This window comes from Streptomyces sp. F63 (assembly GCF_018070345.1).
Taxonomy (GTDB): Bacteria; Actinomycetota; Actinomycetes; order Streptomycetales; family Streptomycetaceae; genus Streptomyces.
In genome coordinates this window covers 1-56,737 of sequence record NZ_JAGPXX010000033.1, presented here as the reverse complement: position 1 = coordinate 56,737, position 56,737 = coordinate 1, and the positions used below count along the sequence as shown (strand labels likewise).

Below are 56,737 nucleotides of genomic sequence, written 5' to 3'. Positions count from 1 at the left end.
GGAACTCCCGGCCGCCCCGGCGCACCCACAGTCCTTCGGAATCCACCCGTACGACGCGGTATCCGTCCGGCAGCAGACCGTCTCCGAGCAGGGCGAAGACCGCGTCGATCAACTCCTGGGCGTCCGAACGGCCTTCGAGACGCCTGAGGTGCTGCTGGATCAGCCAGGCGACGCTCTCCCCCAGCGCCGCGCCCTCCTGGAAGAGCGTGGCCACGCTCTGGGCGGGCATCGCGGATGCGGGCACGTCGACCGTGCCGCCCGTGAGACGCCGGTGCGGTCCGTAGCCGGCGCAGAAGTCACGGGGGACCGAGGACGGTGTGATCGGGGTGTGCAGCTCGTAGGACCAGCTCAGAGCGGGTTCGCCCGTCGACTGCCCGGCCCCGATGCGACAGGTCGTGTGGAAGCCCTCGGCCACCATGTCCACCGCGATCAGGGGGTCACTCCGCGATGACGACGCCGACCAAGCCTCCGGACCGCCTGTCAAGGACTCGTGCTTCTCGTTGAGAAACGCCATCGCCAGGGCGCGCAGCAGTGTGGTCTTGCCGGAGCCGTTGCGGCCCGCGAGCACGGTCCAGCCCGCGTGACTTCCGTCCGGGCGCATCAAGTCCAGATCGACCCGGCGTTGGCCCTGAAAGCCGCGGACACCGTCAACTCGCAGCCTGGACACGTACATCGCGGCCTCCCGCCTCACCGACCGGGCCAGGTTAGGCCCTGGGCGGGCGAAGTCCGCGTCCACGGGCGAGCGTTCGGGAGCATGTCCGCGCGGTGGCGTCACGGTCGTGCGGTCAGCCCTCCGCCGCACGGCCGGCGTCCATGTCGTTCTCTTCGACGGTCAGGAGATCGTCGGGGCTGAGCAGGACCGGCCCGCCGTGCTCGGTTTCGCCGGGTGCACTGTCGCCGGGACGGGTGAGCAGATCCGCCCGCTCGGCCGGTCGCCCGGGGACCGCCGAGCGAGTCCCCCTGGTGACCAGTTCGGCCAGTTCCGTCACCACGTCCGGGCGGGCCCGGCCCAGTTCGACCAGCGGGCGGCCGGTGATGACCGGCCATTGGTCGACGCCGAGCGACGGCAGTGTCAGCCCGGCCGCGTCGAGGGCTTCGGCGAGCGCCTGCGCCGCGTCCTCCGCCTCCTCCCAGGGGTCCGGACGCCACTTCGGGACCGGTCCGTGCCCGCCTCGGCGCCCCTGGCTTTCCGCGCCCGTCATTCCCATGTGCCTTCGCCCGTCTGTGCGTTGCTTCGCCGGCCGCACTTCCTTCGAGTGAGCCGTGACGTTCCGTGCTCCCATCGTCGCGGTGCGCGGCTAGCGTGACCAGGGCTGATGGTTGACGGCCCGGGCCGTCAAGAGGGGAGGACCTGCACCGATGTCCGCTGCCGACGAACTCGACCCGACGTCTTCCGTCCTGGCCTTCTTCGCCTCGGAGTTGCGGCGCGTGCGCCTGGAGGCAGGGGTCCCCCAGAAGGAGCTGGCCAGGCGGGCTTATATCACCCCGTCGCTGCTGTGCAAGATCGAGTCGGCCTGCCGGGTGCCGTCACAGGACCTGGCGGAGCAGTTCGACCAGGTGCTGGGCTCGGGCGGGCACTTCGCGCGGCTCTGGCCGCTGGTCATCAAGCACGCGTATCCGTCGTGGTTCCGGCCGTATGTGGAACTGGAGCGTGCCGCCACAGTCATCCGCTCGTTCCAGGTCCAGTTCGTGCACGGACTCCTGCAGACGGAGGACTATGCGAGGGCCGTGCTGGCTGCGGGTCGCCCGGACTGCGTTGAGGATCTACTCACCGCACGGCTTGAGCGGCAGCGTGTTCTCAACCGCGAGACACCACCTCAGCTGTGGCTCATCCTCGATGAGACCGTGCTGCGCCGGGTGATCGGCAGTCCAGCCGTGATGCACGCGCAGTTGAGCAGGCTTCTGGAAGCGGCTGAGCGGCCACGGAACGTCATCCAGGTCGTGCCGTACGCTGCGGGCGCACACGCGGGTTTTGGGCCGTTCACCGTACTTTCCTTCGCTGAAGGCGCAGATGTCGTACACGAGGACGGCTTCTCCCGCGGCCAACTTCTGGCCGATCCGGGTGACGTCAACGCGGCCGTGCGCTCCTATGATCTGCTCAGGGCCGTCGCCCTGTCGCCCAGCGCGTCCGTAGAGCTGATCACCGCTGCCATGAAGGAACTGAGCCCATGACGACGACCGTTCCACGGGACCTCTCCAGCCTGACGTGGCGCAAGAGCAGCCACAGCAGCGGCAACGGCGGTGAGTGCCTCGAAGTCGCCGATGGCCTCGCAGACACCGTCCCAGTCCGTGACAGCAAGAACCCGCAAGGCCCCGCTCTGACTTTCCCGGCCACCGCTTGGACCGCCTTTGTCACCGGCATCAGGACGGGCCGCCTCTCCTGACGCGGCGGCCGGTCAACCCGCCGACCGTTCCGCTCAGCCCTCCTGCCGGGGCGGCTCCGCTTCCCGGACCCGGTTCGGGTCCTCCGCGCCGCCGGTGCGGGCCTCGGTGCGGCGGCCCCGGGCGAGATAGTCCCGGACGATCAGCTCCACCGCGTCCTGCGGGTTCTTCGTGCCCGACAGCAGCATCACCTCGATCACGAGATCCGCGTCGAGCGTTACCGTCACCTTCGCCATGGTGAGCCCTCCCCTTCCGGTCGGGGCACAGCATCTCCCGGCCCGGGGAATTCGGCCAGCAGCGAGCCGGCCCAGGGTTGCTCACCCCATCGGGTGAGATGGCGCCGTCCTGGTTCAACTGCCGGACGCGGCAACCAGAATGGTGGCTTCCCGGCCCTTCGGATCAGCAGGAGCCTCCTTGTCCGACCGCACACCGGTGGGCGAGCCCGGAGATCGCTTCCGTACGGCTCTGCTCGATGAGGCGGAGTGGATCTCCCAGCGGCTGCCCGGGTGCCGCGTCGAGATCCTCGACGGTGAGATCACCGTGACGCCTCTGCCGGACGCGGCACACGCCGAGGCGCTGACCGATCTCACGCTTGAGCTCATCCGGCTGCACGACCGGCGGACGTGCGTGGTGCAGCGGGTCGGCCTGTGGCTCCCCGGCGGGCCGTCCGACTTCGCGGTGCCCGATCTGTCCGTCATCGACGGCGACTACAACGACCACCTGGTCGCGTACAACTGCTACGCCCCCTCCATCTTCCGGCTGGCGCTCGAAGTCACCTCGCACAACTACGGCAACGAGCACCGGAAGACGACCGCGTACGCGACCGCCGGCATCCCGGTGTACGTGATCGCCGACCGCGGGGAGCGGCGGGTGCACGTGCTCACCGGGCCACGCGGCGGGCGGTACCGGGAGCGTGCGACGTACCGGCCCGGCGAGTCGTTCGCGCTCCCTGCGGCCGTCGGCGCGCCGGTCCGCCTTTCCGCCGACAGCGCCCTCGGACCCGTGTGGGACACCCGGTCCGCCGGTACACCGTAAGCATCAACCCGGCTACCCGACAGCAGAGTTGATGCCCTGACCTGCGAGAACGTCAACGCACCCTTGACGTATACACTCCGTGTATACACCTGGTGTACAGTGCTCCGCATGTCCATCGGTCACACTCTGCTCGGGCTGCTGGAGTCCGGGCCGCGCCATGGTTACGACCTCAAGCGCGCCTTCGACGAACGCTTCGGCCACGACCGGCCGCTGCACTACGGCCAGGTCTACGCGACCATGTCGCGGCTGCTGAAGAACGGCCTCGTGGAGGTCGACGGCATCGAGCCCGGCGGCGGGCCCGAGCGGAAGCGGTACGCCATCACCGACGCCGGGATCACCGATGTCGAGCGGTGGCTCGCCTCGCCCGAGAAGCCGGAGCCGTATCTCCAGTCGACCCTCTACACCAAGGTCGTCCTCGCGCTGCTGACCCACCGCGACGCCACCGAACTCCTCGACCGGCAGCGGTCGGAGCATCTGCGGCTGATGCGCGAGCTGACCCGGCGCAAGACGAGCGGCGACCTCGCCGACCAGCTCATCTGCGACCACGCCCTCTTCCATCTCGAAGCCGATCTGCGCTGGCTGGAACTGACCGCCGCCCGGCTCGACGCCCTCGCCTCGGAGGTCCGTTCATGAAGCCCGAACCCGCCCCCACTGCCGCCACCACCTCCGCGCCGCACCCGGCGTCCGGCCGGGCCGGCGCCTTACTGGCCGCTGAGGACCTGCACAAGACCTACGGCACCACCCCCGCCCTCGACGGGGCCTCCTTCGCCATCCGGCCCGGCGAGATCGTCGCCGTCATGGGTCCCTCGGGCTCCGGCAAGTCCACGCTGCTGCACTGCCTCGCCGGGATCGTCACCCCCGACTCCGGCCGGGTGCTCTACCAGGGCCGGAACATGTCGGCCATGACGGACGCCGAGCGGAGCGCGCTGCGACGCGGCGAGTTCGGGTTCGTGTTCCAGTTCGGGCAGCTCGTGCCGGAGCTGACCTGCGTCGAGAACGTCGCCCTGCCGCTCCGGCTCACCGGCACGGGCCGCAAGGAGGCCGAGTCCCGCGCCGCGGCCTGGATGGACCGGCTGGAGGTGAGCGATGTCCGGGGCAAGCGGCCCGGCGAGGTCTCCGGCGGCCAGGGGCAGCGGGTCGCCGTCGCCCGCGCGCTGGTGAGCGGCCCGCGCGTGCTCTTCGCCGACGAGCCGACCGGCGCCCTGGACTCCCTCAACGGTGAGCGCGTCATGCAGCTCCTCACCGAGGCCGCCCGCTCCACCAACGCCGCCGTCGTCCTCGTCACCCACGAGGCGCGGGTGGCGGCCTACTCCGACCGCGAGGTCGTCGTCCGCGACGGCGTCGCACGGGACATGGCGGGTGCGGTATGACCAGCACCGACACCGACACCGGCATACGCGCGGAGCGGGAGACCGCCGCCCCTCCCCCGCCCGCCACGGATTCCCGCTCCGCGCCGGCCCGCTGGGCGGCCGATCTGCTCATGGGCGTCCGGTTCGCCTTCACAGGCGGGCGCGAGGGCTGGGTCCGCGCGGTGCTCACCGCCGTCGGCGTCGGCCTCGGCGCCGCCCTGCTCCTCGCCGCGGCCTCCGTACCGGAGGTCATGGCCAACCGTGACGCGCGGGGCACCGAACGCTCCGCCTCCAACTTCGGTCAGGAGGTGGCGCCCGGCCCCGGCACCGTCGAGGTCGGCCAGGCCAACACCGAGTACCGCGGCGACGGCATCAACGGCCTGCTGGTACGAGCGGACGGGGACGAGCCGCCGGTACCGCCCGGCCTCTCCGCACTCCCCGCCCCCGGCGAGATGGCGGTCTCCCCTGCCCTCCGCGAGCTGCTGGACTCCCCGGACGGCGAGCTGCTGCGGGAACGCCTGGACTACCGGATCACCGAGACGATCGGCCGGGCGGGGCTGGTCGGCCCGAGCGAGCTGATCTACTACGCGGGTGCCACGGAGGAGGACTTCGCCTCCGGGCACACCTACCACCTCGACCGCTTCGGCTACAGCCCGATCGAGAGCGAGCCCCTTCCCGCCGAACTCCTGCTGCTCGTCATCATCATCTGCGTGGTGCTGCTGCTCCCCGTCATGATCTTCATCGGGACGGCGGTGCGCTTCGGCGGCGAGCGGCGCGACCGGCGGCTGGCCGCGCTGCGGCTGGTCGGCGCGGACGGCCGGATGGTCCGGCGGATCGCCGCCGGGGAGGCCATGGCCGGCGCCCTGCTGGGGCTCGCGGTGGGTGGCGTGCTGTTCCTGCTGGTGCGGGCGTCGATCGAGTCGGTGGTGCTGTTCGACATCAGCACCTTCTCCTCCGACCTCCGGCCGTCACCGCTGCTGGCCGCCCTCATCGTGCTGGCCGTCCCCGCGTCCGCGGTCGTGGTGACCCTTCTGGTGCTGCGCGGGGTCGTCATCGAACCGCTGGGGGTGGTGCGCAGCGCCGTCCCGCGCCGCCGCCGGCTGTGGTGGCGGCTGCTGCTGCCCGGCCTGGGCCTCGCCCTGCTGCTGCCCATGGTGGGCGGCTGGACCGGGGACGGCCCCGGCAGCGGCGACGGTGAGACGTACCAGGTCGCCGGGGGCACGGTGCTCGTGCTCACCGGGGTCGCCGGGCTGCTGCCGTGGCTGGTCGAGTCGGTGGTGAACCGGCTGTCGGGCGGCTCCGTCCCCTGGCAGCTCGCGGTCCGCAGGCTCCAGCTCAGCAGCGGCACGGCGGCCCGCGCGGTCAGCGGGATCACGGTGGCCGTGGCCGGCGCCATCGCGATCCAGATGCTGTTCGCCAGCGCGGAGGCGCAGAACACTGAGGAGACGGGGCAGGACCCCGGCCGGGCCCAGATGTACGTCTCCGTCAGCGCCCGGGAGGGCGGCCTGGTCCGGGAGTTCACCGAGCGGTTCCGGGCCACCGAGGGCGTCACCGGAGTGGTCGGCTACGTCCAGGAGCACGTCACCGAGCCCAAGTCCGCCGTGGGGAAGGGCGAGGAACCGGGGTTCACCAGGCTCACCGTCGCCGACTGTGCCGCGCTGCGCGAGCTGGTCGCGATCGGCGGGCGCTGCGAGGACGGTGACACCTTCGTCACCCCGGTCGGTGGTGCGTATGAGCAGTTCGCCGGGCCCGGCACCACGCTCGACCTCCGCACGGGCGAGGACGGGGGGCCGACCGACGATCCGGTGCTGTGGACGGTGCCCGAGACGGCGAGGACGGTCCCGCTCCGCGAGACCGTGATCGGTGGTCCGCAGTTCGGTGTCTTCGCCACGCCGGCCGCCCTCGACGCGGGCAGGCTCCAGGCCCCGGACGTCGTGGCCGAGCTGCGGCTGGACCCGCGCGAGCCGGACGCGGCCGACCATGTCCGCAACACCGCGGCCGGACTGGCCCCGCTGGCCGACGCGTACACCCTCCACAGCACTCAGCAGGGCGAACGCTTCACCGCCATCAGCCGCGCGCTGTTCGCCGGAGCGACCGCCACGCTGCTGCTCATCGGCGCGAGCATGGTCGTCTCCACCCTGGAGCAGCTCCGGGAACGGCGCCGGCTGCTGTCCGTGCTCGTGGCCTTCGGCACCCGGCGCCGGACCCTCGCCTGGTCGGTGCTGTGGCAGACGGCGGTGCCGGTGGCGCTCGGGCTGGCGCTCGCCGCCGCCGGAGGTGTGGGGCTGGGGGCCGTGCTGCTGAAGATGGTCAACACGCCGGTGTCCGTGGACTGGGCGAGCCTGGGCCTGATGACGGGCGTCGGCGCGGGGCTGGTGCTGCTGGTCACCCTGCTGAGCCTGCCGCCGCTGTGGCGCATGATGCGCCCGGACGGGCTCCGCACGGAGTAGCGTCGGGAGTGGCCCGCCGGCTGCCCGGCCCCGGCCGCCAGCGGGCTTCGGCTACGCCCCCGCCGGCGGCGGAGCCAGGGCCGGGGCGGGGGCCGGCCCCGGCAGGATCCGTACCGGCAGTTCCGTGAGCGCCTCGCGCAACGCGTCCGCGAACGCCTCGAACTCCTCCCGCCGGGCCGCGCCGGAGCGCATGGCCAGCGCTATCCGGCGGGACGGTGCCGGGTCCGCGAAGCAGCCGGTCGCCAGCCGCGTGGAGCGCCCGGTCTCGACCCGCAGCGCGGTGCGCGGCAGCAGCGTGACGCCGAGTCCGCCGGCGACGAGCTGGACCAGGGTGGAGAGCCCGGCCGCGCTGGTGGCGGCTCGCGCGCCGTCCTCGCGGCCCGCCTCGCGGCAGATGTCCAGCGCCTGGTCGCGCAGGCAGTGGCCTTCGTCGAGCAGCAGGAGATCGACGTCGCGCAGGGCTTCCCGGGGGATCCCGGAGCGGTCGGCGAGCGGATGCTCACGCGGGGTGACGAGCACGAAGTCCTCGTCGAAGAGGGGGAGTTCGGTCACCCCGGGGGCGCCGAGCGGCACCGCGAGCAGCAGCAGGTCCAGCCGGCCCCGGCCGAGCCCGTGCAGCAGGGAGGCGGTCTGCTCCTCGTGCACCTGGAGCTCCAGCTCCGGGTAGCGGTCGCGGACCAGCCGCAGCACCGCGGGCAGCAGATACGGCGCCACGGTCGGGATCACGCCGAAGCGCAGCGTTCCGGTGAACGGGGCCCGCGCCGCCTCGGCCTCCTCCAGGAACGCCCCGACGGCCTCCAGGACCGTACGGGCCCGCGCGGCCAGCCGGGCTCCGGCAGGTGTCAGCAGCACCTTGCGTGTCGTACGCTCCAGGAGCCGCACTCCGAGCACCTCCTCCAACGCGGACACGGCGCCGGAGAGGGCGGGTTGGCTCATTCCGAGGTCGATGGCCGCGTCACGGAAGTGCAGTTGCTCGGCCACGGCCGCAAAGGCCCGCAGCTGCGCGAGAGTTGGCTGACGTGCGCCGTTGCGCGCGATTCCTCGTACGGCGGACACCGCTCACCCTCCTCCTGTCAATAGGTGGATCCTATCAATGTGCCGACGCGTGTCGATTTCTTTGATCAATAGCAGCTATGAAAAGGTGAGGAACGTCCAACCCACAGGAATGCCCCCAAAAGGTGCGTTCCACCTTCGCAAGGAGATCGCGTGCTCACCGTCGGAGACCAGTTCCCCGCCTACGACCTGACCGCCTGTGTCGACCTCGACGCGGACAAGGCCTTCGCGCAGATCAACCACAAGACCTACGAAGGCAAGTGGCGCGTCGTCTTCTTCTGGCCGAAGGACTTCACCTTCGTCTGTCCCACCGAGATCGCCGCCTTCGGCAAGCTGAACGAGGAGTTCGCCGACCGCGACGCGCAGATCCTGGGCGTCTCCGGCGACTCCGAGTTCGTGCACCACGCCTGGCGCAAGGACCACGCCGACCTGCGTGACCTGCCCTTCCCGATGCTCGCCGACCCCAAGCACGAGCTGATGCGCGACTGCGGCGTCGAGGGCGAGGACGGCTACGCGCAGCGCGCCGTGTTCATCGTGGACCCCAACAACGAGATCCAGTTCACCATGGTGACCGCCGGCTCCGTCGGCCGTAACCCCAAGGAGGTCCTGCGGGTGCTCGACGCCCTGCAGACCGACGAGCTCTGCCCGTGCAACTGGAAGCAGGGCGAGGAGACCCTTGACCCGGTCAAGCTCCTCGCGGGTGAGTGATCCGGTATGGCACTGGACACGCTGAAGTCCGCCCTCCCGGACTACGCCAAGGATCTGAAGCTGAACCTCGGCTCGGTCATCGGTAACTCCGACCTCCCGCAGCAGCAGCTCTGGGGCACCGTGCTCGCCTGCGCGATCGCCTCGCGCTCCCCGATCGTGCTCCGCGAGCTGGAGCCGGAGGCCCGGTCCTACCTCAAGCCGGAGGCGTACACCGCCGCCAAGGCCGCCGCCGCCGTCATGGCGATGAACAACGTCTACTACCGCACCCGGCACCTGCTGTCGGACCCGGAGTACGGCACGATGCGCGCGGGCCTGCGGATGAACGTCATCGGCAACCCGGGCGTGGAGAAGACCGACTTCGAGCTGTGGTCGCTCGCCGTCTCCGCGATCAACGGCTGCGGCGCCTGCCTCGACTCGCACGAGCAGGTCGTGCGCAAGGGCGGTGCCGACCGGGAGACGGTCCAGGAGGCGTTCAAGATCGCCTCGGTGATCCAGGCCGTCGCCGCGACCCTGGACGCCGAAGAGGTCCTGGCCGGACTCTGATCCGGACGCCGCACGGCGGCGGTAAGGCCGCCGGCGAGACGCTGTTCGCCGGTCCGCCGTGTCCGGGGGGGGACCACTGCCCCGAAAACCCTTTCGGGGAACGGGCGTTCGAACCTCCGGCCGTTCTCCGGGCCGGAGGCTCGCCGGCCGGTGGCACGGTGGAGTGCCGCTTCCGCGGCCCCGTGGCATGCCGGCCCGGTCGGCCGGAGCGAGACACGGCGGAGGGCTCCGGCACCCCTCCGGCCCCTCCGGCCCCGCCGGCCCTTCCCGCGTCAGCGATCAACCGGGTCAGGACTCGGGCAGCGCGGGCAGGGGCCGGGTGGCGATCTCCTGCGCTTCGGCCCGCGTCAGACCGAACATGCGCAGCAGGCGGGCGGCCAGTTGATCGGTGACGCGCCCGGCGTCGAGGTCGGGGCGGGTCTCCAGGAGGTGCAGCACCCCGAGCAGGGCACCCCCCGCCATCGCGACGGCGGTGCGGGGGTCGTCGATGTCCAGCCGTCCGCTGCCGGCGGCAGCCTGCAGGTCCCGCATCGCCTGGGGGGCCAGGCCGCTCTCGGAGGTCAGGTAGGGCATGCCCGTGCGCACGAGGATTCTCGCCATCTGCGGGTGGGTGCGCTGCAGGCGGCCGGTCATGCGGACGCTGGCGGAGAAGACCTCCGCCGGATCCTCCAGGTCTCCCACGACGGAGTCCAGGAGCGCCCCGTGTTCGTCCAGGGTGAGGGCGACAGCGGCGTCGAACAGTTCGTCCTTGCTGGTGAAGTGGTTGTAGAAGGAGCCGAAGCCGACGTCCGCCGCCTCGGTGATCTCCTGGATGCTCACATCGGCCCGCCCCTGTTCGGCGACGAGCCTCTGCGCCGCCGCGACCAGCGCGGCCCGGGTGCGGGCCTTGCGCCGGTCCAGGCGGTTGGGCGCCTGACCGGTGGCCCGGCCCTGTCCGTCGGTACTCATCCCCACATCTTAGATCAATCAGTGCTGATTGTTACATCAGCATTGACGGCTATTGACGATTCACTCATCGGCAATGATGATTTCATCAGCAGTGACCGGAGGTGCTCTCAGGAGCGTCCGGTCGACACCGTCCAGGACTCGGGAGAGCCGATGAGTATCCAGGTCGTCCGCACCACAGACGGCTGGTGGGTGGAGAGCGGCACGGGACGGCTGCACCGCGTCGGCACCGACGCGGACACCACCGCCGCCCTGCTGGCCGACCGCTCCGCCGTGCGGGAGGCCGCCGCCCGCGCCGCCGCCGACCCCGACGCCGGGCGGTCCGCGGCTGAGACGGAGCTGCTGTCGCCCGTCACCACCCCCTGCCGGGTCGTGGCCCAGATGGTCAACTACCGTTCCCACGCGGTGGACTCCGGGTTCGACCCGGACACCGTCCCGCCCGCGTTCTTCCGCAAGGCCTCCGGCTCCGTCAGCGGCCCCCGCCAGGACATCGTGCGTCCGCCGCACGTGAGCTTCCTGGACTACGAGGTCGAGCTGGGGCTGGTGCTGGGCGCGGACCTGCCGGTCGGCACCGAGGTCACCGACTCCACCCTGCCGCGGTACGTCGCCGCGCTGGTCGTCGCCGACGACGTCAGCGCCCGTGACCTGCAACTGCCCAAGACCCAGTTCTACGAGTCCAAGTCGTACCCGACCTTCACCCCGCTCGGCCCCCGACTGCTCCTGGCCGAGGCCGACGAGCTGGCCCGCCTGCCGGACCTGCGGCTCACGCTGCGGGTCAACGGCGCCACCCGGCAGGACCGCACCGCCGCGGACATGATCGTCCGGCCCGCGCGGGCCCTCACCCTGCTGGCCCGCTTCCAGACCCTGGAGCCCGGTGACGTCCTGCTCACCGGAACACCCGGCGGCACCGCACTGAGGTCACCGGGGAAGCTCCTGACCACGCTTGCCGCCCTGCTGCCCCCGCACAAGCGCTGGCAGAAGTTCTTCGCCCGCCAGCGGGCGAACCCCGACTACCTCAAGGACGGCGACGTCGTCACGGCCCGCATCGCGACCGACGACGGCGTACTCGACCTCGGCGAACAGCGCACGGTCGTGCGCGCCCGCTGACGGCTCCCGGGCTCCCCGCCCGGGACCGGCCGCCCGGCTCCCCGTACCCGGCCGGCCACGCCCCCATCGCCCGCCCCTCCTTCACCCCGCAAAGGCGAACCGGTGACACTCACACCCACCGACCTGCTGTGGCCCGCCTTCGGCAGCCCCGCGGACCCGGCCGCCATCGAGGCCGTCCCGCTGCACGAGCGCGGTCTGCCCGCCACCACCTACGAGGCGCTGCTCGGCGCCGCCCGCCTGTGGCCCGGCCACCCGGCCCTGACGGTACTGCCGGACGCCGCACGCTTCCTTCACCCCGCCACCCTGACCTTCGCGCAGTTGCGGGACCGGGTGCACCGCACCGCCAACCTGCTGCGCTCGCTCGGCGTCACCCGCCGCGCCGCCGTGGGCCTGCTCGCGCCGAACACCGCCGAGCTGCCCGTCGCTCTGCTGGCCGCGCAGGCCGCGGGCATCGCGGCCCCGGTGAATCCCGGCCTGGCGTCCGAGCACGTCGAGCAGTTGCTGCGGCGCGGCGGCGCCCGGGTGCTCGTCGCCGCCGGGCCGCAACTGGACGCGCAGGTGTGGGCGACGGCCCGGCAGGTCGCCGCGGCACTGCGCCTGGACGCCCTGCTGGCCCTGGCACCCACCGCGCCCGAGGGCGCCTCCCCCGCACAACCCGTCGCCCTGGAACCCGTCGAGGGCGTGCGCGTGGGCTACCTCGCGGAGCTGGCCGCGTCCCATCCCGCGGACAGGCTGGTGGACATCGAGCCCCCGGCCGCCGGCGACCTGGCCGCCTACTTCCACACGGGTGGCACCACCGGGACCCCGAAGCTCGCCGCGCACACACACGCCAACCAGGTCGTCAACGCCTGGATGGTGGCCTCCGGCATCCCTCTGGAGAGGGACTCGGTGATGTTCGCGGGACTGCCGCTGTTCCACGTCAACGCCCTGATCGTCACCGTGCTCGGCCCGCTGCTGCGCGGCCGGCCGGTGGTGTGGGCCGGGCCGCTGGGCTACCGCGACCCCCAGCTGTACGGAGTGTTCTGGAAGCTGGTGGAGCACTACCGCATCGCCGCCATGTCGGCGGTGCCCACCGTCTACTCCGTCCTCGCCCGGGTCCCCGTCGACGCGGACATCTCCAGCATGCGGTTCGCCGCCGTCGGCGCCTCCCCGCTGCCGCCCGCCGTACGGGAGTCCTTCGAGAAGCACACCGGCATCCCGCTGTGCGAGGGCTACGGGCTGACCGAGGCGACCTGCGCCTCCACCCTCGGCGTACCCGGCCGCACCCGGCCCGGCTCCGTCGGCCGGCGTCTGCCCTACCAGCGGGTCAAGACCGTGCGGATCGACCCGGACACCGGCGAGTGGCACGACCTGCCGCCGGGCGCCACCGGAGTGCTCGTCATCAGCGGGCCCGCGGTCTTCGCGGGCTATGTCGCCGGGCACACCGCCCGGGGACCCCGGCTGGAGACCGCCGGAAAGATCCGCGACGGCTGGCTGGACACGGGTGACCTGGCCCGTATCGACGCCGACGGCTTCGTCCATCTCGCCGGCCGCGCCAAGGACCTGATCATCCGCGGGGGTCACAACATCGATCCCGCCGGGATCGAGGACGCCCTCCTCGCCCACCCCGAGGTCACGGCCGTCGCGGCGGTCGGCTGCCCCGACCCGCACGCCGGCGAGGTGCCCGTCGCCTACGTCGCTCTCGCCCCCGGCGCCGGGGCCGGCCCCGCCGAGTTGCTCGGCTGGGCCACCGAACGGGTCGCCGAGCGCGCCGCCGCCCCGCGGGAGGTCATCGTGATCGACGCCATCCCGCTCACCGCCGTCGGCAAGCCCTACAAGGTCGGCCTGCGCCTGGACGCCACCCGCCGCGCGGTCCTGGCCGAACTGGCCGCCCAGGGCGCGGAGTGCGACCCGGAGCGGATCGTGTGCCGGCCGCACGACGGAGGGGTCCGCGTCATCCTGCCCGCCCCTGCCGACGAGGCGGTGCGGCACCGGGTCACCACGGCCCTCGACCGGTACGTCCTCACCTGGCAGTACGCCCCCGGAAGCTGACCCGACGGGGCCCAGCGGCCCGCATCCGGACGGCGGAAGACCCTTCCCCGCACACAGGGAGAACCCCCATGAGCATCGCCACCACCGCCCTGGCCGTCGTCCTCGCCGCGCTCTTCCTCGTGCTGGGGGCGGCCAAGCTCGCGGCCGTCCCCGCGATGCGGCGGGCCGCGGCCCACGCCGGCATGACCACCACCCACTACCGCCTGCTGGGCACACTCGAAGTGGCGGCCGCGGCCGGGCTCCTGGCCGGACTGCGGATCACCGCGCTCGGTGCCGCGGCATCAGCAGGCCTGATCCTGCTCATGGCCGGAGCCGTCGTCGTCCATCTGCGCAGCGGCGACCCCGCCGCCCGTGGCCTGCCCGCCGCCGTCGTGGGCACCCTGGCCGCGGCCCACCTCCTCCTGTCGGCCGCCGGCTAGCGGAGACACCCCCGTGGCCGACCTCGGCACACGGCCCTCACCACCCGGCCGCCGGCCGGGCACCGGGAGGACCACCACCACGAACCGCACGGACGTCCACCCGCGTCCGCTGCCCCGCCTCCACGCGCCGACCGCATCCGGTCGGCGTCCACGCCCCCCGGCGGCCGCGAACTGCCGCCGTGGAACCCGCGGAAGAGCGTCCTCCGCCGTACCGCCGTCTCCCCCGAACCATCCCCTGCCCCGGCCCCGAGCCGCGACATCCCATCGGAGTACCCGTGAACGACATCGACGTCCCTGTCCTCATCGTCGGAGGCGGCGGCGCGGGGCTCACCGCCTCCATGCTGCTCAGCCGCATCGGCGTCGAGTCCCTGCTGGTCACCGCCTGGCCGCAGACCTCGACCCTGCCCAAGGCCCACGTCCTGAACCAGCGCGCGATGGAGATCATGCGCGACAGCGGTGTGGCCGACACCATCTACGCCGCCTCCACCCCAGCCGATCAGATGTCCCACACCGCCTGGTACGTCGGCCTGACCGGCGACCACGAGGACTACGGCCGGCGCGTCGCCAGGATGGAGGCCTGGGGAGCGGGCGGGGACTCCCCGGAATGGCTCGCGGCCAGCCCCGAGCGGCAGGCCAACCTGCCCCAGATCCGCCTGGAGCCGGTCCTGCGCGCCGGCGCGGAGGAACTCGCGCCCGGCAGGGTCCGGTTCCACCACGAGGTGACCGGACTCACCCAGGACGACGAGGGTGTCACCGCCACCGTCACCGACCGCGGGACGGGCGAGACCTACCGGGTGCGGGCCCGTTACCTGCTGGGCTGCGACGGGGGCCGCACCGTCGGTCCCGCCGTGGGCATCGTCCAGGAGGGTGTGCGCGACCTCGCCCGCGTGGTCTCCTTCCACATCTCCGCCGACCTGTCCCGGGTGGCGACCGACCCCGACGTGCTGATCCGCTGGCTCTGGCTGCCCGACCTCGGCATCCCCGGGGTTCTGGTGCCCATGGGCCCGGACCACTGGGGACCCGAGTCCGAGGAGTGGGTCTTCCACCTCAACTACGGCTCCGAGGACGGCCGCGCGCTGGACGACGAGTCCGTGTTGTCCGACCTGCGCACGGCGCTGGGGCTGGACGAGGAACAGCTCACGGTCCACATGATCTCCCGCTGGTCCCTGGAGGGCGTGGTCGCCGACCGCTACCGCGCCGGCCGCGTCCTGATCGCCGGCGATGCCGCCCACCGGCACCCGCCCACCGGCGGACTCGGTTTGACTTCCGCCATGCACGACGTCCAGAACCTCACCTGGAAGGTCGCCGCCGTACTGAACGGGCATGCCGGCGACGCCCTGCTGGACACCTACGAGTCGGAGCGGCGCCCGGCGGACGCCACCAACGTCCAGCGCTCGCTGGAAAACGCCATGAACCACCTCGTCATCAACGGCCTCTTCGGCGGCGGGCCGCAGGCCGGCACGGAGGAGAACTGGCGGCAGGCCCGCCGCCTATGGAGCGAGGACCCCGCCGACACCGGCTTCCGCCGCACCTTCCTGGCCACCGTGGCCGCCCAGTCCGCGGAGTTCAACGAACTGGCCGTCGAGTTCGGCTACACCTACGACTCCGCCGCCGTCGTCCCCGACGGCACTCCCGCACCCGAGAACCCCGACCCCGTCCGCATCTACCGGCCGGCCGCCCGCCCCGGCCACCCGCTCCCCCACGCCTGGCTGGAGGACCTCGACGGCCGTCGCGTGGCCCTGGCCCGACTGGTCCGCCCCGGCCGCCTCCTGCTGATCGCCGGGGAGGAGGGGCAGGACTGGTGCGAGGCCGCAGAGAAGATCGCCGCCGAGAGCGGGCTGCCGCTGGACGCGATCCGTGTCGGCCACCTCGACGGCGGCTACCGCGACCCGCGCTCCACCTGGACCGCCGCCCGCGGGCACACCCCGCGGGGTGCCGTCCTGGTGCGCCCGGACCGCTTCATCGGCTGGCGCTCCCCGGGCGCGGCCGCCGACGCGGCCGCCGAACTCACCACCGCGCTGGGCACCCTGCTCGCACGGTAGGGAAGCGCACCGGCCTCCGGCGCGTCCCGCTCCGCCGGCCGCCGCACGGCCGGCGGGGCCGCGCAGCGCCCTTTCCACCCCGTACCCGCCACATGGATCCCGCGACGGTGCCGCACACCGCCGTCACGGGGAGCCGCCCGAAGGGACAGGCCATGAACGATCCATCCGCCCCGAACGCCATCCCCGCCTCCGCACCCGCGGCCGACGCCCACCAGGGTCTGCACAGCGAACAGGGCGCCCTGCGCGGGGAGCACCCCGGCCGCGCGGCCCGGCCCGTCATCAAGGTGACCGACCTCGCCTGGCTCGAGTTCACCAAGCCCGACCTGGACCGTGCCGAGACCTTCGCCCACGACTTCGGCCTGACCACCGCCGCCCGCACCGATGACACCCTCCATCTGCGCGGCGCCATGGCAGGCACCCACTGCCTGGTGATCCGCCGCGGTCCCTCCTCCCGGTTCATCGGCCCCGCCTTCCAGGCCGCCGACGCCGCCGACCTCGACCGGCTGGCGAGCGCCACCGGCCACGGAATCCGCACGCTCACCGAGTACGGCGGGGGCCGCGCCGTGGACCTGCTCGACCCGTCCGGCATCCCGGTCCGCGTCGTCCACGGCGTCGCCGAGCATGCCGCACTGCCGTTGCGGCAGCCGCTGGTCCTCAACACCGGCACCACCGCCGCGCCCGCCCGCGTCAACGCCACCCAGCGCCCGCCCCGCACGCCCTCCCAGGTGCAGCGTCTGGGTCACGTCGTGCTGTCCACCCGGGTCTTCCGGCGCGCCCTCGACTGGTATCTGCAACACCTGGGTCTCATCGTCAGCGACTTCCTCTACCTGGACGGGCAGCGCGACCGCGGCCCCACGATGGCCTTCATCCGCTGCGACCGCGGCAGCGAGCCCGCCGACCACCACACCCTGGCCATGCACCTGGGTCCCGACACCGGCTATGTCCACTCCGCCTACCAGGTCGCCGACCTCGACGTACTGGCCGCCGGCGGCGCGTACCTGCGCGAGCGCGGATACCGCCACTCCTGGGGCATCGGGCGGCACATCCAGGGCAGTCAGATCTTCGACTACTGGCGTGACCCCGATCGTTTCATGATGGAGCACTTCGCCGACGGCGACATGTTCGACCACACGCTGGAACCCGGCTGGGCCGCCATGTCGGCCTCCGGCCTGGCCCAGTGGGGCCCGCCGGCCACCCGGGACTTCCTCGGCACCGCCCCCTCGCCGGGGGCCCTCCTGCAGGCGGTCTCCGCGCTGCGGGAGGACAACGAGATCGACCGTGCCCGGCTGCTGGGGCTGATGAGAGCACTGAGCCGGTGACGGCCACCGCCCCGGAGCGTGTGCCCGCCGTGGTGATCGGTGCCGGGCCGACCGGGCTGACCGCCGCCACCCTCCTGGCCCGCCACGGCGTGCCCACGCTGGTCCTGGAGCGCCACCGCGCCCCGTATCCGCTGCCGCGCGCGGTCCACCTGGACGACGAGGTGCACCGCATCCTCCAAGCCGTGGGCGTCCACGAGCAGTTCGGCGGGATCACCCGCCCCGCCCGCGGCATGCGGCTCCTGGACGGCTCCCACCGGGTGCTGGCCGAGTTCCTGCGCGACAAGCCGTGCGGCCGGTACGGCTTCCCCGAGGCCAATATGTTCGACCAGCCGGAGCTCGAACAACTGCTCAGGGACAACCTCGCCGGGCATCCCCTGGTGACGCTGCGCGGAGGAACGGAGGTCATCTCCGTGACTCCGTCCCCGCACGGCGGCGCTCCGGTGGAGGTCACCTTCCGGGACGAGGACACCGGCGTCTCCCGCACCCTGCTGACCGATGCCCTTCTGGGGTGCGACGGCGCCAACAGCCTGGTCCGCGATGCCATCGGTTCCCGGATGCGGGACCTGGCCGCCGCCCAGCGGTGGCTGGTCGTCGATGTCCGCTGCCGCCTGCCGCTGCCCGTGTGGGACGGCGTCCACCAGGTCTGCGACCCGCGGCGGGCGGCCACCTACATGCGCGTCGGCGAGGACCGCTACCGCTGGGAGTTCCGCCTGCGCACGGGCGAGCGGCCGGAGGAACTCACCGACCGCCGGAGCCTGATCGCCCTGATCGCCCCCTGGACGGCGGGCGTGCCCGAGGACGAGCTTCACGTCCTGCGCACCGCCTCCTACACCTTCCGCGCCCGGGTCGCCGACCGCTGGCGCCGGGGCCGTGTCTTCCTGCTCGGTGACGCCGCCCACCTCACGCCGCCCTTCATCGGGCAGGGGATGGGCGCGGGTCTGCGCGACGCACAGAACCTCGTCTGGAAGCTCGCCCGCGTCCTGACCGGCCGCGCGAACGAAGCCCTGCTCGACACCTACCAGGCCGAACGCCAACACCACGCACGGCAGTTGATCCGTACCGCCGTGACCGTCGGCCTTGTCATGACCGGCGGTGGCACGGGTGCCGCGCTGGCCCGCAACGCCGTGCTGCCCGCCTTCTCCCGCCTGCCGGGCGCCCCCGGTCTCGTCCTGTCCGCCGTCGGCCCGCCGCTGAGACCGGGCCCCCTGGTCGTCCCCCGGCGCCGGCCCGGCCGGCCGCGCCCCGGGACGCTGTGCCCCCAGCCCTCGGTCCCCGGTGCCGATGGGGCGCCCTGTCCGCTGGACGACCTGCTCGGCGCGGACTTCACGCTTCTGGCCAACGCGCCACTCAGCCCGGCCCTGCGAGCGCTGGCACGAGCGCTGGAGGCCCGCGTCGTCCACCTGGGCGACCTCCGGCGGCAACCTCCCGGCCCGGGCGGGTCCCGGCCTGCCGCCGGACCGGGAACAGCCGCTCTCCTCCACTGGATGGGCACCGCGGGCGCGGTCCTGCTCCGCCCCGACCGGGTCGTCCTCGCCACCGCGGCCCGGCCCCGCCGGCCCGGCGGCGCGTGCGGGGACGACCTGGCGGCCGCCGCGGCCGCCTGGGCACCCCTGCTGTGCAGCAGCGGCCGTGCGCCGGGGACGCCACACCCGCTGCCGCACAGCCGTCGTGACGGCGGATGAGTCGGCGTTGCCGGGCGGGCGGCCGCACCCCTCGGGCGCCGGGTGGCCCGGGGCCGCGCCGGCCGTCCGGGACGGCCGGCTACTCGGCGGGCCGGTCCGGCGCGCGGGGCGGCTCCCCGGGCGGTGTTCCCCCGGCCCCCGAACCGGACCCGGCCCCGGTCCCGGGTACCGTGGTGCCCGCCGGCACCGCGGCGACGCCGGCGCCCAGCGACGCCTGGACGACGGCCCGCCGTTCGGCGTGCCGGTAGAGGTAGCCGACGACCGTGTTCGTGACGGCCACCAGCGGCACCGCCACCACCGCGCCGCCGATGCCCGCGATCAGCCCGCCCCCCGTGACAGCGAGCACCACGGCCAGCGGATGCACCCTGACCGCGCGGCCCAGGATGAACGGCTGCAGCACGTGGCCCTCGATCTGCTGCACCGCCAGCACCACCAGCAGCACCATGAAGGCCGTGAACACCCCGTTGGTGACGATGGCGATGACCACCGCGAGCGCGCCGGAGACCACCGCGCCCACCAGGGGGACGAACGCGCTGAGGAAGATGATGACGGCCAGCGGCACCGCCATCGGCACATCGAGGAAGTAGATCCCGATCCCGATGAAGACGGCGTCGATGAGGGCCACCAGCACCGTGCCCCGCACATAGGCGGTGAGGGTGAGCCAGGCGCGCGGCCCGGCGCCCGCCACCCCGTCCCGCGCCGGGGCCGGTACGAGCTTCAGCAGCCACTCCCAGATCCTGCGGCCGTCGTAGAGCAGGAAGAGGGTGGAGAACATGGCGAGCAGCAGCCCGGAGGCCACCTCGATGACGACGGTGACGCCCTCCAGGCCGGCGGAGGTGATGGCCTCCGTGTTGGTGCCGACCGCGTCGCTGAGGTTCTGGGCGATGTCGTTGATCTGCGCCTCGGTCACATGGAAGGGGCTGTTGAGCAGCCACCTCTTCAACTCCTGGATGCCGTCCTGGAGTTGCCCGGAGAGATTGTCGATGTTCTCCATGACCTGCCAGACCACGAACCAGCCCGCCAGGCCCATGACGACGAAGCCGGTGATGAAGGTGACGGCCGTGGCGAGGCCGCGCGGCAGGCCGCGTTTGCGGAGCCGGGCCACCGTCGGCTGGAGCAGTGCCGTGATCAGCAGGGCGACGACGAAGGCGAGCACCACCAGCCGCACGGTGCTGATGACCCGCATCAGCACCCAGAGCGTCCCGGCCAGCACCAGCAGCCGCCAGCCGACCTCGGCCGCCACCCGCATGCTCCAGGGCACGACGGCCGCCGGGTCGCGGTGCGCGGCGACGGCGGGCGCGTACGCGGGCGGGGGCGGCACCAGGACGTCCGGCTCGGCCGCGTTCCCTCCCCCCGCGGCGCTCCCGGCTCCGGCCGGCAGGTGGGCGGGGGCGCCGGCGGGAGCACCGGCGGTGTGTTCGGCGGCCTCGGCCTCCCCCGCCTCGGCGGCGCGCTGCTCGGCACGGGCACGGCGTTCCCTGATCCGGGCGGCGATCTCGGTCAGCCCGGAACCCGCGTCCCCGAGCCAGTCAGGCAGTCTCGACATATCACTCCCACTTCCCCCGGCTCCCCCGAGGCAGTCGGAATGACGTTACACGCGCGTGGCCCCCGGCCCGTAGTAACGGGGGCCGGGGGCCACGCGTGGTGAGAGGGACGGGTACCGACCCGCGGGGGCTCTAGTACCAGTTGTTGGCCTGCCAGAACTCCCAGGCACCGCAGGGGCTGCCGTAGCGGTCGTTCATGTAGCCGAGGCCCCACTTGATCTGGGTGGCCGGGTTGGTCTGCCAGTCGGCGCCGGCGGAGGCCATCTTGCCCCCCGGCAGGGCCTGGACGAGACCGTAGGCGCCCGAGGAGGGGTTGGAGGCGCGGTAGTTCCAGCTGCTCTCGTGGTCCACGATGTTGCTGAAGCACTGGAACTGGTCCGCGGGGACCATCTGCCGCGCCATGGCCTGGACCTCGGCGACGGTGTACGAGCTCTGGACCCCGAAGTCGGAGGCGTCGGCGCGCGATTCGGACCGGGCGGCCTTGGCCTCGGCCTCGTCGCGCTCCTTGGCGCGCTTCTCCGCGGCGGCCTTCTCGGCCTCGGCCTTCTTGGCCGCCGCGTCCTCCGCAGCCTGCTTGCGCGCGGCTTCCTCAGCGGACTTCTTCGCCTCCGTCTCGGCAGCGAGGGACTGGGCGTCCGCCTGCTGCGTCAGGGACGCGGTCTGCGCCTGGGCGTGATTCCCGGCGGGTATGTCTGCGAGGAGCGTCGCGTCGGCAGCGGTGGCCTCGACCGGTTCGGTGGTCGAAGCCTGAGTGCCGCCCGAAGCCACACCGACGACAGCGCCGACGGTGGTGACCGCGGTGGCGGACGCCACGGCGAATCCCCGGACCGAAATCCGGCTCACACGGTTTCCTTCCAGCATCGCCCGCACAGGTGACCTCGCGGACGCAATCGTGCCCCTGGCACTGGCCCCCATCTTCCGGTCCCCGCGAGTGCGGGAGCCGGCTGGTCACGGGGGGCACGGACCCGGTGCGTCCTCCCCGGGGGGAGTTCCGCGTGGTGCTCGGGCGGCGTACGGCGGCGCTCTTCAATTCTGGCGGTACGCACCGGGGGTGGCGCGCTCCGCTGCTCCCGGTCCCGGCCCGAAGGCGCTTCCGGGGGTGGTGCTCGTGGTGCCGTACGCGGGGCCTGACAGAACCCACACCCTGCCGGAAGCCGACGCGTTGAGGCAATTCCCCGTTGCGTGGGAAAGCTCACATCGCGTTTGGGCGCTCTTTTTATCGGAAAAAGAGGTGCGCCACGACGCCGCAGCGCTAGGCTGCTGGACCCTTCGCGCGGCACCGTGGCACACCAGGGCGCATTCGCCCCGAACTCCCCTCAGATGTGGGCCTCTTCGAGCATTTCGGTCACCAGGGCGGCAATCGGCGAACGCTCCGACCGGTTCAGGGTGATATGGGCGAAGAGCGGGTGCCCCTTCAGCTTCTCGACGACGGCGACCACACCGTCGTACCGGCCGACCCTCAGATTGTCGCGCTGAGCCACGTCATGGGTCAGCACGACCCGGGAGTTGGCGCCCACCCGGGACAGCACGGTCAGCAGGACGTTGCGCTCCAGCGACTGCGCCTCGTCGACGATCACGAAGGCGTCGTGCAGCGAGCGGCCGCGGATGTGCGTCAGCGGAAGCACCTCCAGCATGCCGCGCTCCACCACCTCCTCGATCACCTCGGCGGAGGTCACCGCGGAGAGGGTGTCGAAGACGGCCTGCGCCCAGGGCCCCATCTTCTCGGCCTCGGTGCCGGGCAGATAGCCCAACTCCTGCCCGCCCACCGCGTACAGCGGCCGGAAGACCATCACCTTGCGGTGCTGCCGGCGCTCCAGCACCGCCTCCAGGCCCGCGCAGAGGGCCAGCGCCGACTTGCCCGTCCCGGCCCGGCCGCCCATCGAGACGATGCCGACCTCCGGGTCCAGCAGGATGTCGAGCGCGATGCGCTGCTCGGCACTGCGGCCGTGGATGCCGAAGGCCTCCCGGTCGCCGCGGACCAGCCGGACCCGCCCGTCGGCCGTGACCCGGCCGAGCGCCTTGCCGCGCTCCGACTGGAGCACCAGACCGGTGTGGACCGGCAGTTTCTCCGCTTCCGCCACATACGCGCTCTCGGCGGCGAAGAGTTCGTCCACCTCCTCCGGGGCAACGGTCAGCTCCGCCATGCCGGTCCAGCCGGAGTCGGTGATGGCGAGTTCGGCACGGTACTCCTCGGCGAGCAGACCGACCGAGGACGCCTTGATCCGCAGCGGCAGGTCCTTGGAGACGACCGTGACGTCGTACCCCTCGGCCTGGAGGTTCCTGGCCACCGCCAGGATGCGGGTGTCGTTGGATCCGAGACTGCCGCCCGGGCCGAGGAAGGACGGCGGCAGTACGGAGGGGTCGGAGTGGTTCAGCTCGACCCGCAGCGTCCCGCCCAGGTCTCCGATCGGGATGGGCGCGTCCAGACGGCCGTGGCGGATCCGGTACTCGTCCAGGAGACGCAGGGCCTGCCGGGCGAAATAACCGAGCTCCGGATGGTGCCGCTTGGCTTCGAGTTCCGTCACCACGACCACCGGGAGCACGACTTCGTGCTCCTCGAAACGGGTCATGGCGGACGGGTCGGCCAGCAGGACGCTGGTGTCGATGACATAGGTGCGCCGGTCGTTCAGGCGGCGCTTCGTGCTGGTCACCACGGGTGGACGAACCCCCTCGGAAGAGGTCGGGGTGCGACGGCGTCGCGGGGGACTGGGCCGGTACCGGCCGCGCTGCACGGGCCGGAGACCGGCCCTCCGCGGCTCCCGTCCGCGAAAGGCCCGGCCGGAGCCGGCCGTTCCGCGCGGTCGTCCGTGTGCAAAGGGCCTCCCGGGCGGACGGCCTCCGAGCCGCCCGCTGCGTTCGACACCCGTGGGCCGGGCGTCGATCTGGAGGTGGTATTCCCTCGAACGAGCGGCCCCATGCCCCGGTGCGCACGTCGCCGGGGTGAACGCGTCCGCAACGGCGCGGAAGGGCGGAGCGGCCCGGCGCACGACCGCGGCCTACGGCCGTCACCGCACGACGGGGGCATGGGCCGGGCAACTGCCCCGGCCCGGCGGCGTAGTGGGGCGGCGCCGGTGCGGCACGGTGGGGCAACGCCGGCCCACCGCGCCGCTCCTCGCCGCCGGGCGGGAAGCGGCGGGCGTCAGCCGCCGTACCGCCGGTGGCGTGCCGCGTAGTCGCGCAGTGCGCGCAGGAAGTCCACCTTGCGGAACGCGGGCCAGAAGACCTCGCAGAAGTAGTACTCCGAGTGGGCGCTCTGCCAGAGCATGAAACCGGAGAGCCGCTGCTCGCCGCTGGTGCGGATCACCAGGTCGGGATCCGGCTGGCCACGGGTGTAGAGGTGCTGGGAGATGTGCTCGATGTCGAGCTTCTCCGCCAGCTCCGGGAGCGAGGTGCCGCGCTCGGCCTCCGCGGTGAGGAGGGAGCGCACGGCGTCGGTGATCTCCTGGCGGCCGCCATAGCCGACGGCGACGTTGACGAGTATCCCCTCGACATGGGCGGTGGCCTCCTCGGCCTCCTTGATCACCGTCTGGGTGCGGGACGGCAGCAGGTCCATCGTGCCCACGTGGTGCACCCGCCAGCGGCCGTCGGCGGCGAGGTCCCGCACCGCGTCCTCGATGATGCCGAGCAGCGGGACGAGCTCGTTCTCCGGACGGTCGAAGTTGTCCGTGGAGAGCAGCCAGAGCGTGACCACCTCGACATCCGTCTCGGTGCACCAGCCCAGCAGTTCCCGGATCTTCCCGGCGCCGGCACGGTGGCCCTGCTCGGCGGTACCGCCGGAGGCGCGGGCCCAGCGCCGGTTGCCGTCCAGGATCACACCGATGTGCTTGGGCCCCTGGGCGGTGTCGAGCCGCCGTTCGACCCGGCGGGCGTAGAGGCCGTACACCAGTTCACGCACTGCCGCATAGGGTCCGCGGCGCCGCCGCTCGGTTTCGCTCTGCCCCCCGGCATTACGCAGCATCGCCTTCTTCAGCCCCTCCGAGCAGTGCCAGCACCGAAACAAGCACATTACTGTGCCCACCGCCGACCGGGCCAACCGTGTCCCGCGACGGCCGTGATAGGGAGGACGACGTGATGCCTCCCCTCCCCGGTTCCCCCCACCGCGCCGCCGACGGACGCTACGACTCCATGTCCTACCGCCGCACCGGCCGCAGCGGGCTCAAGCTCCCCGAGATCTCCCTCGGCCTCTGGCACAACTTCGGCGACGACCGGAGCCTCGCGTCCCAGCGGGCCATCCTGCGCCGGGCCTTCGACCTCGGCATCACCCACTTCGACCTGGCCAACAACTACGGTCCGCCGCCCGGCGCGGCCGAACTCGCCTTCGGCGGGATCCTCGACCAGGACTTCCGCCCGTACCGCGACGAACTGGTCCTCTCCACCAAGGCCGGCTACCTCATGCACCCCGGCCCGTACGGCGAGTGGGGCTCGCGCAAGTACCTGCTGTCCTCGCTGGACGCCTCGCTGCGCCGGATGGGCGTCGACTACGTCGACATCTTCTACTCGCACCGCTTCGACGCCGCCACCCCGCTGGAGGAGACGATGGGTGCCCTCGCCTCGGCCGTGCGGCAGGGCAAGGCGCTGTACGCCGGCATCTCCTCGTACACCGCGGAACAGACACGGGAGGCCGCGCGGCTGCTGCGCTCCATGGGCGTCCCGGCACTGATCCACCAGCCGTCCTACTCCATGATCAACCGCTGGATCGAGGACGACGGGCTGCTGGACACCCTGGAGGCGGAGGGCATGGGCTGCATCTCCTTCGCACCGCTCGCGCAGGGGATGCTCACCGACAAGTACCTGAACGGCATCCCGGAGGACTCGCGCGCCGCCCAGGGGAAGTCCCTCGACCCCGGCCTGCTCACGGACGACGTCGTGCGGAGGCTGCGCGGGCTCGACGCCATCGCCCGGCGGCGCGGCCAGTCCCTGGCCCAGCTCGCCCTGGCCTGGGTGCTGCGGGACGAGCGGATGACGTCCGCGCTGATCGGGGCGTCGAGCGTACGGCAGCTGGAGGCCAATGTGGCGGCGCTGCGCGGGCCGCGGCTCACCGGGGAGGAACTGGCGGAGATCGACACCTTCGCGGTGACCACGCCGGGGGTCAACATCTGGGCACTCCGGAGCTGAGGCCCCTTCCGCTCCGGGAGGGTCCGCGCCCCGGCGCGGGCGGCGGCCGCCATCCCCCGTGCGACACGTTTCCCCCCGTCTCCTCCGCGGCACAGGCCGCCGCGCACGGTCGTCCCGACGCGGGAGAGTCCACGAAGCGGGCACGGTCGCCGTGCGGGAAAACGAGAAGCGGGCCGGTCCGTGGGGGGATACGGACCGGCCCGAGGGGGGGCTTCCACCATAGCCCGTGGAACGGGGTGATCCGCGCACCGCAGGATGCTCGGGACACCGGCGGACAGCCGCCCCGTTACCCGGCGAACGGCGGCGAACCCCCGTGAAATCACCGTTCGTGCCGGTCAGGACCGGGCCAGGCCGCCCAGCAGCAGCCCCAGCAGGGCGCCGGACATCATGAAGGGACCGAAGGGAAGAGCGGTCTTGCGACCGGCGCGTCGCAGCACCACCAGAGCCGCTCCGTAGACCGCCCCGAACAGGAATCCGGCGAACGCACCGGCGAACAGCACACCCCAGCCGTACCACCCGAGGGCGACCCCCGCGGTCAGCGCGAGCTTGACGTCACCGAAGCCCATGCCTGCCGGGTGGACCAGGAACAGGGCCAGATACGCGCCGCCCAGCGCCGCGCCGCCCAGCAGCGCGGCGCTCCAGGAGCCGCCGGGCCCCGGCAGCAGCGCCGCCACGCCGAGCAGGGCGGCGGTGCCCGCCGGCAGGGTGAGGGTCAGCACATCGGGCAAGCGGTGCACGGCCGCGTCGACATAGCCGAGGACGAGCACGAACGGCGCCAGCAGCAGCCACACCGCCAGTTCGGGCCGCGCCCCGGTGGCCGCGGCGAGCCCGCCGCACGTGAGCGCGGACAGCAGGACGGCGCCGGCTGAACGCGGACCGAACCAGGGCCCCAGCCGGGCCGTGGACACCTCCGGACCACCGCCACCGGGGGGCGCACCGGCGCGGAGAGCGGCGCTCGGGGGCGCGGGCTGTGACATCGCCCCGGCGGGCGGCACCGCACCGCTCCGGTCACCCGACGCGCAGAGCGCGCAGCGGCCGAGACCCGCCCAGCCCCGTGCCGGGCCGCCGAGCGGATGCCCGCCGGGGCAGCCGGACCGCCACGGCTCTCCGGGGTCCACGGCCAGCCGGTACGCCGCACGCGGGACCAGCAGTCCGGCGGCGGCGCCGTACAGGGCGGCGAGAACGGTGAGCGGCAAGGACACGCACCGACTGTACGGACCGCGGGCGCGGCGGGTCATGGGCCCGTGGACCCAGACCGGGCGGCCCCGGGACCGGCCCGGCCGACCGCTGACCGCCGCGGCAGCGGCGGCAGCAGCGGCAGCAGCGGCAGCAGCGGCAGCAGCGGCAGCAGCGGCAGCAGCGGCAGCAGCGGCAGCAGCGGCAGCAGCGGCAGGGAACGCTGAGGCTGCGCGCCGCGCCACGCGCCAACGTCCGGTGGGAACATGGCGGCCGGGCTCACCGAAGTGGCCCGGAGACGGAGGCGGCGGACCGAGCAGCGGCCGCCATGCTCCGTACGACCAGCGGACTGACGGGGCGGAAGGCAGCGGCATGGCACACCTGCGCGACGGCATCACCGTCCTGACCGTCATCACCCCGGCCTCCACCTCCGCCACCACCGCGACCACGTCCGCCCCCGCCCCGGCCGCCCCCGCCGACGGCGGGAACGGGGCCGGGACCGGCGGCGCCGCGGACGGCCGGGCCGACGCGGAGGCCGGACGGCGGCCGGCCGGCCGGACCGTCCGCCTGGAGGTCGCCGCTTCCCTGCGGGCCCGCACGCGGGGACTCCTCGGCCGGGACGGCGTTGAGGGGGCGATCCTGCTGACCCCGGCGAACAGCGTGCACACCTTCCGGATGCGGTTCCCGATCGACGTCGCGTACCTGAGCCGGGACTTCCGGGTGCTCGACGTCCGCACCATGCGCCCCGGACAGCTGGGCCGGCCCCGCCTCCGGGCACGCCACGTCCTGGAGGCGGAGGCCGGCGCGATGCGGGACTGGGGGCTGGTCCGCGGCGCGCGGGTCCGCATCGGCTGACCGGACGGCGCCGTCCGCGGGCACGGACGGGCACGGACAGGAGCCGGACGGGTGCGGCGAGCGCCGGACCGGCATGGACCGGCCTGAACAGGCCTGGACGCGCACCGACGAACGGATTCGGTTGGACGGAGGAACGTCGAGGCCCCCTCCGGTCCGCTCGACCGCTGTCCGGACCGGCGTCCCGTTCACCCCCGCTGCGCGTCCCGCCCCGATGGCCGCCGGCCGGTCAGGAAGTCCTCGAAGGTGAGCCGGCCGAGGACGGCGCCGTCCTCTCCGGCCGGCACCAGATTGGCTCCCGCGCGCAGCGCGCGCCCCGCCTTCCCGGGCAGCGGCAGGGGCAGCACGGCCCGCCGCCTGCCGGTGGCCCGCAGCCAGGCGCGGGTGAGTTCGGTGTGCGCGCGGGCTTCCGGACCGCCCAGGTCGGGGACGCGTCCGGCCGGGAACCCGTCCGCCAGCTCGACGAGGCGCCCGGCCACCTCCGTCACGTCGACCGGCTGGAAGCGCACCCCGGCGAAAGCTGCCAGTGCGGGCAGCCCGCGCTGGGCGGAGGCAATGCGGGCGATCAGGTCGTGGAACTGGGTGGCGCGCAGGATGGTCCACGGCACCTGTGAGGACTCGATGATCCGCTCGGTCTCCAGCTTGGCCCGGTAGTAGCCGAGCGGAATCCGGTCGATGCCCACGATGGAGATGTGGACGAGATGCGGGCTGCCGTCCGGCTGCCGGGCCACCGCGTCCGTCAGCCGCCGGGTGGCCTCCACGTCCTCGCGCCCGAGCGTCGTGGCGCAGTGGATGACGGCATCCGTCCCGGCGACCGCCGCGTCCACACCCTCGCCGGTGCGCAGATCACCGGTGGCCCAGTCGTACGGCCGTTCGCCCGCGGCGGGGCGGGGCCGCCGGCTCAGCACGCGTACGGCGGGACGGCCGTCGGGAAGCCGGGCGCCGGCGGGCGCGGCGTCGAGGAGCCGCTGGACCACGACCCGGCCGAGGGTCCCGGTGCCACCGGTCACGAGTACGGATTGCTGCACCACCGCGCGCCTCCTCCGCGGGACGGCGGGGCGCCGCCCCCTCACCCGGCATCATGCCCCCCACCCGCGGACGGCGCCCAGAGCGGAACGCGCCGCGTGCCCCGGCGCCTGTGGCACACCGGGGGCGTACGTGTGCAGCGGCCCGGCCCAGGGGCGCAACCGCGGGAGCCGGAACGTCCGCCGGTCCGGCAGGGCTCGGCGCGGCACCGCAACCAGGGCGGGCGGGCGCCGGAAGGAAAGGGCTGTGGCCGGTACGGGGGTGGGGAGCGTCAGCCGGCGTTGCCGTCGGTGCGGGGGAAGGAGACCTCGACGCGGCGGTTCTTCTTGCGGCCCTCTTCGGTGGAGTTGTCCGCGATCGGGAACTGCTCGCCGTAGCCGCGGATATCGAAGGCAACGCCCGAGTCGAGGTCCTTGGCGAGCTGTTTGTGGACGGCGTTGGCGCGCTTCTTCGACAGAACGTCACCGTGTGCGGAGGAGCCGAGATTGTCCGTGAATCCGAATACCTGGACCCGCTTGGCGTCCTGCTTCTTGATCTCCTCCGCGATGGCGGCGATGCGCGCGTTGGCCTTGCCGTCGAGTTTGGCGCTGTCCCTGCCGAAGAGCACTTCAGCCTGAAGGGCGAAGGTCACGTCGGCGTTGGTGTCCTCGCGCCGCTCGTCCCCGCCGAGGTCCTCCACCACCGATTTGATGTCGAGCACTTTGGCGTCCGCCAGTTGGGCCCCGGCGACCATCTTGAGGTCCGGGTCGTCGGCATCGATCTCGACCGGCGGGGACGGAGTGATCGCCGCCCCGGGGCCACCGGGCGATACGGGCCCGTCATCGGCACGGGCCCCGTCGGCCGTGTGCACACCGAGCACGGACAGGGCGAGGGCCATGACCAGGGCCGTGGGGGCCATCGCGGAGCGGGGCAGGGGCAGGGGCTTGGGGTGAGGACGAGTCGGGGTCATGGGGGACTCACTCGGTGATCTCTACGGTGGCGGAGTCGAACGTGGGGAGGGAGAACTCCACCTCGGTGGTGCCTTCGGGCGGGGCGGGGAACTGCACGAAGACGGGGATTTCCTCGCCTGGCTCGACCTTGGTGATCCCCGTCGTGCAGAGGCAGCGTCCCTCGGTGTCGCGGAGCACGTAGTAGCGCTTCTTGCCCTTCTGGTCGACGAGTGCGGCACCACCGAGGGAGTACCCGTTGGAGACAAGCTCCTTCTCGTTCCCCCGCCAGGCAGGCGTGTCGAAGTACCCTTTCTTCCCTGTGTTCCTCACGGCTCCGTTCACGGTGACGAATCCGCCGGCGTCTCGCTTCACGGAGTGGATGGACAGCTGCATCCCGCTCTCACCCCCCAGTTCGGCGATGGGCTCGGACGCCTTGGAGTCCTCGGCGCCTTCTCCCCCTGACTCGGACTCAGGCTCTTCCGCAGATGCCGATCGCTCGGAAGGATTCTCTTCGGACTGTCCCTTATCGCCACCGCCGCAACCGGCCACGGCGAGGGCAAAGCCCGCTGCGAGCGCTGCTGCGGCGGCTCCCCTTCGGGCCTTCGCTGTGTGCCGAATGCTCATGAAGTGCGTTCCTTTACTGATGTGTACGGTGATCACTCAGACAGGTAGACCGAAAAGAGCTCCGCTACTTCTGGAAGCGTGTCTGTATCGAGATCATCCGGATCCATGATCCAGTCCTCACCGTCGCAGGAGAACTCGATGGAGTCCGTGTCGCCGTTTTCGACGCGACAGCGCGGCTCGACCACTGCTGTCGCGTCGGCCTCGCCGTGTGTGCTCTCGGTACCGGGCACGATGGATTTCCCGATGGTGTACTCGGTGCGGACCCCTACTGAGCACTCGTCCTCGGAGCACTCGCACGGATTGGCGCTGGAGTTGTTCCTGGCTGCGAAGTCAGCCGCTTCGGCGCAGGCGGCAGCCTCGTCCAGATCCGTGAGACCGTTGCCACCGAGCCAGTCCTCCCAGGCGTCCTCGGCCTCGACGGCTTCCAGGAAACCGTCGTACATCTGGTCCCGGACGTCCTGAGCCGCGGCCAGCGCCGCCGCGTCCGCCGCTGTCTGGGCGCCGTTGCGCGTGGCGGCTGCCTGCCCGACTGCGAAGTAGGCGAAAGCAAGAAAGAGCAGGCCTGCCACCACCGTGATGTAGATGGGGAAGGCCTGCCCTGCATCACCCAGCGGGTGACGGCGTATCAACCGGAGTTGATGCTTGAAATGGCTTCCATGATCCGGGCGAGGATCGCGCTGCCGATCCCCGAGCCCGCGATGGCTCCGATGATCAGTACGACAACCAGGATGATGCCCAGGTATTCGAGTGCCGTCTGACCCCGGTCCGCACTCCCCGTCCTCGCCGCCCGGGCGGCGAGGGATTCGATCGCGGTGTTCCGCCAGCCGTGCACGCGGATCCTGGTGTCGGCCGCGGCCTTCGCCAAGGTCTTGTTCGCCATGGGACTGTCCTCCCGTGCTGGCCGGTCGCACCTCGACCGACGCATAGGTCTCCGCCGGACCGTACGGTGCCGCGCCCGGGTGGGGCGAGGGCCCGTGGGCCCAAATGCGGGCCCAGAGGCCGGGGTTCGAGCCGGCGGCGGGGAGGGGCCGTAACCGGGTGTGCGGGTGCCGGCGGTCCCGGTGCGAAGTGGGCATCGTCCGTGTCCCCCGTTCAGCCATGGCCGCCTCCCGCCGGTCCCCGTTGCCACTGTCCTCTGCCGAGCCAGGTCAGTATGGCTTCGGAGCGGCTGGTGGAGGAGAGTTTCGCGAAGATCCGGTTGATGTGGTTCTTGACGGTCTTCTCGCTGATGAAACAGGCCGCCGCGATGTCCCGGTTGCTGAGGCCCGAGGCGATCAGGTCCATCACTTCCGCCTCCCGGTGACTCAGTCCGAACTCGTCCCGCGCTCCCCGGTGTTGGGGCCGCTCGACCAACGACTGTCCCATAAATCGTTGCGCTTGCGAAGTGGATTGCTGACGTTCGGCCGGTTCCGGCCGGGCATCACTTCCGCCCAGCAGGGAGTACGGGCGAGGCAGTGGCGCATTCATGTGTGCAAAAGCATCGGTTTTGTGTTTGCCGGTGGCGGGGTCCGCGTGGTGACGGGCCGCGGGTGCCGGAGTCCGGTCCGGTGTGCGGAGACGCCCGGTCGCCGCGCGCCGGCTCCGCAGGCCGCGCCGGGTCCAGGCCGTCCCGCGTTCCGGGCCCGGGCCCGGGGCGGGGGCGGGGGCCGCGTCCGGGACGGTGCCGGATTCCCGGCGCAGATGTGCCACCAGGGCGTTCACCGCGGTCGTGGTCATCGGGGCGTGGCCGGCGCGGATGTCCCGTACGGCCGCCACCAGCGCGTCGGCGGTGAACTCGCCGTGCACCAGGTAGCCCCGCGCGCCCAGTCGCAGGCACGTCCGGACGGTTTCGCCCTCCCGGCTGTAGGTGAGCATCAGCACCGGCGCGACCGGTACGAGATGCGGCAGCGCGTCGATGCCGTCGGCCCCCGGCATCCGTACGTCCAGCAGCACCACGTCCGGCCGGTGTGCGCGGGCGGCGCGCAGGGCCTCGTCGCCGTCCGCCGCCTCCGCGACGACCCGGATGTCGTCCCGGCCGTCGAGCAGGGCGGCCAGCCCGGCCCGTACCACGGGGTTGTCGTCGGCGATGACGACTCTCAGGAGCCTGGCGGGGCGGTCAGGGACCGGCGAGTTCGCGGCCGGGTGTTCCTCCGGCATGGCCGGGCCTCCTCTCGGTTGTCGGGGGTGCGGGGCTGCTCCGGCCCGGGGGCTGGTCGGGGATGCCGTCCAGCAGGGGGCACGGAGGAGGCGGAGACGCGGAGGTGCGCTGTCCGGCGGGGTGGAGGGAGGGGACGGGCGGCACCGGCCCCCGCACCGGCGTCGGTTCCAGCGGGAGTTCCAGCGGGAGTTCCAGCCGGACTTCCGTACCGGTTCCCGGTGGCCCGCTGCCGATCCGGAGCCGCGCGCCGATGCCGGCCGCCCGCTCGGCCATGCCCAGCAGCCCGAAGTGGCCGTTCCGGCGGAGGGTTTCGAGGTCGGTGCCGGGTCGCAGGCCCCGGCCGTCGTCGGTCACGCGGAGGTGGAGGGTGCGGACGGCCGGCCCGCCGGCGGTTCCGGTGCCCTCCGGCGCGGGCCCCCCGGGGCTCGTGCCCTCCGGCGCGGGGCTCTCCGTGACGCCCGCTTCCACCGTGACCCGGTTCGCCCGGGCGTGGCGGGCCGCGTTCTCCAGGGCCTCGGCGGCGATGGTCAGCAACTGCCGTGCCACGGCGGGCGGTACGGGCGGCAGCGGGGCCCCGGGCGGCACGCGGACGTCGACCGGGATGCCGGTGCGGTGGGACCAGTCGGCCGCACGGGCGGCCAGTTCCCGGCCGATGTCGGTGCGCGCGGGCTCCCCGGGGGCCCGGTCCGGGCGCGGCCCGCCGGGAGTGCGGCGCAGGTCGGACAGGAGCTCGCGGGACTCGGCCGCGGCGCGCCGGGCGGCCCGGGCCACCAGGTCCGCGCGCTGCCGCACGGTGTCCGGGTCCGTACGGTCCACCGAGGCGGCCAGGCTCTCCGCGGCCAGGGCCAGACCGTGCAGGGTCTTGGCCACCGAGTCGTGCATCTCCCGTGCCAGGCGGGCGCGTTCAGCGCAGACGGCTTCCGTGGCGGCGAGCCGGGCGCGGGTCTCGGCGAGGGCGCGGCCGGCCGCACCGAAGCGGAGCAGCAGATTCCGCAGAACCACTCCGGCGGCACCGGCGATGACGCAGAAACCGGGGAGAACCAGGCGCGCGGCCAGGCCGCCGCTCAGGGAGGGGTTGGCACCGTACGCGGCCGCGAGGACGAGGATCTGGAGTCCGGCGAAGACCCCCGCCCCGCGCCAGCCGTAGCAGAGCCCGGCCAGCAGCGGGGTGCAGACGGTGACATAGCCGAGGGTGGACTCGGGGGTCGCGGTCAGGAGCAGCAGCGCGCCGAACAGCAGGTCGATCCCCAGCAGTGCGGGGTGCCGGAGGAGCAGCGGACCGAAGCGCTCCCAGTCGCGGAAGAGGACGTAGGAGCCCATGAAGGTGCACACGACCGCCGAGCCGATGAGCCAGGTGGCGGGGCCCGGTGCGGTGCGGTGGAGGGCGAAGGGGGTGCCGAGGGCGATCATGGCGAGGCGGAAGGCGAACACATGACGGGCCAGTGCCTGAAGGGCGTTGAGCTGGAGACGCAGGCCCTGCTCGTCGCCGGCCACGGGGACGTGCGCCGTCGTCGCGCCGCCTCCCGCGGGGCCCAGCGGCCCCGCGGCCTCCTCCGCGCCCCGGACCGTGCCGGACGTCGCCGCCGTACCGGCCGCCGCGGGCGGCGTACCGTTCGCGCCGTCCGCGTCCTCCGTGCCGTCCGCGCCGTGTGCGGGCATGCGACCCGCCGTGCCCGCCCCCGTCACGGTCCGTTCCCGTCCCACCGCTGTCACCTCCTTCTCCTTCTCTCCCCCGCCGGTCAGCCCGTGATGGCGCCGAAGTCGACTCCCGAGCCGAAGACGAAGCCCGCGACCAGCAGGATGAGCGTCCCCGGGAGCATGAAGGTGGTGACGGCGAGCGTCGCCTTGGGGACGGCCCGGGCGGCGCGGCGGCGGGCGTTCTGGGCATCGGTGCGGCGCATGTCGTCGGCGATCTGGATGAGGGTGTCGACGATGGGCGCGCCCAGTTCCTCCCCCTGCTGCAGCGCGGTGACGAACATGGCGACCTGTTCGCTGTCATTGCGGCGGCGCAGTTCGTCGAAGGCCTCCCGCCGGCTGACGCCCATGTCCATCCGGCGCAGTGTGATGCGCAGTTCGTCCGACCACGGGCCCCGGTACTTCTCGGAGACCCGGTCGAGCGCCTGCCGGAAGCCGAGTCCGGCGCTGACGACGACGGCGAGGACGTCGAGGAAGTCGGGGAGGGTCCGCTCGATGTCGGCCTTGCGCTGCTGGATCGCGGCCCAGATGCCGGCCTCGACCCAGAAGAGGCCGAAGAGGACGAGCAGGGCGGCGATGACGAACTGGCCGCGCAGGAGCGTCGCGAGCGCCCCGGCGAAGCCGAGGAAACCGTAGACCGCGCGGCGGGCGGCGTAACGGTCGAGGGTGAGACCGCCGGGATTGCCCGCCCGGTCGATCCGGCGGCGCACCCTGTCGGCCCGCCGGGGGCCCATCAGGCGCAGCACCAGGGGCGCGTGGCGCATGCCGAGGCGGTCTACGGCGGAGCCGACGGCGGTGGTGCGGGTGGCGCCCACTTCCAGGGCCACCTTGAGGTCACTGGGCAGCTCGGCCTCGCGGCGGTAGAGCGCGATGCCGTAGCCGATACCGGCGGCGCTCAGGGCGGCCAGGAAGGCGAGCAGCAGAGCGGTCATCGGCGGTCGTCCTCCTCTCGGGTGCCCCGGGTCCGGAACCGGCGGGCCGGAGCGCGCGTGCCGGGCCGGGCCGCTTCTGCGGTCCGCGTCCCGCCCGGGGCCGGGGGTGTTCCTTGGGTCACCGTCATGTCCCCGGCCTCAGACGTCGATCCTGGACATGCGGCGGATGAGCACGAACCCCAGGGCGTACAGGCCCAGGCTGACGATCACGGCGGCCTGTCCGTAGAAGGAGCCGGTCATCCGTTCCAGCGCCCCCGGCATCACCCGGTCCATCAGCAGCAGCGCGCCGAGGCCGAAGGCGGGGACGGCGTAGGCGGTGACGGTGATCTGGGAGAGCTGGGTGCGGACCTCGCGCCGGGTCTCCTTCCGTTCCTCCAGGGTCCTGGTCAGGTTGCGCAGCGAGCCGACCACCGTGCCGCCGGCCCGGTTGGACAGGATCAGGGTGGTGACGAGGACGGAGAGCTCCCGGGAGGGCAGCCGTCCGGCCAGTTCGCCGAGGGCGTCGTCGATCGAGTGCCCGACGCCCAGCTTGTCGGCGACGCGCGCGAGTTCCTCCCCGGCCGGTGCGTCCAGTTCCTCGGCGGCCAGGGCGAGGGCGGTGCGGAGGGCCAGCCCGGCCTGGGTGGCGTTGGCCAGGACCCGGGCGAGTTCCGGCAGCTGGTTGATGAACTTCTCGTTCCGCCGGGCGCTCTGCCAGCCGAGGAAGGCGTGGGCGGCCCAGAGGCCGATGAGGCCCGCCACGGGCCCGAAGAAGGCGGCGAGCAGGGAGGCCGCGATCAGCCAGAGAGCGGCGATCCCGGCGGCCACGTAGACGGAGAACTCGCCGGGGGTGACGTCCAGTCCGGTGGCCGCCAGCCGCCGTTCCAGCCGGTTGCCGAGACGGGTCCGGCGCAGCCTGCGGTCGACGGTGCGGAAGCGGCGCTCCCGGCCGCCGGCCGCGGGGAGCCGGCCGGGCGCGCTGAGCCGCTCGATGAGGTCCCGGCGCTGCGCCCGGCCGGCCGCGTACGCGTGCACGCCGGCGACGCCCAGGACGCAGCACAGCAGGGCGGCGCCGAGCGTCAGCAGCGGGAGATTCGCCTGCGGGTCCATGGCGGTCAGCTCGCCTCCCGGATCGTGAGCTGTTCCTCCGACGCGGCGATCCCGTAGCCGGACGGCACCGGCTCGCCCGCCAGGTGGAGCCGGTCGGCGACGCGGCGGGGCAGCGGGAAGTACCCGAAGGCGCCGCGCACCACCCGGTCGGCGCCGACGGGCCGCGGTTCGAAGCGCGCCACGGTGGCGATCCGGTACGTCTCCCGGCCGTGCGAGGAGAGCAGGGCGATCTCGCTGACCTTGCGGCTGCCGTCGGCGTGCCGGGAGAGCTGGACGATGCAGTCGACCGCGCTGTTGATCTGGTCCCGGAGCGCCTCGTAGGGGATCTTCACCTCGGACATGGAGGCCAGGGTCTGCAGCCGCATCAGGGCGTCCTCGGCGCTGTTGGCGTGCACGGTGGCCAGGGAACCGTCGTGACCGGTGGACATGGCCTGGAGCATGTCGAGGGTCTCGCCGCCGCGGACCTCGCCGACGATGATCCGGTCCGGGCGCATGCGGAGGGAGTTGCGGACCAGGTCGCGGATGGTGATCCGGCCCTTGCCCTCGACGTTGGGCGGGCGGGTCTCCAGCCGGATGACATGGGGCTGCTGGAGCTGGAGTTCGGCCGCGTCCTCGACGGTGATGATCCGTTCGCCCTCCGGTACGAGGCCGGAGAGGGCGTTGAGGAGGGTGGTCTTCCCGGAGCCGGTGGCACCGGAGACGATCACGTTGAACTTGGCCCGGACCAGGCCGGAGAGCAGCATCACCATCCGGTCGTCGAGGGTGCCGAGGCCGATCAGCTCCTGGAGCCGGTAGGCGCGCGGGAAGCGGCGGATGGTGAGGGTGGCGCCACTGAGGGAGAGCGGCGGGATGATGACGTTGACGCGCTCCCCGGAGGGGAGGCGGGCGTCGACCATCGGATTGGCCTCGTCCACGCGGCGGTTGACGGTGGAGACGATGCGTTCGATGGTCTGCATCAGCTGTTCGTGCGAGGCGAAGCGCACGGGTACCTGTTCGACGCGGCCGGCGCGTTCGACGTAGACGTGGTCCGGGCCGTTGACCATGATCTCGGTGATGGACGGATCTTCGAGCAGGGGTTCGAGCACGCCGAGGCCGAGGGCCTCGTCCACCACGCGCCGGATCAGCTGGGCGCGTTCGGAGGTGGAGAGGACGGGGCCCTCGCGGCTGATGATGTGCCCGAGGACGCGTTCGAGGCGGGCCCGCCGCTCGGCGGCGGCCAGCGCGGACATCTCGGCGAGGTCGATCTCCTCCAGCAGCTTGGCCCGGTAGACGGCGACGAGGTGCCCGTCCTCGCGGGTGGCGCCGTTGTCCTCGGGTGAGGTGACGCGCGCCCTCAGGCTCATGGTGTGCTCCTCGTCGTCCGTGCCGTGCCGTGCCGTGCCGGTCGGTCTGTGCGATGTCGATCCGTTGCGGTGCCGGTCCGTTGCGGTGCCGGTCCGTTGCGGTGCCGGTCCGTTGCGGTGCCGGTCCGTTGCGGTGCCGGTCCGTTGCGGTGCTGCGGTCCGCCCGTGCGGCGTTCCCGTGGCGCCGGGCGGGTGGTTCAGTCGCGGGGCATGGTGGCCCGCTTCGTGACGGTGCCGAAGTCGCCGACCCCGGGGATCAGGGAGGGGATGGTGACGGTGGCGGTCGCGACGGCCTCCTCCCCGTCGCCGCCGATGCCGATGCGGGTGCCGTCGGTGAGCCAGCCGCTGACCGCGGCCCGCCCGGCCGCCGCCGGATCGGCGTCGGCCTCCTCGTAGGAGGCGGTGCGGGCGGCGGCCCGGGCGGCCGTACCGGCCTGGGAGACCGTGTGGGCGACCACGCCGAGCTGGATCGTGGCGAACGCCACCAGCAGCAGGACCGGGACGAAGCCGATGAACTCCACGGCCACCTGGCCGCGTTCGCGCGCGGCACCGCGGACGGCCGCCCCCCGGAACCGCCCGGCGCCCGCCCCGGCGCGGCCCGTGGCCGCACTGCCCGCCGCCGCACTGCCCGCCGCCGCACTGCCTGTGGCCGCACTGCCCGCCGCCGCACGGTCCGCGGCCGCCACCGGCCCGTCGCTCACCGCCGTCATGGCCTGCCCTCCTCCGCCGCGCCCGCCCCGCCGTTCACGGTGACCGGGAAGTCCACCGCGCCGGGGAAGAGCACCGGCACCCTCAGCCCGACATGGGCCTTCCACAGCCCGTCCTCGCGCACGCAGTTCACGGAGGCGCCGCTCCGCCACGCCCCCGGCAGGTCCTCCACCGCGGCCGTCTCGCACGCCCCCGCGCTCCGGGCGGCGGTGGCGGTGCGCGCGCCCTGGTCGGCCGCGTGGCCGGCGAGCGAGTACGTGTAGCCGAGCAGCGCGCACTGCCAGCACAGGATCAGCACCACGGCCAGCAGCGGCACCAGGCCCAGGAACTCCACCGCCACCTGACCGCTGTCGCCGCCCCGGCCCCGGCCGCCGCCCGGCAGGCCGCGGCGCCGCCGCAGGCTCAGCGCGCCCCGGTCGCCGTACTTCTCCAGCGCCCGCCCCCGTGCCGCGCCCCGGCCGGAGCGTCCGCCGGTGCCCGCGGCATCGCCCGTCAGCCCGAGCTCGGCGGCGAGGGCCCACAGCGCCTGCTTGACGGAGGAGCGGTCGTCCAGGTCCTGGAGGCGCCCGGCGTCCACGGAGGGCTGGAGTTCCTTGAAGCCGGCCGGCACGGCGGTCCGCGCGACCCGTGTGCCGGTGATCCTCTCGACCAGCGGCGGCTGGATCTCGGTGGCGCGCGTGTGCCGGTTGACGAGCGTCAGGGTCTCCTCGGCCTTGCGGATCTGCAGCCGGTCCCAGAGCCGCACCAGGCGCTTCGCGGCCCGGACGGCGACGACGTCCGGGGTGGTCACCATCAGCGCCGTGTCGGACATCTCGACGGCCGCCGCGTTGGCCCCGTTCATCTGGGTGCCGCAGTCGATCACGACGACCTCGTAGCGGGTCCGCAGCGAGCTGACGATCTGCCGGGCCGCCCGGTCGGTGACCTCCTCGCCGCGCTCGCCGTCCGCCGGGGCGAGCAGCAGTCCCAGGCCGGTCGCGTGGTCGCAGACGGCGTCCTGGAGGACGCGCGGCGAGATGTCGCTGATCTGCGCCAGGTCCACCACCGAGCGGCGGAACTGCACATCGAGATAGGAGGCGATGTCGCCCGACTGGAGATCCATGTCGACGAGCGCGGTGGAGCGGCCGGAGGCGTGCGCCGCCAGCGCCAGCTGCACGGCGGTCACGGTCGTGCCCACGCCGCCCTTGGCGCCGGTGACGCTGACGACGGTGCCACCGGGCCCGCCGGGGGCCTCGGGGCCCGCCCCGAGATGGCGCCGGACCCCGGCGGCCCACTGGGCGGCACCCTGCACCCGGGCGGACAGCTCCTCGTAGTGGAGCGGCAGCGCGGCGAGCCCGCGGGCGCCCGCGTCCATGGCCGCCTGGAAGAGCTGCGGCCCGGCGTCGGCCGAGACGAGCACCACCCCCACCGCGGGGAAGCGGAGCACTGTCTCCCGGATGAGGTCCAGGGCGGGCACGGGCCCGATCCGCTCGTGGACGACGACGACCTCGGGGAGGTCCGCGACCGATTCCCCGGCGAGCCGTGCCAGAGTGTCGAGGAGGGCGGTGGAATCGGGCACGGGCGGCGCCGGCTCGGCGTCGGGGAGCTGGCTGAGCAGGGTGGTGAGGGACCGGGCGGCGTCCGGGTCGCCGGCGGCGGGGAGGATTCTGGTGGTCATCCGGGCCTCACTTGTCCCCGTCGAGGGTGTACGTGCGGTCGCGCGGGCGGATGGGCTCGCTGCCGCCGGGCGCGACGAGGGCGAGCCGCACGTGGGAGGCGAAGGACTCGGCGTAGGCGACGCGCTGGGCGTCGAGGGTGCCGAGGGCGAAGGTGATCGGCACCGCCTCGGTGCTCTGCCCGCGCCGCCGGGCGTCGTCGTCGCGGTCGAAGGGGGTGAGTTCGCCGACGTCGATGACCTGGGCGCCCTCGACGATCACCTTGGACTGCGGCTCGGCGTCCTCCTCCCGGCCGTCGAAGGTGGCATAGATGTTGACCCGGGCGCCCGGGCGGATCTTGCCCGCCACCCCGGTGGCGGCGTCGATCATGATGGCGATCTCCTGCTCGCCCTCCTCCAGGGCCGGCCGCTCGACGATCATGTCGCGCTGGAGCAGCGAGCCCTTGCGGAGCGGGGTGAGCGCGATCTTGCCGGTGAGGTCGCGGAGGTCGGTGACCGCGGTCTCCGGAAGCCAGCGCTCCGGCATGGTGATCTCGTCGAACTTGGCCGCGGACAGCTCCTCGTAGGGCTGTATGTCGGCCCGCACCTCGTAAGCCGTGGTCTCCGGGCCGACCTTGGACCGTACGTCGCCGATCACCATCAGGACTCCGACGAAGGCACCGGCCGCGCAGAGGACGGAGAGCAGGAGCAGGATCACTCCGCGGCGCTGACGTGAGTTCATCGGCGGGGAACCTCGTTCATCGGGGACGTGTCCGGAGCGGACGGGGGATGGGGGCGGGGCGAGGGGCGGGGCACAGCGGTCTCCGGGGAGCCGGCTAGGTGACGGCGCCGGGGGCGAGGGCGGCGCTCCCGGCGGCCACCGGGGAGCAGCAGAACGCGCAGCGGTCGCCGATGAGTTCGAGCCCGCACCAGCGGCACTCCGTGGTGCGGACCGAGGCGACCAGCTGGTACAGGATCGACAGATCGGGGATGGCCGCGGCGAACTCGACGAGCCGGCCGCTGCCCCACCAGCGGGCGGAGTCGGCGGGCAGGGTGGCCTCCCGCACGCTGTGCACGCGCCAGGCCGGGGCGAGGGTGCTGAACACCCAGTCGGACGGCGACTGGCCGCGGGCGACGACGAGTTCGGTGCCGTACTGGGGCCCGCCGGGCACCGCGCCGCCGGGAGTGGCACGGCGGAGCAGCGGCTCGGGGCTCGCGAGGACGGCGAACTGGCTCCCGGGCACCCAGGACGTGGCGTGCTCCCTGAGGCCCACCGGCACACGGTCGAGGCGGGAGACGGAGGACAGCAGCGCGCCGGCGTGGACGTAATGGGTGAGCAGCCGGACGGCGGATCCGAGGATGCCGGGGCTGAAGTCGCAGAGCGAGAGGCGGCGCAGCTGGTGCGCGAGGACGGCGACGGCCAGCGGCGGTAACTCCAGGCGGACCAGGGCGATCCGGTCGCTCTCCAGGATGGAGCGCACCCCGTGCAGCCGGCGGTGGACGGCGGCGGGCAGCGCGGACGGGTAGAGGACGATCAGATAACCATGGCTCTCGATCAGTCCGTAGGTCCGGGCGAGGGCGTCCTCCAGCGGCATCTCCGGTGCGAGGACGGTGGCGGGGGGCGTCTGCCGGTCGAGGGCCGGGAGAACGAGGTCGGGGGCGGTGACTGCTATCGCGGTGGGCACGTCAGGTTTCCCCGTTCACTCCGGCGGCCGGGGCTGCGGACGCCGTGGACCAACACTGCGCAGCGCAACTGCTTCGCTACTGTCACAGCACTTTATCCGCGTCGTCTGCATTGGAGAACAGTTCCCCGGTATCGGAGAATTCGATCTTCAACTGACACGGGGGCATCTTCCGCCTCTTCTGTGGACGAACGGCCGGCCGAACGCCCTGGCCTCCGCTCACCAGGGGAGTTCCCGGACCTGCTGGACGCAGAGCACGACGAACAGCAGCCCCGCGGCGGCCAGCATGACGTTGCTCAACGGGCCGTTGCGCCACTCCCGAGGGGTGCGGTCCGAGTTGAGCAGCCACAGCAGCGTCAGGGCGAGGAACGGCATGAAGAACGCGCCCAGGACCCCGTAGAGGACCACCAGCCCGAACGGCTGGTCGAGGAAGAGCAGGCTGATGGGCGGGAAGGTCAGCCAGAGCAGGTAGGCCCGGAACGGCAGCGACTTCTCCGCCGCGCCGGTGGCGAGTTCGGCGACCACGGGGTCGGGGGCCGCGGCCCCCGCCGCTGCCGGGGTCCCCGCGGGGGTCGCGGGCGTCGCGGGCCGCACGGGCGTCCCGGACCGCACGGGGCCCAGGGGGTCCAGGGGTTCCGCGGGGTCCAGGGGTTCCGCGGGTTCCAGGGGTTCCGCGGGTTCCACGGAGCCTGCGGGATCCGCGGGCGCCGCGGCGCGGGCGGCCGCCCGGTCGCTGCGCACACGGTCCACGAAGTCGGTGAACAGCAGGCTGACACCGTGCCAGACGCCGATGAGCGAGGAGAAGGAGGTGGCGAAGAAGCCGACCAGGAAGAGAGTGGCGGTGGTGGCGCCGAAGCGCGCCTCCAGCACCTCCCCCAGGGCCAGCAGTCCCCGGTCTCCGCTCGCCAGGGCGATGTTGGCGGAGTGCAGCAGCTCCGCGCCCGTGATCAGCATCGCGATCACGAAGACGCCGGTCGTCACATACGCGACGCGGTTGTCGAGCCGCATCACCCGTATCCAGCCGGGGCCGGTCCAGCCCTTGGCGTTGACCCAGTAGCCGTACGCGGCCATGGTGATGGTGCCGCCGACGCCGCCGATCAGGCCGAGCGTGTAGAGCAGCGAGCCGTCCGGCAGGGCGGGCACCAGTCCGGCGACGGCCGCGGGCACGTCCGGGCCGACCCGCAGCGCCACGTACACGACGACCACGAACATCACGCCGACCAGCACCGTCATGGCTTTCTCGAAGACGGCGTAGTGGTTGAACCAGACGAACGCCAGACCGATCAGCCCGGTGATCACGGCCCAGGTCTTGAGGCCGAGGAAGTCCGGGAACAGCGCGGCGAGCGGCAGGGCGCTGGAGGACATGGCGGTGGCTCCGTAGACGAAGCCCCAGACGACGACATAGCCGGCGAAATAGACGGTGGTCCACGCGCCGAGGCTGCGCCAGCCCTCGAACAGCGTCTGCCCGGTGGCGAGATGCCAGCGTCCCGCGGCCTCGGCGAGGGAGATCTTGACGAGGCATCCGATGACGGCGGCCCACAGCAGGGTGTAGCCGAACCGGCTGCCGGCGATCAGCGTGGCGACGAGGTCACCCGCGCCGACCCCCGTCGCGGCGACGACGATCCCGGGTCCGATGTACCGCCAACTCGATCTGCGCGGACTCCCGGTGGCCGGGCCGGTGCTCTCCCCCGCCTCGTCCGTACGTGTCACTGGCCCGCCTCCGCGTCCGTGCCGCCGCTGTCACCGCTGTCACCGCTGTCACCGCCGCCCCCGTCACCGCCGTCGGCCCGCGCGCGAACCCGCGGGCGCCGGCACACAAGAAGGCCATTCCCCACGGGCGTCCGCTCCACTCCCGCCCCGTCCGCGCCCCCGTCCGCCCTCTTCCGCCCTCTTCCACGCCCTCCCGCGCCGGTGCCGCTCCCGCGGTGCGGCGCGGTCCTGCCGCCCGGGGCCCGCCGCACCCTCCGACCGGAGTGCCGCACCCCGCGGCGCCCGGTGCCGTGACCGGAAGGGTCTGCCGGGAAGCTCGCGGCGTCCGGTGCGGCGCATCGCAGGGCGGAGTGCCGCCCGGGTACTGGCGAAGTGCCGCCCGTGCACTGGGTGCACGCGGACAGTGCGGACTGCGGCGTGGGGCCCCGGCCGAAGGCTGGGGGAACGCCGGACCGGGCACCGCGAGCCGGTGAACCCTCCGGGTCACAGCGCTAGGGTCCCCGGCATGGACACCACCTCACCGGGCAACCCCGCCCTGCGGCGGCGGCTGGGGCTCTTCGACGCCGTCGTGATCGGTCTGGGCGCCATGATCGGCGCAGGCATCTTCGCGGCGCTCACTCCGGCCGCCGGAGAGGCCGGCTCGGGGCTGCTGCCGGCCCTGGGGGTGGCGGCGGTGGTCGCGTACTGCAACGCCGTGTCCTCCGCGCGGCTCGCGGCCCGTTATCCGGAGTCGGGCGGCACGTACGTCTACGGGCGGGAGCGGCTGGGTCCGTTCTGGGGCCATCTCGCCGGCTGGGGCTTCGTGGCGGGCAAGACGGCGTCCTGCGCGGCGATGGCCCTGACCGTGGGGGCGTACGCGTGGCCGGGGCACCACCGGGAGGTGGCGGTGGCGGCCGTGGTGGCCCTGACGGCCGTGAACTACCGGGGGGTGCGGAAGTCGGCCCGGCTGACCCGGGCGATCGTCGCGGTGGTGCTCGCCGTGCTGGCGGCCGTGGTGACGGCCGGGCTGACCTCGCCGGAGGCGGACGGCGCCCGGCTGGCGCCCGGCGGCGACGCCTCGGTGGCCGGGGTGCTCGGCGCGGCGGGTCTGCTGTTCTTCGCCTTCGCCGGGTACGCGCGGATCGCCACGCTGGGCGAGGAGGTGCGCGATCCCGCGCGCACCATTCCGCGCGCCATCCCGCTGGCGCTCGGTATCACGCTCGCCGTGTACGCGGCCGTGGCCGTGGCCGCGCTCGCGGTGCTCGGCCCGGACGGGCTGGCGGGTGCGGGCGCGCCGCTCGCCGACGCCGTCCGGGCGGCGGGGGTGCCGGAGTTGGCGCCGGTGGTGCGCGCGGGCGCGGCCGTGGCGGCGCTCGGTTCGCTGCTCGCTCTGGTGCTCGGGATCTCCCGGACGGCACTCGCCATGGCGCGGGACGGGCATCTGCCGCGGCCGCTGGCGGCCGTCCACCCGCGGTTCCGGGTTCCGCACCGGGCCGAACTGGCGGTCGGGGCGGTGGTCGCCGTGCTGGCGGCGGCCACGGACCTGCGCGGGGCGATCGGCTTCTCCTCGTTCGGGGTGCTCGTCTACTACGCGATCGCCAACGCCTCCGCCTGGACGCTGACCCGGGAGGAGGGCCGGCCGCCGCGCGCCGTCCCGGTCGTCGGGCTGGCGGGCTGCCTGGTGCTCGCCGTCACGCTGCCGCTGCCGTCGGTGGTCACGGGTGCCGCCGTGCTGGCCGCGGGAGCGGCCCTGTACGGCGTGCGCCGGGGCGCACGGCGCGCGGACTGAGATTGCCGGGACCCGGAGCGCCGAGGGCCGGAAGTCCGGGATCCCGGAACGCGGGGGCCGGGAGCACCGGGCCCCGGAGCCGCGGTCCGTCCGGGCCGGCGGGTGTGCGTACGTGCTGGTGGTTCGGCCGTGCGGGCCCGGCCGTACGGGGAGGCGGTTGCGGCCGTCCGTGCGGGTTCCTCCGGCCGTCCGGGCGAGGCCGCGCGGCCGGAACCGGCGTGGCCCCTTCCGGTCGGCGCGGCACCATTGACCCGCCCATGCCAAAGCCTCAGCATGACGCACCATGCGACTGCCATCACGCGGCCAACGGGTCACCGCCCTCGCCGCACTTCTGACACTCGCGCTGGCCGTTCCCCTGACCCAGGCCGGCACGACTCCCCCCACCGACCGTGCGGACGCGCTCACCGGCGTCGCGTCCGCCGAAGAGACCCCCCGTCAGTACGAGGTCGCCGGTCCCGCCACCGCGGCCCAGCGCACCCGTCTGCTCACCACCGGCGCCTCCGTCGACGAGGTGCGCGACCACTCCGTCGTCGTCTCCGCGGACTCCGGGCAGGCCCGCGAACTCCGGGACCTCGGCTACACGCTGGAGCCGCTGCCCGCTCCCCCGTCCCGCCGTACGGGCGAGCAGAGCCTCCGCGCGGCCGACTTCCCGCCGGCCGACGCCAAATACCACAACTACGCCGAGGCGACGGCGGAGATCAACGCCCGCGTGGCCGCCCACCCCGACATCATGAGCAAGCGGGTGATCGGCAAGTCCCACGAGGGCCGCGACATCGTCGCCGTCAAGATCAGCGACAAGGTGAAGACGGACGAGAACGAGCCCGAGGTCCTCTTCACCCACCACCAGCACGCCCGCGAGCACCTGACCGTCGAGATGGCGCTCTACCTGCTGCGCGAACTGGGCGAGGACTACGGCACCGACTCCCGCATCACCCAGGCGGTGAACGGCCGGGAGATCTGGATCATCCCGGACCTCAACCCGGACGGCGGCGAGTACGACATCGCCTCCGGCTCCTACCGCTCCTGGCGCAAGAACCGTCAGCCCAACTCCGGGTCCTCCGCCGTCGGCACCGACATCAACCGCAACTGGCCCTACAAGTGGGGCTGCTGCGGCGGCTCCTCCGGCAGCACCTCCTCGGAGACGTACCGGGGCCCGTCGGCGGAGTCCACCCCCGAGGCGAAGGTCGTCACCGGCTTCGTCCGCAGCCGGGTGATCGGCGGCGAGCAGCAGATCAAGGCCGGGATCGACTTCCACACCTACAGCGAGCTCGTCCTCTGGCCGTACGGCTACACGTACTCCGACACCGCGGGCGGCATGACGCGGGACGACCGCGACGCCTTCGCCGCCATCGGCCGGAAGATGGCCGCGAGCAACGGCTACACCCCCCAGCAGTCGAGCGATCTCTACATCACCGACGGCAGCGTCAACGACTGGATGTGGGGCGACCAGAAGATCTTCTCCTACACCTACGAGATGTATCCGTCCTCGGCCTCCGGCGGCGGCTTCTACCCGCCCGACGAGGTGATCGAGCGGGAGACCGCGCGCAACCGGGACGCGGTGCTCCAGCTCATCGAGAACGCGGACTGCATGTACCGCTCCATCGGCAAGGAGGCGCAGTACTGCGCCTCCGGCTGAGCCGGCATCGGCCGGCGGCGCGTCCCCGGTGACGGCCCCCGGGGGCGCCGCCGCCGGCCCCCCCGGCGCGCGGCCGGGCACCGGTTCCGTCGCCGCACCGCACCGCAGCGCACCGCACGGTGCCGCACCGCACGGTGCCCCGCGGCCCGCGGATGCGGCAGGATTCCCGGAGTCCCGCCCGCACCGCAGCCCGCGGAGGCCCGATGACCGCCGAGCACCCCACCGACCAGCCCACCGACCAGCCCGCCGGAGGAACCTCCGGGCGCACCACCCGGCCCGCGGCAGACCGGTCACCGGGCCCGCCCGGCCCGTCCCGCCCGGTCGCCGCCCGGCTGGCCGAGGAGCGGATCGACCACCGCTTCAAGGGACTGCCGCCGGATGCCGCGGGCCTCACCGTCCGGGAACTGGCCGCCCAGCGCCGGCCGCTGTTCGGCGGCGGGTTCACCACTCCGGTCCTGGCCCTCTCCGCCGAGGCCCTGGAGCACAATCTGGCCCTCATGGGCCGTTACGCCGCCCGGCACGGACTGGCCCTCGCCCCCCACGGCAAGACCTCCATGGCCCCGGCTCTCTTCGAACGCCAGCTGGCGCACGGGGCCTGGGGCATCACCGCGGCCGTCCCGCACCAGGCCCGGGTCTACCGCGCGTTCGGCATCTCCCGGATCTTCCTCGCCAACCAGCTCGTCGATCCGGCGGCACTCCGCTGGCTCGCCGGGGAGCTCGACGCCGACCCGGAGTTCCGCTGCGTGGTGTACGCCGACTCGGTGCGCGGGGTCGGGCTGATGGACGCCGCGCTGCGCGACTGCGGCGCCACCCGTCCCCTCGATGTGGTGATCGAACTGGGCGCAGGCCCGGGGGCGCGCACGGGGGCGCGCACGGACGGCGACTGCGCGGCCGTGGCCGCGGCCGTCGCCGCCGCCCCCACCCTCCGCCTGACCGGCGTCGCCGGATACGAGGGCGAGGTGCCCGGCGCGGACCCCGAGCGGGTCACGGCCTGGCTGCGCCGGCTCGTCGCCCTCGCGGGAGCCCTCGACGCCGCCGGCCGCTTCGCGGACGCCGAGGAGATCGTCGTCAGCGCGGGCGGCAGCGCCTGGTTCGACGCGGTCGCCCGGGTCTTCGGTGAGATCCCGGAGCTGTCCCGCCCGGTGCTGCGGCTGCTGCGTTCCGGCGCGTACGTCTCGCACGACGACGGCCACTACCGCCGCCTCACCCCCTTCAACCGGATCCCGGAGGAGGGCGCGCTGCGGCCCGCCTTCCGGCTCTGGGCACAGGTCCTCTCCCGCCCCGAGCCGGGCCAGGCCTTCCTCAACGCGGGCAAGCGGGACGCCCCCTGCGATCTGCACCTGCCGGAGCCGCTGCTCGTCCGGTCCGCGCGGGACGGCGCGGAGCGGCCCGCGGCCGGCCTCACCGTGACGGCCCTGTCCGACCAGCACGCCTGGCTGGACGTCGCGGAGGAGGGCCGGGCGCTGGAGGTCGGCGACTGGGTGGGGCTGGGGCTGTCGCATCCCTGCACGGTCTTCGACAAGTGGCAGCTGATCCCGGTGGTGACGGAGGACGGCACGGTCACGGACTTCGTCCGCACCTTCTTCTGACGGTCCGCTGCCCGCCCGGACGCGCGGCCCGGCACCACCCCGAGCGGTCCGGCACCACCCCGAGCGGTCCGGGCCGGGAACGGCGCGGGCCGAGCGGCGCGAACACCCGAACGGGCGGCCGTGGCGGAGCTCACATCCCGCCCCGCCGCCGGTCCCCAAGCCTCCGCCCCCGCCCGGCCCACCGCTCCCCGGGCTGCGCCCCTTCCCGCCGGACCGCGGTCCCCGTTTCCCGTTTCGAAGCCGCGCGGACCCTTCCGGCCGGTGTTCCGCATGTGCCGGAGGGTGACCGCTTGGGCATCGAAGACAGCCGCCGACCGGCCCGCTCCGCGCCCCGGGGGGACCACCGCGGCCGGGCGGTGCGCGGCGTCCCCGGGTCCCCCGGCGGGGCGCCCCCCGCGTGGCGGAAAACACCGAGCGGCCCCACCCGGGCGGCCGTATGGTGGCGAACATGCAGGTGATCCAGTCAACGAAGCTCGCCAATGTCTGCTACGAGATCCGGGGTCCGGTGCTCGAGGAGGCCATGCGGCTGGAGGCGGCGGGTCACCGCATCCTCAAGCTCAACACCGGCAACCCGGCGCCGTTCGGCTTCGAGTGCCCGCCCGAGATCCTGGAGGACATGCTCCGGACGCTGGGCGACGCGCACGGCTACGGCGACGCCAAGGGCCTCCTCACCGCCCGGCGCGCGGTGATGCAGTACTACCAGACCAAGGGCATCGAGCTGGACGTCGAGGACATCTACCTCGGCAACGGCGCCTCCGAGCTGATCCAGATGTCGATGCAGGCGCTGCTCGACGACGGCGACGAGGTGCTCGTCCCCTCCCCGGACTACCCGCTGTGGACGGCCGCCGTCTCGCTCTCCGGCGGCACGGCCGTGCACTACCGCTGCGACGAGCAGTCCGACTGGATGCCGGACCTGGCCGACATCGAGCGCAAGGTGACCGACCGCACCAAGGCGATCGTCGTCATCAACCCGAACAACCCCACCGGTGCCGTCTACGACGACGAACTCGTGCGCGGTATCGCGGAGATCGCCCGCCGCCACAACCTCATCGTCTGCTCCGACGAGATCTACGACAAGATCCTCTACGACGGCGCCACCCACACCCCGACCGCGGCCCTCGCCCCGGACCTGCTCGTTCTCACCTTCAACGGCCTGTCCAAGGCCTACCGGGTGGCGGGCTACCGCAGCGGCTGGCTGGCGGTCTGCGGCCCGAAGGAGCACGCCTCCAGCTACATGGAGGGGCTGACGATCCTCGCCAATATGCGGCTGTGCGCCAACGTCCCGGCGCAGCACGCGGTGGCCGTGGCCCTCGGGGGCCGGCAGTCGATCAACGAGCTGGTGCTGCCGGGCGGCCGGCTGCTGGAGCAGCGCGACGCGGCGTACGAGGCGCTGACACGGATCCCGGGGGTCAGCTGCGTCAAGCCCAAGGGGGCGCTGTACGCCTTCCCGCGGCTGGACCCCAAGGTCTACAAGATCAAGGACGACCGGCAGATGGTGCTGGACCTGCTCCGCGCCGAAAAGATCATGATCGTGCACGGTACGGGCTTCAACTGGCCGGAACCGGACCACTTCCGGCTGGTCACCCTGCCGTACAAGGAGGATCTGACGGACGCGGTCACCCGGATCGGGGAGTTCCTGGACGGCTACAGCCAGTTCTGAGCCCCACCGCCCGGCCCGGGCGTTCCGCGGGAGCGCCCGGGGCTCCGCCCGGACTGTACGGGACCGCGGGAGGGGCGGGGGCCGGGCAGGAAGCCGGGGCACGCGACGGGACACGCGACGGGGCCGCGACCGGAACCCGCGGCACTTCGGATACGAACAGAATCAACTTTAGACAGCATCCAAGCTAGGATGGTCCTCTCACACGAGGAGGCCATCCATGTACGAACCGATCCGCACCAAGTCGGTCCACGCCATGGGAGAGCCGACGCCGTTGCCCCGCCGGCCGCGCCACGAAGAGCTGGACATCCAGCTCGCCGGGCATCTGGCCGCGCTGCTGACCGTGACCGACGAACTGCGGGCCCTCGTCCCGGACCCGTCTCTCGACCGGGCGGCCCAGCGGCTCACCGAGCGCGTCACCCGGCTCCGCGACGGTTCACGGCCGGTCCGGTCCTCCGCCGCTCCCGCCCCGGGGCGGCCCGACGCCGACCGGATCGCGTCACTGCACCGTCGCGGGCACACCCTCGCCGGACGGGCCCTGGTCGTGGCCGCGTCCCGCGCGGACACGGGTGCCGCGATCCTCTCCGCCGAGCGCATGGACGCGCACGCCGCCGCCCTCGACGGCGCCGATCCCGCCCTCTCGGGGGCGGCCCACTGACGCGCCGGGGCCGCGCCTCGCACCAGCGCCCGCGGCCCCGGCGCAACCACCGGAAACCCGATGGCGGGGTGCGGCTGCGTGCCGCACCCCGCCATCGCTCCCCGGTCGGTACGGAGGACCGTGCCGTCAGCCCAGACGCCGGACGAGGGCGCGGTACTCGTCCCACATCTCCTTGGGCGTGTGGTCACCGAAGGTGCCCAGGTGCTCGGGGACCAGCGAGGCCTCGTGCCGCCAGGTGTCGAGATCCACGCTGAGCAGCAGGTCCAGGTCCTCCTCGGCCAGGTCGAGCCCTTCGGTGTCGAGGGAACCCTTGGCCGGCAGAACGCCGATCGGCGTCTCGACGCCCTCCGCCTTGCCCTCCAGACGCTCGACGATCCACTTGAGGACGCGGCTGTTCTCGCCGAAGCCGGGCCACACGAAGCGGCCGCCGGCGTCCTTGCGGAACCAGTTGACGTAGTAGATCTTCGGGAGTTTCTCCGCGTCCGCCTGCCGGCCGACCTTCACCCAGTGGGCCATGTAGTCGCCCATGTTGTAGCCGCAGAACGGCAGCATGGCGAACGGGTCGCGGCGCAGCTCGCCGACCTTGCCCTCGGCGGCGGCGGTCTTCTCGGAGGCGACGTTGGCCCCGAGGAAGACACCGTGCTGCCAGTCGAAGGACTCGGTCACCAGCGGCACGGCCGAGGCGCGGCGGCCGCCGAAGAGGATGGCCGAGATCGGCACACCCTTCGGGTCCTCCCACTCGGGCGCGATGATCGGGCACTGGCCGGCCGGGACGGTGAAGCGGGCGTTGGGGTGCGCCGCCGGGGTCTCCGACTCCGGGGTCCAGTCGTTGCCCTTCCAGTCCGTCAGGTGCGCCGGGGGCTCCTCGGTCATGCCCTCCCACCAGACGTCGCCGTCGTCGGTGAGCGCCACATTGGTGAAGACGGCGTTGCCCCAGAGGGTCTTCATGGCGTTGGCGTTGGTGTGCTCGCCGGTGCCCGGGGCGACACCGAAGAAGCCCGCCTCCGGGTTGATCGCGTAGAGCCGGCCGTCCTCGCCGAAGCGCATCCAGGCGATGTCGTCGCCGATGGTCTCCACGGTCCAGCCGGGGATCGTGGGCTCCAGCATGGCGAGGTTGGTCTTGCCGCAGGCCGAGGGGAAGGCGGCGGCGACGTACTGGGACTCGCCACGCGGCGGGGTGAGCTTGAGGATCAGCATGTGCTCGGCGAGCCAGCCCTCGTCGCGCGCCATCACGGAGGCGATGCGCAGGGCGTAGCACTTCTTGCCGAGCAGGGCGTTGCCGCCGTAGCCGGAGCCGTAGGACCAGATCTCGCGGGTCTCCGGGAAGTGCGAGATGTACTTGGTCGTGTTGCAGGGCCACGGCACGTCGGCCTCGCCCTCGGCCAGCGGGGCACCCAGGCTGTGCACGGCCTTGACGAAGAAGCCGTCGGAGCCGAGCTCGTCGAGGACGGGCTGCCCCATCCGGGTCATGGTCCGCATGGACACGGCAACGTAGGCGGAGTCGGTGATCTCGACACCGATGGCGGACAGCGGCGAGCCGAGCGGGCCCATGCAGAAGGGCACCACGTACATCGTCCGGCCGCGCATGGAGCCGCGGAAGATCCCCTCCTCGCCGGTGAAGATCTCCCGCATCTCGGCGGGGGCCTTCCAGTGGTTCGTCGGGCCCGCGTCCTCCTCCTTCTCGGAGCAGATGAAGGTGCGGTCCTCGACGCGCGCCACATCACTCGGGTCGGAGGCGGCGTAGTACGAGTTCGGCCGCTTGATCGGGTCCAGCTTGGTGAACGTTCCCTTGGCGACCAGCTCGTCGCTGAGGCGTTCGTACTCGGCCTCGGAGCCGTCACACCAGACGATCCGGTCCGGCTGGGTGATGGCGGCGATCTCGCCGACCCAGGAGACCAGTTCCTGGTGGTTGGTGGGTGGGTTGGTCGCCACGGGGGTCTTGGGGTCGCCCCCGGCAGACACAGCGCTGAGCGCCACGATCACTCCGTTCCGCCGGAACCGCGCCGCTCCGGCGTCAGATAGCGAGGGTCATGCGGGCATCTCTGTCCCTGATACCCGCATATGTCGTTAGGTTGCCTAGTTGCCCCGTGGGGGCTGCGACCCGGATGCGTCCTGTGCGCTCATCCGGTGCCGACCGCACTCATTTGATCATCCGCCTGTCGAGCTCATCTGTCCAGAGGGCATCCCACGTGAGCATCGCCACTCGGAACCGCCGGATCCGGGCCACTCGGGCCGCCCGCAAGTTACGGTCCCGTAGCTAGCATTGGGCCATGACTGCCACATCCGGCGCCTCACGCGAGGCTGTGCACGACGACACCGCGCCCTCCGAGACCTCCGGTGTGCTCCCGCAGGGGCTTTCCAAACCCGTCAAGCCGAGGCTGCGGGGCTGGCTCCACGCGGGCATGTTCCCGGCGGTCCTGATCTCCGGCGTCTTCCTGACCGCACTGGCCGACACCAACCCCGGCCGGGTCGCCTGCGCCGTCTACACCCTCACCGCCTGCCTGCTCTTCGGGGTGAGCGCGCTCTACCACCGCGGAGACTGGGGACCGCGCGCCAACGCCGTCCTGCGCAGGCTGGACCACGCGAACATCTTCCTGATCATCGCGGGCACCTACACCCCGCTCACGATCCTGCTGCTCCCCGACGGCACCCGCGAGACGCTGCTGTGGGCCATCTGGGCCGCCGCGCTGATCGGCATCGCCTTCCGCGTCTTCTGGGTGGGCGCCCCGCGCTGGCTCTACACCCCCTGCTACATCGCGATGGGCTGGGCCGCCGTCTTCTTCCTGCCCGACTTCCTCCGCGAGGGCGGGGTGGCGGTACTGATACTCGTGGTCACCGGCGGCCTGCTCTACAGCGCCGGGGGCATCATCTACGCGCTCAAGCGCCCCAATCCGTCACCGCGCTTCTTCGGCTTCCACGAGGTGTTCCACTCGCTCACCCTGGCGGCCTTCATCGCCCACTACATCGGCATCTCCCTGGTGGCCATCTGACACCGGCCCCCCGGCGACGGCCGTCCGCCACCGGCCGCGGCCCGGCGGGGACCCAGGCCGGGGGCGCGCGGGGCCCGGTGGCGCCGCAAGCCCTCCGCCGGCCCTCCGCCCGCGCCCCCGCGTCCCGGCCCGCCGCCGGCCACCGCTCCTCCGACTGCCCCGGCCGCTGCCCCGCGGCCGGGGCGGTGGCGTTTCCCGGGCCGTACGCGCGCCCCGCCCCCCGGCCGGCGGGGCCCGTTCCCCTCTCCGGCTATTCCCGCGGGCCGGATGATCCGCCGAGCCGGGCCGCCAGCGCCTCCGGGTCGGTCACCGGCGCGTCGCAGGTGAAGTGGCGGCAGACATACGCGGCCGGACGGCCGTCCACCAGCGGGCGGTCCCGCAGCAGCGGCGGCTCCGCCGCACCGGGCTCCCCCACCGCGACGACCGTGCCGGGCGCGGTGCCCAGCAGCGCCGTACGGTGCAGCGCGGCCGTCGCCGGATCGTCCCGCGGGCCGATGACGGCCACCTCGCGCGGCCCGTCCAGCGCCGCCTCCGCCACGGCCAGCCCCCAGCCGGTGTGCCGGGGAACGCGCGGGGCCAGCGCCCGCACCACACCGAGCGCCTGCTCCGCCGCGCTCCGGTGCTCGGCGCTTCCGGTGTACGCGGCGTAGGACAGCAGGGCTCCGGCCGCGGCGGACCAGCCGGAGGGAGTGGCCTCGTCGGTCGGGTCCTGCGGGCGGCGGATCAGCCGCTCGCCGTCGTCGGCGGTGTCGTAGAGCGCGCCGTCCTCGTCCCGGAAGTGGCGCAGCACGGTGTCCAGGAGCAGCCCGGCGAACGTCACCCAGACGCCCTCGCCGGTGACGGACGCGAGGGCGAGGAAGCCCTCGGCGACGTCCGCGTAATCCTCCAGGACGCCCGCGTTGGCCCCGGCGGTGCCGTCCCGGGAGGTCCGGGCGAGCCGGCCGGTGCCGCCCATGTGGACCCGTACCAGCAGGTCGGCCGCGGCGGTCGCCGCCTCGACGAGGTCGGGGCGGTCGAAATAGGCGCCGGTCTCGGCGAGGGCCGCGATGGCGAGTCCGTTCCAGGCGGCGACCACCTTGTCGTCCCGCCCCGGGCGGGGCCTGCTGGCGCGCGCCTCGGTCAGGCGCTTCCGGATGGAGGCGATGCGGTCGGCGTCGGTGAGCCCTTCCCCGGGGAGCTGGAGGACGGAGGCGCTCTCTTCGAAGGTGCCCTCCTCGGTGACCCCGAAGTAGCCGGCGGCGAGCCGGGCGTCCTCCTCGCCGAGGACCTCCCGGAGCTGGGCGGGGGTCCAGACGTAGTACGCGCCCTCGGCGTGCCGCCCGTGACCGCCGCCCGGCCCGCCGGCACCGCCCGCGCCCTCCGCACCGCCCGGTACCTCGCTGTCGGCGTCCAGCGCGGAGGCGAACCCTCCCTCGGGCGTGCGCAGCTCGCGCAGCAGGAAGTCGGCCGTCTCCAGCGCCACGCGCCGGGCCAGGCCGGAGCCCGTGGCCCGCCACAGATGCGCGTACACCCGGAGCAGCAGGGCGTTGTCGTAGAGCATCTTCTCGAAGTGCGGCACCACCCAGCGCCGGTCGACGGAGTAGCGGGCGAAGCCTCCGCCGAGCTGGTCGTACAGTCCGCCCCGGGCCATGGCCTCGCAGGTGTCGGACGCCATCTGCAGGGCGCCCTCGGAGCCGGTGCGGGCGTGGTGCCGCAGCAGGAACTCCAGCACCATCGACGGCGGGAACTTGGGGGCGCCGCCGAATCCGCCGCGGGCCGTGTCGTAGTCGCGGGTCAGGGCCAGCAGCGCGGCGTGCAGCTCCTCCTCGCCGGGCGGGCGGGCGCCGTCCCCGCCGCCGAGCGCGAGCGAGCGCGAGGAGAGTTCACCGACGATCCGCCCGGCGACCTCGCCGACCTCCTCTCGGCGGTCGCTCCAGGCGGCATGCACGCCCTCCAGCACCTGGCGGAAGGAGGGCATGCCGTAGCGCGCCTCGGGCGGGAAGTACGTACCGAAGTAGAAGGGTTCGGCATCCGGTGTGAGGAAGACGGTCATCGGCCAGCCGCCCTGGCCCGTCGCCGCCTGGACGGCCTCCATGTAGACCGCGTCCACGTCCGGCCGCTCCTCGCGGTCCACCTTGACGGACACGAAGTGGGCGTTGAGATAGGCGGCGGCCTCCGGGTCCTCGAAGGACTCGCGCGCCATCACATGGCACCAGTGGCACGCCGAGTAGCCGACCGACAGCAGAACGGGGACATCGCGCCGCCGCGCTTCCTCGAAAGCCTCCGGCTCCCAGGGCCACCAGTCGACCGGATTCTCGGCATGCTGCAGCAGATAAGGCGAGGTCACGCCAGCCAGCCTGTTCATGCGATCCAGCCTCTCACGATCGCTCAACCCCGCCGGCAGGCCCCGCGCGGCTCCGTGCCGCTTCCGCCGAGCCGCACTGGTGTGCCGGACCGGACCCTCGCCTCAGCCGATCTTTCCGAGCTGTGCCATGACGAACTCTTCCGGGAGGGTGAGGTCGCGGCCTTGCTTGCTCTCGGGGAAGACCGCCGGGAAATAGGCCAGGGTGGCGCCCTTTCGGGCAACGGTGATCTTCATGGGTGTCCTGAAGCCGTCAGCAGCCGTAACGGTCACTTCCAGCCCCATGGCCTCGTCCGCCCCGGCAGGGGCGAGGGTCTTGGTCACTTCGCACCGTGCGGGTTGACTCCTTCACCGACTCAACGCGCACCGCCTTCCGCACCACCCGCTACGAGTACGACGCGCGCGGGAACCGGATCAAGGCCGTCGACAGCAAGGACAACACCTGGTCCTGGACGTACGACGCGCGCGGCCGGGAGATCTCGGCCACCGACCCGGACACCGGCACCTCGACGACCACCTACGACGTCCTGAACCGTCCGGTGAAGACGAAGGACGCCCGTGGCTCGACGGTCTGGACGAAGTACGACGCCCTCTCGCGGCCGCTGGAACAGCGCAAGGACAGTTCGACCGGCACGCTGCTGCAGTCCAACACCTACGACACGCTCAGCGGCGGCGTCGGCTTGCCCGCCTCCTCCACCCGCTACACCGACGGGCGGGACTGTAAGACGTTCGGTGTAACTCCTGATCAAGGAAGATGCATCGATGACCAGTAAGAACGTGACCGAGACCCAGTCCGTCGAGACGCCTGAGCCGCAGCCGTCCCGGGCGGTGGACGACCAGC

At 73.1% G+C, this 56,737-nt stretch carries 52 protein-coding genes (1 of these 52 cut by a window edge); 23 read left to right on the top strand and 29 right to left on the bottom strand.

All coding sequences use genetic code 11. The annotated features are described in order from the left end of the window. Both KBZ10_RS24835 and KBZ10_RS24830 read right to left on the bottom strand, forming a co-directional pair. On the bottom strand, positions 1-673 hold the 5' portion of the coding sequence (locus KBZ10_RS24835; protein WP_210989949.1) for an AAA family ATPase. 452 nt of this gene lie to the left of the window's left edge; the window shows 673 of its 1,125 coding nt (coding positions 1-673); its start codon is at positions 671-673; its stop codon lies beyond the left edge, outside the window. Between the two features lie 112 nt (positions 674-785). Beyond that, positions 786-1,202 carry a hypothetical protein gene (locus KBZ10_RS24830; RefSeq protein WP_210989970.1) on the bottom strand — a complete coding sequence of 139 codons (417 nt, stop codon included), beginning with the start codon at positions 1,200-1,202 and terminating at the stop codon, positions 786-788. A 157-nt stretch (positions 1,203-1,359) separates the two neighbouring features. Between KBZ10_RS24830 and KBZ10_RS24825 the strand changes: the two genes are divergently transcribed. Both KBZ10_RS24825 and KBZ10_RS24820 read left to right on the top strand, forming a co-directional pair. Further along, a complete protein-coding gene (locus KBZ10_RS24825; RefSeq protein WP_210989948.1) occupies positions 1,360-2,172 on the top strand; it encodes a helix-turn-helix transcriptional regulator in 813 nt (270 codons plus the stop codon). Continuing rightward, positions 2,169-2,384 (top strand): DUF397 domain-containing protein, encoded by a 216-nt coding sequence (locus KBZ10_RS24820; RefSeq protein ID WP_210989947.1) that lies wholly within the window; start codon positions 2,169-2,171, stop codon positions 2,382-2,384. Before KBZ10_RS24825 ends, KBZ10_RS24820 begins: the two co-directional genes overlap by 4 nt. A gap of 33 nt (positions 2,385-2,417) precedes the next feature. On the opposite strand, the gene KBZ10_RS24815 is transcribed toward KBZ10_RS24820, so the two are convergent. After that, positions 2,418-2,618 (bottom strand): hypothetical protein, encoded by a 201-nt coding sequence (locus tag KBZ10_RS24815; RefSeq protein WP_043465276.1) that lies wholly within the window; start codon positions 2,616-2,618, stop codon positions 2,418-2,420. A gap of 178 nt (positions 2,619-2,796) precedes the next feature. Here KBZ10_RS24815 and KBZ10_RS24810 point away from each other — a divergent pair, with 178 nt between their 5' ends. From KBZ10_RS24810 to KBZ10_RS24795, 4 genes are all read left to right on the top strand, one after another. Further along, complete coding sequence (locus tag KBZ10_RS24810) at positions 2,797-3,417, top strand: Uma2 family endonuclease (protein WP_247702929.1); 621 nt, start codon at positions 2,797-2,799, stop codon at positions 3,415-3,417. Between the two features lie 108 nt (positions 3,418-3,525). Beyond that, positions 3,526-4,050 carry a PadR family transcriptional regulator gene (locus KBZ10_RS24805; RefSeq protein WP_210989945.1) on the top strand — a complete coding sequence of 175 codons (525 nt, stop codon included), beginning with the start codon at positions 3,526-3,528 and terminating at the stop codon, positions 4,048-4,050. Beyond that, positions 4,047-4,787 (top strand): ABC transporter ATP-binding protein, encoded by a 741-nt coding sequence (locus KBZ10_RS24800; RefSeq protein ID WP_210989944.1) that lies wholly within the window; start codon positions 4,047-4,049, stop codon positions 4,785-4,787. Before KBZ10_RS24805 ends, KBZ10_RS24800 begins: the two co-directional genes overlap by 4 nt. Beyond that, positions 4,784-7,216, top strand: a complete 2,433-nt coding sequence (locus KBZ10_RS24795; protein ID WP_247702928.1) for an FtsX-like permease family protein — start codon at positions 4,784-4,786, stop codon at positions 7,214-7,216. Before KBZ10_RS24800 ends, KBZ10_RS24795 begins: the two co-directional genes overlap by 4 nt. 51 nt (positions 7,217-7,267) lie before the next feature. Here KBZ10_RS24795 and KBZ10_RS24790 read toward each other — a convergent pair whose 3' ends face one another. Continuing rightward, the gene (locus KBZ10_RS24790; RefSeq protein ID WP_307847594.1) at positions 7,268-8,272 is read right to left on the bottom strand and encodes a hydrogen peroxide-inducible genes activator; all 1,005 of its coding nucleotides are present in this window, start codon (positions 8,270-8,272) and stop codon (positions 7,268-7,270) included. A gap of 150 nt (positions 8,273-8,422) precedes the next feature. On the opposite strand from KBZ10_RS24790, the gene KBZ10_RS24785 reads away from it, so the two are divergent. Together KBZ10_RS24785 and KBZ10_RS24780 are read left to right on the top strand one after the other, a co-directional pair. Continuing rightward, positions 8,423-8,977 carry a peroxiredoxin gene (locus KBZ10_RS24785; protein ID WP_210989943.1) on the top strand — a complete coding sequence of 185 codons (555 nt, stop codon included), beginning with the start codon at positions 8,423-8,425 and terminating at the stop codon, positions 8,975-8,977. Between the two features lie 6 nt (positions 8,978-8,983). Continuing rightward, the gene (locus tag KBZ10_RS24780; protein WP_210989942.1) at positions 8,984-9,520 is read left to right on the top strand and encodes an alkyl hydroperoxide reductase; all 537 of its coding nucleotides are present in this window, start codon (positions 8,984-8,986) and stop codon (positions 9,518-9,520) included. 288 nt (positions 9,521-9,808) lie between these two features. On the opposite strand, the gene KBZ10_RS24775 is transcribed toward KBZ10_RS24780, so the two are convergent. Continuing rightward, positions 9,809-10,468 (bottom strand): TetR/AcrR family transcriptional regulator, encoded by a 660-nt coding sequence (locus KBZ10_RS24775; protein WP_210989941.1) that lies wholly within the window; start codon positions 10,466-10,468, stop codon positions 9,809-9,811. A 150-nt stretch (positions 10,469-10,618) separates the two neighbouring features. Here KBZ10_RS24775 and KBZ10_RS24770 point away from each other — a divergent pair, with 150 nt between their 5' ends. From KBZ10_RS24770 to KBZ10_RS24745, 6 genes are all read left to right on the top strand, one after another. Next, a complete protein-coding gene (locus KBZ10_RS24770; RefSeq protein ID WP_210989940.1) occupies positions 10,619-11,572 on the top strand; it encodes a fumarylacetoacetate hydrolase family protein in 954 nt (317 codons plus the stop codon). A 102-nt stretch (positions 11,573-11,674) separates the two neighbouring features. Then, positions 11,675-13,603, top strand: coding sequence for an acyl-CoA synthetase (locus tag KBZ10_RS24765; RefSeq protein ID WP_210989939.1), 1,929 nt, complete (start codon positions 11,675-11,677; stop codon positions 13,601-13,603). 68 nt (positions 13,604-13,671) lie between these two features. After that, a complete protein-coding gene (locus KBZ10_RS24760; protein ID WP_210989938.1) occupies positions 13,672-14,022 on the top strand; it encodes a DoxX family protein in 351 nt (116 codons plus the stop codon). Between the two features lie 275 nt (positions 14,023-14,297). Then, on the top strand, positions 14,298-16,064 hold the full coding sequence (locus tag KBZ10_RS24755; protein WP_210989937.1) for an FAD-dependent monooxygenase: 1,767 nt from the start codon (positions 14,298-14,300) through the stop codon (positions 16,062-16,064). A gap of 152 nt (positions 16,065-16,216) precedes the next feature. Further along, positions 16,217-17,383, top strand: coding sequence for a VOC family protein (locus KBZ10_RS24750; protein ID WP_210989936.1), 1,167 nt, complete (start codon positions 16,217-16,219; stop codon positions 17,381-17,383). After that, on the top strand, positions 17,380-19,065 hold the full coding sequence (locus KBZ10_RS24745; RefSeq protein WP_210989935.1) for a bifunctional 3-(3-hydroxy-phenyl)propionate/3-hydroxycinnamic acid hydroxylase: 1,686 nt from the start codon (positions 17,380-17,382) through the stop codon (positions 19,063-19,065). Before KBZ10_RS24750 ends, KBZ10_RS24745 begins: the two co-directional genes overlap by 4 nt. A 79-nt stretch (positions 19,066-19,144) precedes the next feature. Here the strand turns inward: KBZ10_RS24745 and KBZ10_RS24740 are convergent, their stop codons facing one another. From KBZ10_RS24740 to KBZ10_RS24725, 4 genes are all read right to left on the bottom strand, one after another. Continuing rightward, positions 19,145-20,611, bottom strand: coding sequence for an AI-2E family transporter (locus KBZ10_RS24740; protein WP_210989934.1), 1,467 nt, complete (start codon positions 20,609-20,611; stop codon positions 19,145-19,147). Between the two features lie 130 nt (positions 20,612-20,741). Then, a complete protein-coding gene (locus KBZ10_RS24735; RefSeq protein WP_210989933.1) occupies positions 20,742-21,470 on the bottom strand; it encodes a transglycosylase SLT domain-containing protein in 729 nt (242 codons plus the stop codon). Positions 21,471-21,925: 455 nt separating this feature from the next. Continuing rightward, positions 21,926-23,263 carry a PhoH family protein gene (locus tag KBZ10_RS24730; protein ID WP_210989932.1) on the bottom strand — a complete coding sequence of 446 codons (1,338 nt, stop codon included), beginning with the start codon at positions 23,261-23,263 and terminating at the stop codon, positions 21,926-21,928. Between the two features lie 485 nt (positions 23,264-23,748). Next, positions 23,749-24,504 (bottom strand): isoprenyl transferase, encoded by a 756-nt coding sequence (locus tag KBZ10_RS24725; RefSeq protein ID WP_307847593.1) that lies wholly within the window; start codon positions 24,502-24,504, stop codon positions 23,749-23,751. A gap of 176 nt (positions 24,505-24,680) precedes the next feature. Between KBZ10_RS24725 and mgrA the strand changes: the two genes are divergently transcribed. Next, positions 24,681-25,724: an L-glyceraldehyde 3-phosphate reductase gene (mgrA, locus tag KBZ10_RS24720; RefSeq protein ID WP_210989930.1), complete on the top strand. Its 1,044-nt coding sequence runs from the start codon at positions 24,681-24,683 to the stop codon at positions 25,722-25,724. A 335-nt stretch (positions 25,725-26,059) separates the two neighbouring features. Here mgrA and KBZ10_RS24715 read toward each other — a convergent pair whose 3' ends face one another. After that, entirely contained in the window at positions 26,060-26,926 is an 867-nt protein-coding gene (locus KBZ10_RS24715; RefSeq protein WP_307847592.1) for an A24 family peptidase, read from the bottom strand. Positions 26,927-26,958: 32 nt separating this feature from the next. Further along, on the bottom strand, positions 26,959-27,168 hold the full coding sequence (locus KBZ10_RS24710) for a hypothetical protein (protein WP_210989928.1): 210 nt from the start codon (positions 27,166-27,168) through the stop codon (positions 26,959-26,961). 143 nt (positions 27,169-27,311) lie between these two features. Between KBZ10_RS24710 and KBZ10_RS30645 the strand changes: the two genes are divergently transcribed. Next, positions 27,312-27,755, top strand: coding sequence for a DUF192 domain-containing protein (locus KBZ10_RS30645; RefSeq protein WP_374223414.1), 444 nt, complete (start codon positions 27,312-27,314; stop codon positions 27,753-27,755). 185 nt (positions 27,756-27,940) lie between these two features. On the opposite strand, the gene KBZ10_RS24700 is transcribed toward KBZ10_RS30645, so the two are convergent. From KBZ10_RS24700 to KBZ10_RS29775, 15 genes are all read right to left on the bottom strand, one after another. Next, complete coding sequence (locus KBZ10_RS24700; protein ID WP_210989927.1) at positions 27,941-28,780, bottom strand: SDR family oxidoreductase; 840 nt, start codon at positions 28,778-28,780, stop codon at positions 27,941-27,943. 269 nt (positions 28,781-29,049) lie between these two features. Then, complete coding sequence (locus KBZ10_RS24695; RefSeq protein WP_374223412.1) at positions 29,050-29,727, bottom strand: OmpA family protein; 678 nt, start codon at positions 29,725-29,727, stop codon at positions 29,050-29,052. A gap of 7 nt (positions 29,728-29,734) precedes the next feature. After that, positions 29,735-30,331: a hypothetical protein gene (locus KBZ10_RS24690; protein WP_210989926.1), complete on the bottom strand. Its 597-nt coding sequence runs from the start codon at positions 30,329-30,331 to the stop codon at positions 29,735-29,737. 32 nt (positions 30,332-30,363) lie between these two features. Next, positions 30,364-30,960: a pilus assembly protein TadG-related protein gene (locus KBZ10_RS29785; protein ID WP_282107881.1), complete on the bottom strand. Its 597-nt coding sequence runs from the start codon at positions 30,958-30,960 to the stop codon at positions 30,364-30,366. Further along, positions 30,957-31,211, bottom strand: coding sequence for a hypothetical protein (locus KBZ10_RS29780; protein ID WP_247702927.1), 255 nt, complete (start codon positions 31,209-31,211; stop codon positions 30,957-30,959). Before KBZ10_RS29780 ends, KBZ10_RS29785 begins: the two co-directional genes overlap by 4 nt. A gap of 212 nt (positions 31,212-31,423) precedes the next feature. Continuing rightward, on the bottom strand, positions 31,424-32,467 hold the full coding sequence (locus KBZ10_RS24680; RefSeq protein WP_210989924.1) for a response regulator transcription factor: 1,044 nt from the start codon (positions 32,465-32,467) through the stop codon (positions 31,424-31,426). Next, positions 32,427-34,127, bottom strand: a complete 1,701-nt coding sequence (locus KBZ10_RS24675) for a sensor histidine kinase (protein ID WP_210989923.1) — start codon at positions 34,125-34,127, stop codon at positions 32,427-32,429. Before KBZ10_RS24675 ends, KBZ10_RS24680 begins: the two co-directional genes overlap by 41 nt. 80 nt (positions 34,128-34,207) lie before the next feature. Continuing rightward, the gene (locus KBZ10_RS24670) at positions 34,208-35,095 is read right to left on the bottom strand and encodes a DUF5936 domain-containing protein (RefSeq protein ID WP_210989922.1); all 888 of its coding nucleotides are present in this window, start codon (positions 35,093-35,095) and stop codon (positions 34,208-34,210) included. Positions 35,096-35,233: 138 nt separating this feature from the next. Beyond that, positions 35,234-36,184, bottom strand: coding sequence for a type II secretion system F family protein (locus KBZ10_RS24665; protein ID WP_210989921.1), 951 nt, complete (start codon positions 36,182-36,184; stop codon positions 35,234-35,236). A gap of 5 nt (positions 36,185-36,189) precedes the next feature. Continuing rightward, entirely contained in the window at positions 36,190-37,527 is a 1,338-nt protein-coding gene (locus KBZ10_RS24660; protein WP_210989920.1) for a CpaF family protein, read from the bottom strand. A gap of 197 nt (positions 37,528-37,724) precedes the next feature. Then, the gene (locus KBZ10_RS24655) at positions 37,725-38,237 is read right to left on the bottom strand and encodes a TadE family protein (RefSeq protein WP_210989919.1); all 513 of its coding nucleotides are present in this window, start codon (positions 38,235-38,237) and stop codon (positions 37,725-37,727) included. Next, positions 38,234-39,889: an AAA family ATPase gene (locus tag KBZ10_RS24650; protein ID WP_210989918.1), complete on the bottom strand. Its 1,656-nt coding sequence runs from the start codon at positions 39,887-39,889 to the stop codon at positions 38,234-38,236. The genes KBZ10_RS24655 and KBZ10_RS24650 overlap by 4 nt, the downstream gene beginning before the upstream one ends. A 7-nt stretch (positions 39,890-39,896) precedes the next feature. After that, positions 39,897-40,607, bottom strand: a complete 711-nt coding sequence (gene cpaB / locus KBZ10_RS24645) for a Flp pilus assembly protein CpaB (RefSeq protein ID WP_210989917.1) — start codon at positions 40,605-40,607, stop codon at positions 39,897-39,899. A gap of 94 nt (positions 40,608-40,701) precedes the next feature. Then, positions 40,702-41,550, bottom strand: a complete 849-nt coding sequence (locus KBZ10_RS24640) for a hypothetical protein (protein WP_210989916.1) — start codon at positions 41,548-41,550, stop codon at positions 40,702-40,704. Positions 41,551-41,766: 216 nt separating this feature from the next. After that, positions 41,767-43,257, bottom strand: coding sequence for an Nramp family divalent metal transporter (locus KBZ10_RS29775; RefSeq protein WP_307847591.1), 1,491 nt, complete (start codon positions 43,255-43,257; stop codon positions 41,767-41,769). A gap of 505 nt (positions 43,258-43,762) precedes the next feature. Between KBZ10_RS29775 and KBZ10_RS24625 the strand changes: the two genes are divergently transcribed. From KBZ10_RS24625 to KBZ10_RS24605, 5 genes are all read left to right on the top strand, one after another. Continuing rightward, positions 43,763-45,025, top strand: coding sequence for an APC family permease (locus KBZ10_RS24625; RefSeq protein ID WP_210989915.1), 1,263 nt, complete (start codon positions 43,763-43,765; stop codon positions 45,023-45,025). 283 nt (positions 45,026-45,308) lie between these two features. Next, a complete protein-coding gene (locus KBZ10_RS24620; protein WP_210989914.1) occupies positions 45,309-46,661 on the top strand; it encodes a M14 family metallopeptidase in 1,353 nt (450 codons plus the stop codon). Between the two features lie 203 nt (positions 46,662-46,864). Beyond that, positions 46,865-48,250: an amino acid deaminase gene (locus KBZ10_RS24615; protein WP_210989913.1), complete on the top strand. Its 1,386-nt coding sequence runs from the start codon at positions 46,865-46,867 to the stop codon at positions 48,248-48,250. A 448-nt stretch (positions 48,251-48,698) separates the two neighbouring features. Continuing rightward, positions 48,699-49,910 carry a pyridoxal phosphate-dependent aminotransferase gene (locus tag KBZ10_RS24610; protein WP_210989912.1) on the top strand — a complete coding sequence of 404 codons (1,212 nt, stop codon included), beginning with the start codon at positions 48,699-48,701 and terminating at the stop codon, positions 49,908-49,910. Positions 49,911-50,127: 217 nt separating this feature from the next. Beyond that, a complete protein-coding gene (locus KBZ10_RS24605; RefSeq protein WP_210989911.1) occupies positions 50,128-50,565 on the top strand; it encodes a hypothetical protein in 438 nt (145 codons plus the stop codon). A gap of 126 nt (positions 50,566-50,691) precedes the next feature. On the opposite strand, the gene KBZ10_RS24600 is transcribed toward KBZ10_RS24605, so the two are convergent. After that, positions 50,692-52,497, bottom strand: a complete 1,806-nt coding sequence (locus tag KBZ10_RS24600; protein ID WP_210989963.1) for a phosphoenolpyruvate carboxykinase (GTP) — start codon at positions 52,495-52,497, stop codon at positions 50,692-50,694. Positions 52,498-52,835: 338 nt separating this feature from the next. Here KBZ10_RS24600 and KBZ10_RS24595 point away from each other — a divergent pair, with 338 nt between their 5' ends. Then, on the top strand, positions 52,836-53,555 hold the full coding sequence (locus tag KBZ10_RS24595; RefSeq protein WP_210989910.1) for a hemolysin III family protein: 720 nt from the start codon (positions 52,836-52,838) through the stop codon (positions 53,553-53,555). A gap of 250 nt (positions 53,556-53,805) precedes the next feature. Here the strand turns inward: KBZ10_RS24595 and KBZ10_RS24590 are convergent, their stop codons facing one another. Both KBZ10_RS24590 and KBZ10_RS24585 read right to left on the bottom strand, forming a co-directional pair. Beyond that, a complete protein-coding gene (locus KBZ10_RS24590; RefSeq protein ID WP_210989909.1) occupies positions 53,806-55,899 on the bottom strand; it encodes a thioredoxin domain-containing protein in 2,094 nt (697 codons plus the stop codon). A gap of 102 nt (positions 55,900-56,001) precedes the next feature. Continuing rightward, positions 56,002-56,220: a hypothetical protein gene (locus KBZ10_RS24585; protein ID WP_210989908.1), complete on the bottom strand. Its 219-nt coding sequence runs from the start codon at positions 56,218-56,220 to the stop codon at positions 56,002-56,004. Between the two features lie 8 nt (positions 56,221-56,228). Here KBZ10_RS24585 and KBZ10_RS30155 point away from each other — a divergent pair, with 8 nt between their 5' ends. Continuing rightward, complete coding sequence (locus tag KBZ10_RS30155; RefSeq protein ID WP_210989907.1) at positions 56,229-56,669, top strand: RHS repeat domain-containing protein; 441 nt, start codon at positions 56,229-56,231, stop codon at positions 56,667-56,669. The last annotated feature ends 68 nt before the right edge of the window (positions 56,670-56,737 follow it).

Excerpts from the sequence above, each read along its gene's own strand:
- cpaB (WP_210989917.1), bottom strand. The coding sequence starts at position 40,607 with ATGAACTCACGTCAGCGCCGCGGAGTGATCCTGCTCCTGCTCTCCGTC.
- KBZ10_RS24680 (WP_210989924.1), bottom strand. The coding sequence starts at position 32,467 with ATGCCGGAGGAACACCCGGCCGCGAACTCGCCGGTCCCTGACCGCCCC.
- KBZ10_RS24760 (WP_210989938.1), top strand. The coding sequence starts at position 13,672 with ATGAGCATCGCCACCACCGCCCTGGCCGTCGTCCTCGCCGCGCTCTTC.
- KBZ10_RS24610 (WP_210989912.1), top strand. The coding sequence starts at position 48,699 with ATGCAGGTGATCCAGTCAACGAAGCTCGCCAATGTCTGCTACGAGATC.
- KBZ10_RS24690 (WP_210989926.1), bottom strand. The coding sequence starts at position 30,331 with ATGAGCATTCGGCACACAGCGAAGGCCCGAAGGGGAGCCGCCGCAGCA.
- KBZ10_RS24695 (WP_374223412.1), bottom strand. The coding sequence starts at position 29,727 with ATGACCCCGACTCGTCCTCACCCCAAGCCCCTGCCCCTGCCCCGCTCC.
- KBZ10_RS24710 (WP_210989928.1), bottom strand. The coding sequence starts at position 27,168 with ATGTTCCCACCGGACGTTGGCGCGTGGCGCGGCGCGCAGCCTCAGCGT.
- KBZ10_RS24625 (WP_210989915.1), top strand. The coding sequence starts at position 43,763 with ATGGACACCACCTCACCGGGCAACCCCGCCCTGCGGCGGCGGCTGGGG.
- KBZ10_RS24605 (WP_210989911.1), top strand. The coding sequence starts at position 50,128 with ATGTACGAACCGATCCGCACCAAGTCGGTCCACGCCATGGGAGAGCCG.
- KBZ10_RS24615 (WP_210989913.1), top strand. The coding sequence starts at position 46,865 with ATGACCGCCGAGCACCCCACCGACCAGCCCACCGACCAGCCCGCCGGA.
- KBZ10_RS24740 (WP_210989934.1), bottom strand. The coding sequence starts at position 20,611 with ATGTCGAGACTGCCTGACTGGCTCGGGGACGCGGGTTCCGGGCTGACC.
- KBZ10_RS24595 (WP_210989910.1), top strand. The coding sequence starts at position 52,836 with ATGACTGCCACATCCGGCGCCTCACGCGAGGCTGTGCACGACGACACC.
- KBZ10_RS24670 (WP_210989922.1), bottom strand. The coding sequence starts at position 35,095 with ATGACCGCTCTGCTGCTCGCCTTCCTGGCCGCCCTGAGCGCCGCCGGT.
- mgrA (WP_210989930.1), top strand. The coding sequence starts at position 24,681 with ATGCCTCCCCTCCCCGGTTCCCCCCACCGCGCCGCCGACGGACGCTAC.
- KBZ10_RS24675 (WP_210989923.1), bottom strand. The coding sequence starts at position 34,127 with ATGCCCGCACACGGCGCGGACGGCACGGAGGACGCGGACGGCGCGAAC.
- KBZ10_RS24800 (WP_210989944.1), top strand. The coding sequence starts at position 4,047 with ATGAAGCCCGAACCCGCCCCCACTGCCGCCACCACCTCCGCGCCGCAC.
- KBZ10_RS24805 (WP_210989945.1), top strand. The coding sequence starts at position 3,526 with ATGTCCATCGGTCACACTCTGCTCGGGCTGCTGGAGTCCGGGCCGCGC.
- KBZ10_RS24825 (WP_210989948.1), top strand. The coding sequence starts at position 1,360 with ATGTCCGCTGCCGACGAACTCGACCCGACGTCTTCCGTCCTGGCCTTC.
- KBZ10_RS24830 (WP_210989970.1), bottom strand. The coding sequence starts at position 1,202 with ATGACGGGCGCGGAAAGCCAGGGGCGCCGAGGCGGGCACGGACCGGTC.
- KBZ10_RS24775 (WP_210989941.1), bottom strand. The coding sequence starts at position 10,468 with ATGAGTACCGACGGACAGGGCCGGGCCACCGGTCAGGCGCCCAACCGC.
- KBZ10_RS24750 (WP_210989936.1), top strand. The coding sequence starts at position 16,217 with ATGAACGATCCATCCGCCCCGAACGCCATCCCCGCCTCCGCACCCGCG.
- KBZ10_RS24780 (WP_210989942.1), top strand. The coding sequence starts at position 8,984 with ATGGCACTGGACACGCTGAAGTCCGCCCTCCCGGACTACGCCAAGGAT.
- KBZ10_RS24795 (WP_247702928.1), top strand. The coding sequence starts at position 4,784 with ATGACCAGCACCGACACCGACACCGGCATACGCGCGGAGCGGGAGACC.
- KBZ10_RS24735 (WP_210989933.1), bottom strand. The coding sequence starts at position 21,470 with ATGCTGGAAGGAAACCGTGTGAGCCGGATTTCGGTCCGGGGATTCGCC.
- KBZ10_RS24660 (WP_210989920.1), bottom strand. The coding sequence starts at position 37,527 with ATGAGCCTGAGGGCGCGCGTCACCTCACCCGAGGACAACGGCGCCACC.
- KBZ10_RS29780 (WP_247702927.1), bottom strand. The coding sequence starts at position 31,211 with ATGGCGAACAAGACCTTGGCGAAGGCCGCGGCCGACACCAGGATCCGC.
- KBZ10_RS24590 (WP_210989909.1), bottom strand. The coding sequence starts at position 55,899 with ATGAACAGGCTGGCTGGCGTGACCTCGCCTTATCTGCTGCAGCATGCC.
- KBZ10_RS24665 (WP_210989921.1), bottom strand. The coding sequence starts at position 36,184 with ATGGACCCGCAGGCGAATCTCCCGCTGCTGACGCTCGGCGCCGCCCTG.
- KBZ10_RS24650 (WP_210989918.1), bottom strand. The coding sequence starts at position 39,889 with ATGACCACCAGAATCCTCCCCGCCGCCGGCGACCCGGACGCCGCCCGG.
- KBZ10_RS24620 (WP_210989914.1), top strand. The coding sequence starts at position 45,309 with ATGCGACTGCCATCACGCGGCCAACGGGTCACCGCCCTCGCCGCACTT.
- KBZ10_RS24770 (WP_210989940.1), top strand. The coding sequence starts at position 10,619 with ATGAGTATCCAGGTCGTCCGCACCACAGACGGCTGGTGGGTGGAGAGC.
- KBZ10_RS24655 (WP_210989919.1), bottom strand. The coding sequence starts at position 38,237 with ATGACGGCGGTGAGCGACGGGCCGGTGGCGGCCGCGGACCGTGCGGCG.
- KBZ10_RS24820 (WP_210989947.1), top strand. The coding sequence starts at position 2,169 with ATGACGACGACCGTTCCACGGGACCTCTCCAGCCTGACGTGGCGCAAG.
- KBZ10_RS24815 (WP_043465276.1), bottom strand. The coding sequence starts at position 2,618 with ATGGCGAAGGTGACGGTAACGCTCGACGCGGATCTCGTGATCGAGGTG.